This is a genomic window from Pseudarthrobacter ribosi (assembly GCF_055412865.1).
In genome coordinates this window covers 56,729-103,672 of record NZ_JBVAYZ010000014.1, presented here as the reverse complement: position 1 = coordinate 103,672, position 46,944 = coordinate 56,729, and the positions used below count along the sequence as shown (strand labels likewise).

The 46,944-nt window shown below is 68.0% G+C and carries 39 protein-coding genes and 1 tRNA gene (1 of these 40 running past the window's edge); 21 read left to right on the top strand and 19 right to left on the bottom strand.

Translation table 11 applies throughout. The features are described 5' to 3' along the window. Positions 1–545 precede the first annotated feature (545 nt). The 4 genes from ACZYZ5_RS14415 to ACZYZ5_RS14400 all read left to right on the top strand — a co-directional run bounded on the left by ACZYZ5_RS14415 (position 546) and on the right by ACZYZ5_RS14400 (position 6,175). On the top strand, positions 546–833 hold the full coding sequence (locus ACZYZ5_RS14415) for an HU family DNA-binding protein (RefSeq protein ID WP_024367639.1): 288 nt from the start codon (positions 546–548) through the stop codon (positions 831–833). Positions 834–964: 131 nt separating this feature from the next. After that, a complete protein-coding gene (locus ACZYZ5_RS14410; RefSeq protein ID WP_463902521.1) occupies positions 965–3,127 on the top strand; it encodes a bifunctional copper resistance protein CopD/cytochrome c oxidase assembly protein in 2,163 nt (720 codons plus the stop codon). Continuing rightward, complete coding sequence (locus ACZYZ5_RS14405; protein ID WP_463902519.1) at positions 3,124–5,085, top strand: NHL domain-containing thioredoxin family protein; 1,962 nt, start codon at positions 3,124–3,126, stop codon at positions 5,083–5,085. The genes ACZYZ5_RS14410 and ACZYZ5_RS14405 overlap by 4 nt, the downstream gene beginning before the upstream one ends. Before the next feature lie 211 nt (positions 5,086–5,296). Further along, on the top strand, positions 5,297–6,175 hold the full coding sequence (locus ACZYZ5_RS14400; RefSeq protein ID WP_463902516.1) for a DUF559 domain-containing protein: 879 nt from the start codon (positions 5,297–5,299) through the stop codon (positions 6,173–6,175). Positions 6,176–6,262: 87 nt separating this feature from the next. Here ACZYZ5_RS14400 and ACZYZ5_RS14395 read toward each other — a convergent pair whose 3' ends face one another. The 3 genes from ACZYZ5_RS14395 to ACZYZ5_RS14385 form a co-directional block, all read right to left on the bottom strand. Then, positions 6,263–7,255 (bottom strand): zinc ribbon domain-containing protein, encoded by a 993-nt coding sequence (locus tag ACZYZ5_RS14395; RefSeq protein ID WP_463902514.1) that lies wholly within the window; start codon positions 7,253–7,255, stop codon positions 6,263–6,265. A 73-nt stretch (positions 7,256–7,328) separates the two neighbouring features. Next, positions 7,329–9,038 carry a helicase HerA-like domain-containing protein gene (locus ACZYZ5_RS14390; protein ID WP_463902512.1) on the bottom strand — a complete coding sequence of 570 codons (1,710 nt, stop codon included), beginning with the start codon at positions 9,036–9,038 and terminating at the stop codon, positions 7,329–7,331. 115 nt (positions 9,039–9,153) lie between these two features. Next, positions 9,154–10,023, bottom strand: coding sequence for an aldo/keto reductase (locus ACZYZ5_RS14385; RefSeq protein ID WP_463902510.1), 870 nt, complete (start codon positions 10,021–10,023; stop codon positions 9,154–9,156). Positions 10,024–10,119: 96 nt separating this feature from the next. Here ACZYZ5_RS14385 and ACZYZ5_RS14380 point away from each other — a divergent pair, with 96 nt between their 5' ends. From ACZYZ5_RS14380 to ACZYZ5_RS14370, 3 genes are all read left to right on the top strand, one after another. Further along, positions 10,120–10,929, top strand: a complete 810-nt coding sequence (locus ACZYZ5_RS14380) for a glycoside hydrolase family 25 domain-containing protein (protein ID WP_463902508.1) — start codon at positions 10,120–10,122, stop codon at positions 10,927–10,929. Positions 10,930–11,069: 140 nt separating this feature from the next. After that, positions 11,070–12,059: an LLM class flavin-dependent oxidoreductase gene (locus tag ACZYZ5_RS14375; RefSeq protein ID WP_463902506.1), complete on the top strand. Its 990-nt coding sequence runs from the start codon at positions 11,070–11,072 to the stop codon at positions 12,057–12,059. 325 nt (positions 12,060–12,384) lie between these two features. Beyond that, the gene (locus ACZYZ5_RS14370; RefSeq protein WP_463902505.1) at positions 12,385–15,012 is read left to right on the top strand and encodes a trehalase-like domain-containing protein; all 2,628 of its coding nucleotides are present in this window, start codon (positions 12,385–12,387) and stop codon (positions 15,010–15,012) included. A gap of 48 nt (positions 15,013–15,060) precedes the next feature. Here the strand turns inward: ACZYZ5_RS14370 and ACZYZ5_RS14365 are convergent, their stop codons facing one another. The 5 genes from ACZYZ5_RS14365 to ACZYZ5_RS14345 form a co-directional block, all read right to left on the bottom strand. Continuing rightward, complete coding sequence (locus ACZYZ5_RS14365; protein ID WP_463902503.1) at positions 15,061–16,080, bottom strand: GmrSD restriction endonuclease domain-containing protein; 1,020 nt, start codon at positions 16,078–16,080, stop codon at positions 15,061–15,063. Between the two features lie 125 nt (positions 16,081–16,205). Continuing rightward, positions 16,206–17,336 carry an FAD-dependent oxidoreductase gene (locus ACZYZ5_RS14360; RefSeq protein ID WP_463902501.1) on the bottom strand — a complete coding sequence of 377 codons (1,131 nt, stop codon included), beginning with the start codon at positions 17,334–17,336 and terminating at the stop codon, positions 16,206–16,208. A 49-nt stretch (positions 17,337–17,385) separates the two neighbouring features. Further along, a complete protein-coding gene (locus ACZYZ5_RS14355; RefSeq protein ID WP_463902499.1) occupies positions 17,386–18,312 on the bottom strand; it encodes an AEC family transporter in 927 nt (308 codons plus the stop codon). Positions 18,313–18,428: 116 nt separating this feature from the next. Continuing rightward, complete coding sequence (gene panD, locus ACZYZ5_RS14350) at positions 18,429–18,857, bottom strand: aspartate 1-decarboxylase (protein WP_463902497.1); 429 nt, start codon at positions 18,855–18,857, stop codon at positions 18,429–18,431. A gap of 64 nt (positions 18,858–18,921) precedes the next feature. Then, on the bottom strand, positions 18,922–19,833 hold the full coding sequence (locus ACZYZ5_RS14345) for a LysR substrate-binding domain-containing protein (protein ID WP_463902495.1): 912 nt from the start codon (positions 19,831–19,833) through the stop codon (positions 18,922–18,924). Between the two features lie 144 nt (positions 19,834–19,977). Between ACZYZ5_RS14345 and ACZYZ5_RS14340 the strand changes: the two genes are divergently transcribed. Further along, positions 19,978–21,441 carry an amino acid permease gene (locus tag ACZYZ5_RS14340; protein WP_463902494.1) on the top strand — a complete coding sequence of 488 codons (1,464 nt, stop codon included), beginning with the start codon at positions 19,978–19,980 and terminating at the stop codon, positions 21,439–21,441. 222 nt (positions 21,442–21,663) lie between these two features. Continuing rightward, complete coding sequence (locus tag ACZYZ5_RS14335; protein WP_463902492.1) at positions 21,664–25,185, top strand: bifunctional proline dehydrogenase/L-glutamate gamma-semialdehyde dehydrogenase; 3,522 nt, start codon at positions 21,664–21,666, stop codon at positions 25,183–25,185. A 116-nt stretch (positions 25,186–25,301) separates the two neighbouring features. On the opposite strand, the gene ACZYZ5_RS14330 is transcribed toward ACZYZ5_RS14335, so the two are convergent. Both ACZYZ5_RS14330 and ACZYZ5_RS14325 read right to left on the bottom strand, forming a co-directional pair. Next, positions 25,302–25,655 (bottom strand): hypothetical protein, encoded by a 354-nt coding sequence (locus ACZYZ5_RS14330; protein WP_463902490.1) that lies wholly within the window; start codon positions 25,653–25,655, stop codon positions 25,302–25,304. A gap of 205 nt (positions 25,656–25,860) precedes the next feature. Continuing rightward, positions 25,861–26,715 (bottom strand): LysR substrate-binding domain-containing protein, encoded by an 855-nt coding sequence (locus ACZYZ5_RS14325; protein WP_463902488.1) that lies wholly within the window; start codon positions 26,713–26,715, stop codon positions 25,861–25,863. 139 nt (positions 26,716–26,854) lie between these two features. On the opposite strand from ACZYZ5_RS14325, the gene ACZYZ5_RS14320 reads away from it, so the two are divergent. Continuing rightward, the gene (locus tag ACZYZ5_RS14320; RefSeq protein WP_463902486.1) at positions 26,855–28,210 is read left to right on the top strand and encodes an MFS transporter; all 1,356 of its coding nucleotides are present in this window, start codon (positions 26,855–26,857) and stop codon (positions 28,208–28,210) included. A gap of 83 nt (positions 28,211–28,293) precedes the next feature. On the opposite strand, the gene ACZYZ5_RS14315 is transcribed toward ACZYZ5_RS14320, so the two are convergent. The 4 genes from ACZYZ5_RS14315 to ACZYZ5_RS14300 form a co-directional block, all read right to left on the bottom strand. Continuing rightward, on the bottom strand, positions 28,294–29,442 hold the full coding sequence (locus tag ACZYZ5_RS14315) for a N(5)-(carboxyethyl)ornithine synthase (protein ID WP_463902484.1): 1,149 nt from the start codon (positions 29,440–29,442) through the stop codon (positions 28,294–28,296). A gap of 8 nt (positions 29,443–29,450) precedes the next feature. Beyond that, the gene (locus ACZYZ5_RS14310; RefSeq protein WP_192815748.1) at positions 29,451–29,600 is read right to left on the bottom strand and encodes a hypothetical protein; all 150 of its coding nucleotides are present in this window, start codon (positions 29,598–29,600) and stop codon (positions 29,451–29,453) included. Positions 29,601–29,713: 113 nt separating this feature from the next. Beyond that, positions 29,714–29,787: transfer RNA gene (locus ACZYZ5_RS14305), tRNA-Gly, on the bottom strand. Between the two features lie 184 nt (positions 29,788–29,971). Further along, on the bottom strand, positions 29,972–31,618 hold the full coding sequence (locus ACZYZ5_RS14300; RefSeq protein ID WP_463902483.1) for an FAD-dependent oxidoreductase: 1,647 nt from the start codon (positions 31,616–31,618) through the stop codon (positions 29,972–29,974). Positions 31,619–31,731: 113 nt separating this feature from the next. Here ACZYZ5_RS14300 and ACZYZ5_RS14295 point away from each other — a divergent pair, with 113 nt between their 5' ends. The 3 genes from ACZYZ5_RS14295 (at position 31,732) to dcd (ending at position 33,611) form a co-directional block, all read left to right on the top strand. Beyond that, positions 31,732–32,313 carry a TetR family transcriptional regulator gene (locus tag ACZYZ5_RS14295; RefSeq protein WP_463902482.1) on the top strand — a complete coding sequence of 194 codons (582 nt, stop codon included), beginning with the start codon at positions 31,732–31,734 and terminating at the stop codon, positions 32,311–32,313. Positions 32,314–32,541: 228 nt separating this feature from the next. Continuing rightward, positions 32,542–32,985, top strand: coding sequence for an SRPBCC family protein (locus tag ACZYZ5_RS14290; protein ID WP_463902480.1), 444 nt, complete (start codon positions 32,542–32,544; stop codon positions 32,983–32,985). A 50-nt stretch (positions 32,986–33,035) separates the two neighbouring features. Continuing rightward, entirely contained in the window at positions 33,036–33,611 is a 576-nt protein-coding gene (gene dcd, locus ACZYZ5_RS14285) for a dCTP deaminase (RefSeq protein ID WP_463902478.1), read from the top strand. Here dcd and ACZYZ5_RS14280 read toward each other — a convergent pair. The 3 genes from ACZYZ5_RS14280 to ACZYZ5_RS14270 are packed head-to-tail and all read right to left on the bottom strand — an operon-like array spanning position 33,608 to position 36,734. After that, on the bottom strand, positions 33,608–34,804 hold the full coding sequence (locus ACZYZ5_RS14280) for a cation:proton antiporter (protein ID WP_463902476.1): 1,197 nt from the start codon (positions 34,802–34,804) through the stop codon (positions 33,608–33,610). The two genes, dcd and ACZYZ5_RS14280, sit on opposite strands and share 4 nt — an antisense overlap. Positions 34,805–34,808: 4 nt before the next feature. After that, a complete protein-coding gene (locus ACZYZ5_RS14275; RefSeq protein WP_441406228.1) occupies positions 34,809–35,291 on the bottom strand; it encodes a cation:proton antiporter regulatory subunit in 483 nt (160 codons plus the stop codon). 39 nt (positions 35,292–35,330) lie between these two features. Further along, positions 35,331–36,734, bottom strand: coding sequence for an MFS transporter (locus ACZYZ5_RS14270; RefSeq protein WP_463902474.1), 1,404 nt, complete (start codon positions 36,732–36,734; stop codon positions 35,331–35,333). A 150-nt stretch (positions 36,735–36,884) separates the two neighbouring features. Between ACZYZ5_RS14270 and ACZYZ5_RS14265 the strand changes: the two genes are divergently transcribed. Genes ACZYZ5_RS14265 through mnhG form a run of 6 tightly spaced genes read left to right on the top strand, consistent with a single transcriptional unit; the run spans position 36,885 to position 43,301 of the window. Continuing rightward, positions 36,885–39,896, top strand: coding sequence for a Na+/H+ antiporter subunit A (locus ACZYZ5_RS14265; RefSeq protein WP_463902472.1), 3,012 nt, complete (start codon positions 36,885–36,887; stop codon positions 39,894–39,896). Then, complete coding sequence (locus ACZYZ5_RS14260) at positions 39,893–40,468, top strand: Na(+)/H(+) antiporter subunit C (protein WP_463902471.1); 576 nt, start codon at positions 39,893–39,895, stop codon at positions 40,466–40,468. Before ACZYZ5_RS14265 ends, ACZYZ5_RS14260 begins: the two co-directional genes overlap by 4 nt. Beyond that, positions 40,465–42,078: a Na+/H+ antiporter subunit D gene (locus tag ACZYZ5_RS14255; protein ID WP_463902470.1), complete on the top strand. Its 1,614-nt coding sequence runs from the start codon at positions 40,465–40,467 to the stop codon at positions 42,076–42,078. Before ACZYZ5_RS14260 ends, ACZYZ5_RS14255 begins: the two co-directional genes overlap by 4 nt. After that, positions 42,075–42,620: a Na+/H+ antiporter subunit E gene (locus tag ACZYZ5_RS14250; RefSeq protein WP_463902468.1), complete on the top strand. Its 546-nt coding sequence runs from the start codon at positions 42,075–42,077 to the stop codon at positions 42,618–42,620. Before ACZYZ5_RS14255 ends, ACZYZ5_RS14250 begins: the two co-directional genes overlap by 4 nt. Beyond that, a complete protein-coding gene (locus tag ACZYZ5_RS14245) occupies positions 42,617–42,895 on the top strand; it encodes an MrpF/PhaF family protein (protein WP_463902467.1) in 279 nt (92 codons plus the stop codon). Before ACZYZ5_RS14250 ends, ACZYZ5_RS14245 begins: the two co-directional genes overlap by 4 nt. Further along, positions 42,885–43,301: a monovalent cation/H(+) antiporter subunit G gene (gene mnhG / locus ACZYZ5_RS14240; RefSeq protein ID WP_463902465.1), complete on the top strand. Its 417-nt coding sequence runs from the start codon at positions 42,885–42,887 to the stop codon at positions 43,299–43,301. The genes ACZYZ5_RS14245 and mnhG overlap by 11 nt, the downstream gene beginning before the upstream one ends. Before the next feature lie 31 nt (positions 43,302–43,332). On the opposite strand, the gene ACZYZ5_RS14235 is transcribed toward mnhG, so the two are convergent. Further along, positions 43,333–43,596: a DUF4235 domain-containing protein gene (locus ACZYZ5_RS14235; protein WP_463902464.1), complete on the bottom strand. Its 264-nt coding sequence runs from the start codon at positions 43,594–43,596 to the stop codon at positions 43,333–43,335. A gap of 41 nt (positions 43,597–43,637) precedes the next feature. Further along, entirely contained in the window at positions 43,638–44,750 is a 1,113-nt protein-coding gene (locus ACZYZ5_RS14230; RefSeq protein WP_463902463.1) for a LacI family DNA-binding transcriptional regulator, read from the bottom strand. A 178-nt stretch (positions 44,751–44,928) separates the two neighbouring features. Here ACZYZ5_RS14230 and ACZYZ5_RS14225 point away from each other — a divergent pair, with 178 nt between their 5' ends. Further along, entirely contained in the window at positions 44,929–46,098 is a 1,170-nt protein-coding gene (locus tag ACZYZ5_RS14225; protein ID WP_463902460.1) for a Gfo/Idh/MocA family protein, read from the top strand. Further along, positions 46,098–46,944: the 5' portion of a dihydrodipicolinate synthase family protein gene (locus tag ACZYZ5_RS14220; RefSeq protein ID WP_463902459.1), read on the top strand. Its footprint extends 368 nt past the window's final position; 847 of the gene's 1,215 nt are visible here — the first part of the coding sequence; its start codon is at positions 46,098–46,100; the stop codon falls past the right edge of the window. Before ACZYZ5_RS14225 ends, ACZYZ5_RS14220 begins: the two co-directional genes overlap by 1 nt.

The following is a 46,944-nucleotide window of genomic DNA, read 5'->3' as shown; positions in this document are numbered from 1 at the left end:
TGGTACTGCACCCGGGAGGGTGTGGGAGAGTAGGTCACCGCCGGAACATCATTAAACGGTCGAGAGCCCCAACCACACGGTCGGGGCTCTCCCGCATTTAACGGGGAATCAAGGTGGAGCATGTTCTCCACCCACCGCCGCAGCCACCGGCACGCAACCCCCGCCGGGCCGGCCCTTGGTGCATGATCCAGGTTCCCAAGTACCCGTGCCTGCGCGGCTGGAGCCCAGCGGCGTCAGAGAGGCCGGTGGGGCCCCGCAGCGCGGGAGGCCGCCGTCGTCCGGCTGCAAGGGGTCCGGGAGCGTCGCCCGCGATCATGCAGGATCTGCGGGAGCATCAGGGCGGACCCTGCCCCAGCTGAGGGCGCGTCCGCTGTTGGCGAAATATGGCCCCGAAAGGCGTCGATTCCCGGGTTTTTCCTCGAAAAAGGCCGAAAACACGCGGAATTTGCCACCTCGGCGGCGGCAAGCTGGTAAGTTTTCGGACAGTGGCTTGTACGCATGCCGTGTGCAGGCTCCAGAAATCATGACAGTCCAGGAGGACATAAATGGCTAAGAACCGTAGTGAACTTGTTGCAGAGGTAGCAGGCAAGGCCGGCACCAGCCAGGCAGCCGTCAACTCCGTGCTGGATGCACTGTTCGAGGTCTTCGAGACCTCTGTCGCCGCGGGCGAAAAGATCACCATCCCGGGCTGGCTCGCAGTTGAGCGCACCGACCGTGCAGCTCGCACCGGCCGCAACCCGCAGACGGGCGAGACCATCCAGATCGCCGCAGGCCACAGCGTCAAGCTGACTGCCGGCTCGAAGCTGAAGGCCGCGGTCTCCAAGAAGAAGTAGTCTTCTGTGAACGCTTGAAAGGAGCGGCGGCCCTCTGGGCCGCCGCTCCTTTTTCGTTAAGCGCCGTGCCCGGGCAGATGGCGGGCAGCGCTCGATTCGGCGGGCAGGCGGGCGTAGCGGACAATGGAACTGTGCCTTCCGCAGCAAATCCCCGTGCCACCACCGCCGCTCCCATCCCGACCGGGGGAGGGCGGGGCGCCGTTGCGGGTTCCGGCAAAGTCTCCCGGGCCTGGCTGTTCGCCGGCCTTGCGGCGCTGTTCTTGGGACTCGTTGCCGCGCTGGTGTTCTCCGGCGCCGCAGCCGCCCGCGAGGTCTCCGACCCGGGCGCCCTGGTCCGCTGGGGCCTGCCGGTCAGCAAAGCCGTGCATAACATTGCGCTGGCCACCGTGATCGGCGGCTTGCTCTTCGCCGTCGGAATCCTGCCCCGCTCCCACGCCGGCTCCCGGTCCAAAGACAACGACGCCCCGGAACATCCGGCCTTCACCCGGACGCTGGCGGTCGCCGCCGCCGCCGGGGCCGTCTGGACGCTGTCGGCGATTGCGGTGCTGGTGCTGAGCTACTCGGACATCGCCGGACAGGCGATCTCCGGGGATCCGGAATTCACCCGCTCCCTGGTCTATTTCATGACCGACCTCGAGACCGGGCGCGCTTGGCTGGCCGTTGTTGTCATCGCCGCCGTGGTCACGACGGCCCTCTTTGGGGTCCGCTCCCGGGGGGCCCTGGCGGCAACCCTGATGCTGTCCCTCATCGGGCTCGTCCCGTCGGCGCTGATCGGGCACTCCGCCAGCTCCGCTGACCACGAAGGCGCCATCAACTCGCTCGGCCTGCACCTGGTCGGGGTATCGGCCTGGGTCGGCGGCATCATCACGCTGGCCCTGCTCTCCGGCACCCTAGGAGGCGCCGCGTCCGGCGCGAAGTCCGGCAGCCGCCCTGATATCACCGAGCCGACGTTCCGGCGCTTCTCCGACCTGGCCGGCTTCGCCTTCGTCCTCGTCTTCGCCTCCGGCGTGATCAACTCCAGCATCCGCCTCACTTCCTGGAACGACCTCTTCGGCTCGGCCTACGGGCAGCTGATCCTTGCCAAGGCAGCGGCGACCCTCGTCCTTGGCGGCATCGGCCTGATGCACCGGAGCTGGGTCATCCCCCAGCTGGGCAGCCAGGTCGGGGGGCTGTCCGCCCGCCGCGTGCTCTGGCAGCTCGTCGTGGCGGAGCTGCTGATCATGGGGGCGACGTCGGGCATCGCCGTCGCGCTCGGCCGCTCGGCGCCGCCGCAGGGCGAGGCCCTGGCGCCGAATGCCTCACCGGCCTTTATCGTCTCGGGCTACGAACTTCCTCCGGAGCTCACCCCGGAACGCTGGCTGACCGAATGGCGCCTCGACTGGCTCTGGGTCGCCGTCGCGGTCTTTGGCCTGGTGGCCTATATCCTCGGCCTGCGGAAGGTGCTCCGGCGCGGTGACTCCTGGTCGTGGTTCCGGACCGTCAACTGGGTGATCGGGCTCGGGGTGCTTACGTATGTGACTTCCGGTCCGCCGGCGGTCTACGGCCGGGTGCTGTTCTCGGCGCACATGGTGGACCACATGGCTCTGACCATGGTGGCCCCCATTTTCCTGGTTCTTGGCGCCCCCGTGACGCTGGCCCTGCGTGCGCTCACGGCGCGCCGCGACAGTTCCCGCGGCCCGCGCGAATGGCTGCTGATCGTCATCCACTCGAAGTTCTCCCAGCTGGTGACGCACCCGCTGTTCGCCGCCGCCAACTTCGCCGGCTCGATCGTGCTGTTCTACTATTCGGACGCGTTCGGCTACGCCATGCGTGACCACATCGGCCACGAGCTGATGAACCTGCACTTCGCCCTCACCGGCTACATCTTCGTGCTCACCATGATCGGCACCGACCCGCTGCCCCGGCGCGCGCCCTACCCCATGCGGCTGATGCTCCTGCTGGCCACCATGGGCTTCCATGCCTTCTTCGGCGTCGCGATCATGGGTGGCACCGGGCTGCTGGCCGCAGACTACTTCGGCAACCTCGGCCGCACCTGGGGCCCGTCAGCGCTGCTGGACCAGCAGCTGGGAGGCGCCGTGGCCTGGGGCATCGGCGAAGTGCCCACGCTGCTGGTGGCGATCGGCGTCGCCGTCCAGTGGTCCCGTTCCGACGCGCGCGAGTCCAAGCGCACCGACCGGGCGGCGGACAGGAATAACGACGCCGATCTCACTGCTTACAACGATATGTTTGCCAAGCTGGCCGAGCGCGATGCCCGGCTGGCCGAACGCAACTCAAAGCTGGAAGGACGCTCATGACCGAAACCGTACGCACCCACCTCCGGGTCCGGGCCTCCGAGCTGGTGGGCCGCAACTGGCTCAACACCGGCGGGAAATCCCTGGACCTGGAATCCCTGCGCGGCAAGATCGTGCTGCTCGACTTCTGGACGTTCTGCTGCATCAACTGCCTGCACGTGCTGGACGAACTCCGCCCGCTCGAGCAGCAGTACTCAGACGTCCTGGTGACGGTCGGTGTGCACTCCCCGAAGTTCGAGCACGAGGCTGATCCGGTGGCCCTGGCCGCCGCCGTCGAACGCTACGAGATCCGCCACCCGGTCCTGGACGATCCTGAGCTGGACACGTGGAAGGCCTACACGGCGCGGGCCTGGCCCACGCTGGTCGTCATCGACCCCGAGGGCTACATCGTGGCGCACCTCTCCGGCGAAGGCCATGCCGATGGCCTCGCCGTGCTCATCCCGGAATTGATCGCCGAGCACGAGGCCAAGGGCACGCTGCACCGCGGCGACGGGCCGTATGTGGCGCCGGAGCCGACGTCGGGCACCCTGCGGTTCCCCGGCAAGGCCCTGTTCCTCCCCGACGGCCGCGGCGTTGGAAGCTCATCAGCGGCGGGTTCCTGGCTGGTCACCGACACCGGGCACCACCGCCTCGTGGAGCTCTCCACCGACTTCCAGACCGTGCTGGCCACGTACGGCTCCGGCGAGAAGGGCCATGCCGACGGCAACGCCGCCACGGCCCGCTTCAACGAACCCCAGGGCCTGGTCCTGCTCCCGGAGGACGTCGCCGCCGAGACCGGCTACGACGTCGTGATTGCCGACTCCGTGAACCACCGCCTGCGCGGACTGTCCCTCGCGGACGGGACCGCCAGGACCTTGGCCGGCAACGGCGTGCAGCGGCTCCTCGAGACGGGACCGGCCCGGGTGGACGAGGAAGGCGCCGCCTACGGTGCCCGGCTGGAACCGGATCCGCTGCAGGTCTCCCTCAGCTCGCCCTGGGACGTGGTCTGGTCCACCAAACTGCATGCCGTCGTCGTCGCCATGGCCGGCGTGCACCAGGTCTTCAGCTTCGACCCGCGCTCGGGCGCCGTGTCCATCATCGCCGGCAACGGCCTCGAAGGCCTGCTCGACGGCCCGGCCGAGGAAGCCTGGTTCGCCCAGTCCTCCGGCCTCGCCGAGGACGCCGACGGCAACATCTGGGTGGCGGACTCCGAAACCTCGGCGCTACGCAAGCTCGTGATCGGCGACGGCGGTGCCATCGCCGTTGAGTCCGCCGTCGGCAAGGGCCTGTTCGACTTCGGCTTCCGCGACGGGAAGGCCTCCGAAGCCCGGCTGCAGCACCCGCTGGGCGTCACCGTGCTGCCGGATGGCTCGGTCGCGATCGCGGACACCTACAACGGTGCCGTCCGCCGCTACGATCCCGTCTCGGGCACGGTCTCCACCCTGGCGCGCGGGCTGTCCGAACCCTCCGACGTGATTGTGGACCACACCCAGGTCGCCGGCGCCGAGCCGCTGCTGGTGGTGGTGGAGGCGAACAAGCACCAGCTCGTCTACGTGCCGATCCCCAAGGAAGCGCAGCAGGTGGATGAAGGCGCGGCCCAGACCCACCGGCCCAAGACCCCCGTGGCCCCCGGGCTGCTTGAGCTGTCGGTCCGCTTCACCGCACCCACCGGCCAGAAACTGGACGACCGCTGGGGCGACCCGACCCAGCTGAAGATCTCCTCCACCCCGCCGGAACTGCTGCTGGCCGGCGGCGGAACTTCGGTGGGACTGGTCCGCACCCTGAAACTTTCCGCCGACGTGCCGGAGGGCGTGCTGCACATCACCGCCCGCGCCGCTGCCTGCGACGGCCCGGAGGACGCGGACGGCGAGATCCCCGACCACGCGGCGTGCCACCTGTACCAGCAGGACTGGGGCATCCCCGTGCTGCTGCAGGCCGACGGCGACACCGAGCTGGTGCTGGACCTGCGCGGCATGGACTGACCGCCGCCGAAATGGGCCCGGCTTAGGCTGCTGTTCGTGACTCGGCGTCACGGACAGCAGCTTTTTGGCTTAAACCGGGCACCGGATCCGCGGAATCCCGGAGTTTCACGGTGCTGGCGGCCGCAAAACGCTGCGCCGGGTGACGTGAAGATCTCCACATAGCGGGTCAACGGGCTCCCGGCACGGTGGGGGCCGGCGTAACGATTGCCCCATGGATGTCTTCAGGGCCTTGGCCGTCTGCGGGGGAGCGGCCCGGCGGCCTGCCCTGGCCCGCTTGGGGATCGACGACGCCGCCCTGCGGCGGGCGGTGAGGGCCGGCGTTCTGCAGCCGGTCCGGGGTCTCTATGCGCTCCCGACGGCGGCCCCGGACCATGTGGCGCTGTTGCAGCACCGGCAGCTCCTCACGTGCAGCAGCGCGGTGCCCTTCTACGGGCTCTGGTGTGTGAACTCCGCCGGTCCGCTCCATGTGCATCACAGGCGCGGTGAAGCCTTCGAGGGGCAGACCGGGCACTACGGACTGCTCCTCGAGCCGCACCCCTGTCGGCCGGTTGCTGCCCTCGGTGACGTGCTCATCCACGCGCTGAGGTGCCTGCCGTTCGCTGAAGCCCTGGTCATGGTGGAGTGCGCGGTGGGCCGGGGCGATATGACAGTCGGGTTCCTGCGGGACCGACTCCCCGGGAAGCGCAACGGCCGCGCCCGCCAGGTCCTCACCTGGGTGGACCGCGGAGCCGAATCCCTGCTGGAGACCCTCGCCAGGACGTATTTCCGCCAGGCCGGCATCAGGGTGGAAACGCAGGTCTACATTGACGGTGTCGGATATGTGGATCTCCTGCTGGAGGGCACACTGATTGTGGAGCTGGATGGGCGCCATCACGGTGGGTGGGTCCAGATCAAGAAAGACCATCGGCGCGATAACGTGTCCACGGTTCGGGGCTACTCCGTGCTCCGCTACTACTACGAGGACGTTGTGTACAACCCCGCGCGGATGCTGGCCGAGGTCCTGGCAGTCCTCGGCCGGGCGCCCGGGCCGGTGAAGGCGTCACGGCAGGGAGGTTCTTGGCCGCTTGGAACAACGGATTTCCCGGAATGACGGGGTGCGGTGCGGCCGTCGGGGTCAAAAGACCGCCCGGCGTGACGACAGTGCTGCCGCCACTGCCGCCGCTGGGGCCTGCGCGGACTAGTAGGTCAGGAGCGGGGTGACCTTGACGGTGTCAGCGTCAATGTCCAGGCGCACGGTGAAGCTGAAATCGTGGACGGTGTTCAGGTATGTCACAGCGCCGGTGAACAGATCCACCTGCTGGGCCTCGATCCGCGCTTTGCCGTTCAGGGGCGCCACCACCCAGCGTCCGCCGAAGGGTTCGATGCTGACCTTGGGGTAATCGGTGATGCTCCAGTCGATGGTGCCGTCCATGACCCGGTTGTTGGTGGTGTGGTAAAAAGGGCAGTCCGGCTGGAGCTGCTGCTGCTTGTCGGCGGTGTCGGCGCAGGTGTCCAGGAACTCGTTCACTTTGCCGCCCACCGCTTCTTTCAGCCCGTCGGTGGCTTCCGTCATCAGGTTCAGCGGTGCCACGGGGACGCCCCGCCCGGACACGGTGGCTTTGGTGGGTGGGGCGGAGAAGTATTGACCGGCCAGGGAGGCCTCGTACTCGCCGGGGTAGAAGACGGCGAAGGTGTTGCGGCCGTTGGGCATGTTCACCGGGACCCCGTTGAGGGTGGCCTCGCTGGCGTTGACCACCGTGACGTCCAGGACCGGGAGGGCGGCGGGGACAAGGGCCCATTTGTGGAAGAACAGCCATTCGGTGCCGGACCTCTCCAACAGGAACTCGGTCCGCAGCTCGCTGCCGTCAATCGTGTACTCGATCGGCACCATCACTTGGTTGTTGCCGCGGTCCTCGGCGTCGCCGTACCTGATGCCGCTGATCCGTGCGGTGGCGGTCTGCAGCGCCGTGCCGTCCAGCATGGCGGCGTTGCTCTGGGGAACGGAAGCGCTCAGCAGGCCAAGGGCTTTCTCGCCTTCGCCCTTCTGCAGGGCATCGAGATATTCACGGACAGGCTGCTGCGGGCTCGCAATGGAGTTGTTCACGACGTTGATCGCAACGATGCCTCCGGCCACGGCAAGCATCAGGACCAGCAGCCATGCGGCTGCGATCCTGACCAACGCCTGACTCATTTGCACTCACCTTACGATACCTGCACCCCAGAGGAATCCTCTTGTCACGCGGGCTCCATGTGACAAGGCCCGCCTAGCGGCGGCGCTTGGAGGCGGTGCCGAAGACGCCGCGCAGCAGTTCGCGGCCGAGCTGCGTCCCGAGCGAGCGGGCCATGCTCTTGAGCCCGCCGCCGAGGGCGCCGCCCAGCACCCCGGCAAGGTCTCCGGCCATGCCGCCGTCGTCCGCCGGCTGCCGTTGCGGCGGCTGCCTGGGTGACCGCCGGGGCTCCTGCCGGGCCTCCCGGCTCGGCTCCTGACGGTCAGGTGCCGCAGCGGGCCGGCTGCTGGGGCGGCCCAGGATTTCCTCCTCGATCCGGCGTGCCTCGGCGTCGACGTCGGAGCTGCCGCCGCCGTTGCCGGGGGCCGGGACCGTCGCAGCGGTGTCCGCCGTGGCCTTCCCGGAGATCTTCTCGTAGGCGGAGACGTTGTCGACGGCGGTGCCGTACTTGGGAAGCAGCGCCGAGCCGGCCACGGTGCTGGAGATCAGGGCGTCGGCGCTGGGGCCCATGACGGATTCCGGCGCGCGCAGGCGGGTGAGTGCCACCGGCGTCGGGGCGCCCTTCTCGTTCATGACGGTGATGACGGCCTCGCCGATCCCGGCGGAGGTGAGGGTTTCCTCAAGGTCGTAGTCGCTTATCGGGAACGTGGAGACGGTGGCTTTGAGCGCCTTGGCGTCCTCCGGCGTGTAGGCGCGGAGGGCGTGCTGCACGCGGTTGGCGAGCTGCCCCAGGATTTCTGCGGGGACATCCTTGGGGGTCTGGGTGACGAAGAAGATGCCGACGCCCTTGGACCGGATCAGCCGCACGGTGGTGGTGATGGCATCCAGGAACGCCTTCGAGGCGCCGTTGAACAGCAGGTGGGCCTCGTCCAGGAAAAACACCAGTTTGGGCTTGTCCAGGTCGCCGGCCTCGGGCAGGTCCTCGAACAGGTCGGCCAGCAGCCACATCAGGAAGGTGGAGAACAGCATCGGCTTGGTCTGCAGGGTGGGCAGCTCCAGGCAGGTGATGACGCCGCGTCCGTCCGGGGCGGTGCGCATCAGTTCGGCGGTGTCGAACTCGGGTTCGCCGAAGAACTTCTCCATGCCCTGCGCCTCGAGGGTGATGAGTTCCCGGAGGATCACACCGGCGGTCGACTTGGACAGTCCGCCGAGTTCCGCGAGCTCGTCCTTGCCTTCGGCGGAGGTGAGGAACTGGATGACGGCGCGCAGGTCCTTCAGGTCGATCAGTTCGAGGTTGTTCTTGTCCGCGAAATGGAAGACCAGCTGCAGGCTCGATTCCTGCGTGTCGTTGAGCTCCATGATGCGGGAGAGCAGGATGGGGCCGAAGGACGTGATGGTGGCGCGGACCGGGATGCCGTTGCCGTCGCCGCCCAGGGCCAGGAATTCCACCGGGAACGTCTTGCCGGACCAGGGCTGGCCGATCCCGGCCGTGCGGGCCATCAGTTTTTCGCTGCCCGTGGCGGCCGTGGCGAGCCCGGACAGATCGCCTTTGATATCCGCCAGAAACACCGGGACGCCGGCGGTGGAGAGCTGTTCGGCCATCATGTGCAGCGTGACGGTCTTGCCCGTGCCGGTTGCCCCGGCCACCAGCCCGTGGCGGTTCATCATGGACAGCGGCAGCCGGACGGGGGCTTCCTTGTGGACTTCGCCGTCGATGATCGCGGCGCCCAGCTCGATCGTGGGGCCCTCGAGGGTGTAACCCTTCTGGAGGGTGGCAACTTTGTCTGCAGTGGATTTGATGGCCATGCGGACAGCTTAGCCGGGTCCGGCAATCCGGACCCGGCTCCGGCAGATGTTGCGGCGGCGCTACCCGGCGGGGGCCTTGAGGACTTCCGGCGCCACGTCCTCGCTGGACTGCGGGTTAGCGTGCGGCTTCGAGCTCGGCGTACGTGGCGTCATCCAGCACGACGCCGGCAGCGGCCAGGTTCTCTTCGAGGTGCTGGATCGAGCCGGTGCCGGGAATAGGCATCATGACGGGGGAGCGGCGCAGCAGCCAGGCCAGGGCCACCTGGGACGTGGTGGCGCCGAGCCGTTGGGCGGCGGCATCCAGCGGGCCGCCGGGCTGGGCCAGCTCCCCGGCGGAGATCGGCGCCCAGGGGATGAAGCCGATCCCGTTCTCCTCGGCGTAGTTGAGCACGTCCTCGGAGCTGCGGTCGGTCAGGTTGTAGCGGTTCTGCACGGTCGAGACGGTGAAGTACTTCCCGGCCTCCTCGAGTTCGGCGACGCTGACCTGGGACAAACCCAGGGCCTTCACCTTGCCCTCCTTCTGCAGGTCACGAAGCACGGTGAACTGCTCCTCCGGATCCACTTTGGGGTCGATCCGGTGCAGCTGCAGCAGGTCGAGCGAATCGACCCTGAGCTTGCGCAGGCTCAGCTCGGTCTGCTGGCGGAGGTATTCGGCGCGGCCCAGCGGCACCCATTCGTGCGGGCCGGTGCGCGTGAAGCCGACCTTGGTGGCGATCCGCAGACCGTCCCTGTAGGGGTGCAGGGCCTCGGCCAGGATCTCCTCGCTGATGTTCGGCCCGTAGGAATCGGCGGTGTCAATGAAGTCAACGCCGAGTTCGACGGCGCGGCGGACGACGGCGATGGCGGCCCTGCGGTCCGCCGGCTCGCCCCAGACGCCGTCCCCGACTATGCGCATGGCGCCGAAGCCCAAACGGTGGACGGTGCCCAGGTCCTTGAGGCCGATCGTGGCGGACAGGTCCGGATGCTGTGAATTGTCATGGCTCATAGCGGCGGCAACCCCCTCAGCCTGCTGAGTATTCCAACCGGGCGACCCGCGGGGCGGGGTTCCCGGCCGGGGCAGGGACCGGAAGTAAACTGGGGCATGGCTAGCCGGGAATTGAGAAAAGTTGTTTCCGCCGCCATCACGCTTGGCCTGCTCCTGCTGGGCGGAGTGCCGGCCTCGGCGGCCCCGCCCCGGAACGCCGAGCCGGTCGGCATCGACGTTTCCTGGCCGCAGTGCGGCAAGACCCTCCCCAAAGAGCCGGCGTTCGCTATCGTCGGGGTGAACAACGGCCTGGCCAACACCACCAACCCGTGCCTGGCGACCCAGCTCGCCTGGGCAAACACCGCCCCCTCCCCGGCACGCACCGCCCAGCCTCGGGTGGCACTGTACGTCAACACGGCCAACCCCGGCCTGCAGGGTTCGTGGTGGCCCAGTTCCAACCACTACGGCGGCGTTCGCGTGGCCAACCCCTACGGTGAGTGCGGCAGCGGGGCGGAGGACTTCCGGGCCTGCTCCTACATGTACGGCTATGCGAAGGCCTACGACGACGCCACGATCCGCGGGATCGACAACCCGGCGAAGTACCTGTGGTGGCTGGACGTGGAGACCGAAAACAGCTGGCAACCGGACAAAACCGCCAACGTCGCGGTCCTGGAAGGCATGACCGCCTACTTCACCAGCATCAACGCCAAAGTCGGCCTGTACTCCACCGGCTACCAGTGGAACCAGATTGCCGGCACGGTCGCGGCCAGCAGCCCGCTTGCCGGATTGCCCAGCTGGCTGGCGGGCGCACGGTCGCTCACGGGCGCCAAATCCAACTGCTCTTCGCCGCCGCTCACCCCCGGCAGCCGCGTCGCCCTGACGCAGTACGTCTCCGGCGGGCTGGACTACAACTACTCCTGCCCCTGAGCCGTCACCGGCTGCCAAATGGGCAGCGCCACAGCTGAGGCAGAAATAACCCGGGGCCCGGCGTCGTTGTCAACAGTGTGCCCGAGCCGGGATCCGGCGCGGCACCTGAGACTTCCCCGCTACGAAAGGCCGGCTTTTCCGTGACTGTTCCGCTTTCCATCCTTGACCTGGCAACCATCGGCAAGGGCCAGACGGCGGCAGAGAGCCTCGCGGGGAGCGTCGCCATGGCGCAGCTGGCTGAGCAGCTGGGGTACCGGCGGGTCTGGTACGCCGAGCACCACAACATGTCGGCCATCGCCTCCTCGGCCACGAGTGTGCTGATCGCCCATGTCGCCGCGCAGACCGAGAGCATCCGCCTCGGCGCCGGCGGCGTGATGCTGCCCAACCACTCACCGCTGACCATCGCCGAGCAGTTCGGCACCCTCGAAACCCTGCACCCGGGACGGATCGACCTGGGGCTGGGCCGTGCGCCCGGAAGCGACCAGAACACGCTGCGGGCCCTGCGCCGCGACCCGATGTCCTCGGACAGCTTCCCGCAGGACGTGCTGGAACTCCAGGGCTACCTGACCGGCCCCACCCGCATCCAGGGCGTGGAGGCCACCCCCGGCAAGGGCACCGACGTGCCGCTGTACATCCTGGGATCCTCGCTGTTCGGCGCCCGGCTCGCCGCGCAGCTGGGCCTGCCGTACGCCTTCGCCTCGCACTTCGCGCCGAACGCGCTGCAGGACGCCGTCGAGATCTACCGCCGCGACTTTCAGCCGTCCGCACAGCTGGACGCCCCGCACGTGATCGCCGGCGTCAACGTGATTGCGGCGGATTCCGCGGCCGAGGCGCAGCAGATGTTCCAGGCCACCAAGCGCGCCCGCGTCTCGCTGTTCTTCGGCAACGGCCGCGAGTTCAGCGACGACGAGGCGGACATGATCCTGGACTCGCCGCAGGGCCAGCACGTGGCCCAGATGATGAAGTATTCCGCTGTGGACACCCCTGACGCCGTACTGGAATACCTGGACGAATTCGCCGCCCACGCCGACGCCGACGAGCTCATCGTCGCGCACCAGAGCACCGGCACCGAGGCCCGGCTGCGCTCCGTGCAGCTGCTGGCCGACGTCGCCGGTCTGGTCAGGGTCTAGGCGCCCGGTCCGGGTTCCGCCCCGCCGTCACGCACGGCAGGCTTACGGGAGGTACGACGCCGTCCTGCCGCGGATTGGCGCTGAAAGCAGGCTTCCCCGACGCCAATAAGCTGCGCTGCGTGACGCCGCGGGCTGAGGACCACCTCGACGCCATGCGTACTGCGGGCGGAAAACGGCACCTCGCCGGGGCTCCCGGCGGTTGCGGATGTTACACAGCTGCAACCGCCGGGACACCCAAGGGAAATCAGGCCGGGAGGATACTGGGAGTACGTCCTTCACGGACGGTCTCACGCAGGCATTGGGGACTACTCGAAGGACTCCGCGCATGCCCACTCCACTCAACCAGTCCCTGGCCGACTCTGCCCTCCTGACGAAATCCCTGCCGCTGGGCCTGCTCCGCGCCTTTGTGCAGACCAACGCCGCCGACGACGGGCTGACGCCGCAACTGCTGGCCGAACTCAAGATCCTGGCCCGCACGCCCGGGCTGCTCGTGGCCTGCAACTACGGCGGAACCCTGTGCGCCGCGGAAGGCATCTCCACCGAGACCCTGCCGCTGGGCAGCGCCGCGATTGCGCTCCGCGCGCTGGCCGCCCTCCCGAACACCCACGCGGCCGTCATCTCCGGGCGTTCCCTGCGCGACCTGGCCGCCGTCTCACGGCTCCCCGCCGAGGTGCACCTGGTCGGCTCGCACGGCGCCGAGTTCGACATGGGCTACGCCCACGGACTGTCCCTGGCCACCGAATCCCTGCTGCAGCAGGCCAGCCAGGCACTCGCCGAAACGGTGGGTGCCTACCGCGGCATCACCATCGAGCGGAAACCCGTGGCCGTGTCCGTGCACACCCGCCCGGCCGCCCCCGACGTCGTCGCGCTGGCCACCGAGCAGGCGGAGGCGATCGCCCGGGCGCACGGGTTGTCCTTTATCGTGGACGGCTCGGTCCTGGACCTGTCCGTGGTGGAGCCGGCCAAGGCCGCCGCCCTGGAACACCTGCGCTCCATGCTTGGCGTCAGCGCCGCCCTGTACGCGGGGGACGCCGCCAGCGATGAGCTGGCGATGGCGACCCTGCGGGGGCCGGACATGGCCCTGCGGGTGGGCGAGGGCCCCACGCTCGCCGCACACCGGCTGCGGGACCCGGAGTCCTTCGCCCGGGTCCTGGCCATCCTCTTTGAACTGCGGCGGGCCTGGCTGTTCGGGGAGGACGCCGTCGGCCTGGAGCGGCATTCGATGATCGGCAACGGCTCCTCCACGGCGCTCATCACCCCGGATGCCAGGATCTGCTGGATGAGCCACCCGCTGCCGGACTCGGGGTCCCTCTTTGCCCATCTCCTCGGCGGCGACGCGGCCGGCCACTTTTCGGTGGAACCGGTGAAGGCCTCGCAGGTCCTGGGCCAGCGGTATGTGGACAGCACCATGATCGTGGAAACCCGCTGGGCCGACGTCACCGTCACGGACTACCTGGAACCGGCGCCGGAGGGCGTGACCAGCCTGGTCCGGGTGCTCTCGGGCACGGGGACGGCGCGGATTGTCTTTGCGCCCCGCCCGGACTACGCGAACGCGCCCTTCATTATGGAGGCCCGCGGTGAGGAGCTGCACGTGGTGGGGACCGCGGACCCGATCATCCTGCGCGCGCCCGGCGTCAGCTTCACCGTTACCTCGGACGGCCGCCACGGCACCGCGACGGCCGACGTCGAGCTGCGGCACGGCCCGGTGGTGTTGAACCTGCGCTGCGGCGACACGGAACCCCAGCGCGCGGAACCGCCGGAGGAGAACTCGCGCCGGGCCGCCGTCGCGCACCATTCCCGGCGCTGGGTGCAGGCGCTGCAGCTGCCCGCTGTGAAACCCTCGCTGGTCCGCCGGTCCGCCCTAGTGCTGCGCGCCCTGGTCCACGAGCCCACCGGCGCCGTGCTGGCCGCGCCGACCACGTCGCTGCCGGAGGGGATCGGCGGCACCCGGAACTGGGACTACCGGTACTGCTGGCTGCGGGACGGCTCCATGACGGTCAACGCGCTGGTGGACCTCGGCTCGACGTCGGAGGCGGAAGGGTTCCTGGCCTGGCTGGGGCGGATCCTGGCCCACGCACCCGGACCGGAGTGGCTGCACCCGCTGTATTCCGTCACCGGGGCGCCGCTGTCCACCGAAGCCATCATCGAGAGCCTCCCCGGATACGCGGGCTCCCGGCCGGTCCGGATCGGCAACGCGGCGGACCACCAGGTGCAGCTGGACGTGTTCGGCCCGATCGCCGAGCTGATCGACGCCGTGAGCGCGCGGCAGGGGGCGCTGAACGATGCGCACTGGGAGCTGATGGTCCAGATGGCCTCGGCCGTCCTGGCCCGCTGGCACGAGGCGGACCACGGGATCTGGGAAGCCCGGCGGGCACCCCGGCACCATATCTACACCAAGGTGATGTGCTGGGTGGCGCTGGACCGGGCGCTGCGCACCGCAGCTCGGCACGGCCGGACGCCGCTTCCGGCGTGGGAGCCGACGGCGGCTCTCATCCGGGAGGAGGTCCTGCGCGAGGGCTGGGATGAGAGTACAGCGTCCTACACCGTGGCCTACGACAGCCCGGACCTGGACGCCGCGGTGCTGCACATCGGGCTCTCCGGGCTCCTGGATGTCTCCGACCAGCGATTCCTGGACACCGTCACGGCGGTGGAACGGGAACTGCGCGTGGGGCCCACCGTGTTCCGCTACCGGTACGACGACGGCCTGCCGGGCCTGGAGGGCGGCTTCCACATCTGCACCACGTGGCTGATCGAGGCCTACGTTGCGGTGGGGCGGATCGAGGAGGCGTGGGACCTGTTCGACCAGCTGGTCAACCTTTTCGGGCCCACCGGCCTGCTGCCGGAGGAGTACGACCCGGGCACTGAAACGCACCTGGGGAACCACCCGCAGGCGTACTCGCATCTGGGGTTCATCCGCTGCGCGCGGCTGCTGGACGCACTGCCGAAGAACTAAGCGCGTCCCGGGACTGAATCAGCGGGCCCGCTTTTCGCAGGCGTCCCGCTATTCGCAGGCGACGCCGTCGCGGTCGCCGTCCATCTGCTCGCGGTAGCCCGGCTGGCCGGCCCGCAGCGGCGCGGCGCCGGCGGCACGGGCGGCAGCGCAGTTCGCGTAGTACACGGCCGTCGGGGCGGCCGGGGCGGGTGCGGCACCTGCCGGGGGCGCCGGCTGGGGTTCGGCCGGTGCCGGTGCTGCCTGCCCGGCCGGGATGGCCGCGTCCCGGCAATCGCCCAGGACCCGCTCCATCGCGTCGTGTTCCGCCCGGGTGACCCACAGACCGTAGTTGGACTTGACCGAGATCTGGCGGGCGACATACTCGCAGCGGTAGGACTTGTTCGGCGGCAGCCAGGTGGCGGCGTCGCCGTCGCTCTTCTGCTGGTTGGCGGGGCCGTCCACCGCGAGCAGGTTCAGCGGATCGTTGGCAAAGGAGAGCCGCTGGGCCTCGGTGAGCTGCTGGGCGCCCTTCTGCCAGGCATCGCTGAGGGCCACCACATGGTCGATCTGCACGTCGGGGCTGGTGCTGGTGCCGCGGAGGAAGTTGATCAGGGTTGCCGTGTAGGGGTCGTTCAGGATACCGGAGAGGACAACGCAGTCCCGGGTGTCGGGCTTGAGGGCGAGGTCGGTCAGGTCCCGACGGAGCATGTCATTGCGGGTGTCACAGCCGTTGCGGTCGACGTCGGCCCAGGCCTGGCCGAACTGGTCGCGCGAATATCCCGTTTTCGGGGCCCGGCCCTTGACCGGGATCGTGGCCAGCACGTCCTGGGCCTTGCCGGCGGCGGCTGGCTGCTGGGCCGGAGTGCCGTCGCTCGTGCCGGGGGCCGGCGTGCCGCTCTCGGCAGCGGGCACAGGGTTCCCGGCCGGGGCGGTGGAGCTCGCGGCGGGGGCCGGTGCTGCGGCCGGAGCCGTCCCGGGGCCGGCGCAGGCTGTGGCGGAGACCAGCAGCAGTCCTGCCAGCCCGGCGGCGAGCCAGTCGACGGCGCCGGACCTGGCGGTGCTGGATCCCGCCGTGCCGCGTGGTCTCATCCTCTGCAATTCTTCCCCACTTCGTGCCGTTGCCCCAGGTTTCGGCGGAACAGCCCAAGACCGGTCCCAGCCTACCGGCGCCCACGGCAACGCGGGGTCACATCGCGCGCATACCGGGGCCGGGGTCAGCGGCCCCTCGGGCGGGACGCCGAGAAGAGTGCCGGCGCCGGCGCCGCGCCGGTGGCGAGGTCGGCGAGGATCCGCCCGATCACGGGGGTGAATTTGAATCCGTGGCCGGAGAAGCCCGCGCCGATCACGAGCGGTCCGATGCGGTCGAGGATGAAGTTCTCGTCCACGGTGGTGGTGTAGGTGCAGCTGATGTCGGTGAGGGAGTCCGCATCCACTCCGGGCAGCCAGCGCCGCGCGTAGCGTTGCAGCGCAGCCATTTGCGCGGGTTCCGGAGTGAACGACCTCCGGTCCGGGTCCACGACGGGCCCCACGCCGTGCCAGCCGGCCTTGACCCCCTCGCCGGGTGTGGGCATGCCGTAGACCGGCGAGTACCAGTCGGCGAACTCCGCGCCCTGGCCCGGGACATGGTTGAACCCGGGCCACAGCGCAGCCTCGTCCGCGATAGCGAAGTGCGCCGGCTGTTCCTGGGTCACGGTGAGGCGGGGCAGGGACGCCTGCGTGCCGAGCAGTTTCGCGGTCCAGGCGCCGGCGGTGACCACGGCCTGCCGGGCGGTCAGTATTTCCGTGCGGCCGCCGGCGTCGACCGTGAGCCGGGCGCAGTCGGCCTCCACGGCGAGCTTCAGCACCTTGACGCGGTGCCGGATGTCGGCTCCGCGGCCCGCGGCGAGGCGCTGCAGGACCGGCAGTGCCGCATCGGGATTCAGTTGCCCGCCGTCGGGCATGTGCAGCACCTGCTGGTCGAACCGGATGCCGCGCCAGCGTTCGGCGGCTTCGGCGGCACTCAGGAATTCGGCCCGCAGCCCGGCCCCGCGGAGGGCGGTCCGCACCTCGCCCAGCCGCGGATCGGTGCCGTGGTTCACGACGCCGGTGCGCGCCAGCAGGCGCTCGCCGCCGTCGGCCTCGAGCTCGTCCCACAGCCGGACGGCCTCGGCGAGCATCGCCACGTAGTCCGGGTCCGCATAGCCGGGGTTGAGGTTCCGGGTGGCGCCGTGCGACGCGCCGTTGCGGTGTCCGGGGCCGAACTGCTCCAGCAGGGTGACGGCCCGGCCGCGGCTGGCCAGGGCCCAGGCGGCGGCCGAGCCCATGGCCCCGCCTCCGATGACGACAGTGTCCAGGCTGGTTGTCATGGGTCCTCCGGAGGTAGCTGGTGCGGACAGAAGGGGGCGGCGCCGGGCGTCAGGCGAGCAGCAGCGCGACGCCGATCATGGCCGGCACGGCGACGATGGTCGTGATGAGCACGGTGTCCTTGGCGACCGTGAGCCCGGTCTGGTACCGGCTGGCGGCGACGAAGACGTTCTGCGCCGTGGGCAGGGCCGAGGTGACGACGACCGCGAAGAGTGCCTGGTCCTGCATGCCGAGGGCGAAGCGGGCGAAAACATAGGCCAGCGCCGGGTGGACGATCAGCTTGAAGCCGCTGGCCAGCAGGGTGTCCACGCGCCGGCCCTCCGAGCCCTGCAGCGGCCGGGAGCCGTTGAGGCTCATGCCGAAGGCCAGCAGCATGGCGGGAATCGCGGCACCGCCGATCAAGTGGATAGGCTCCATCACCAACTCCGGGACCTGCCAGCCCGTCCCCGCGACCAGGAGGCCGAGGCCGGAGCCCACGATCATCGGATTCCGCAGGATCATGAGTCCGAACCCCAGCGGCGAGGTCCGGTGGCTGCTGGTGGTGGCGTCGAGGGCGATGAGGAACAGCGGCGTGAAGAAGGCCAGCTGGAAGATCAGCAGCGGGGCCACGTAGCTGGCGTCCCCGAGGACATAAACGGCGATGGGGATGCCCAGGTTGGCGGAGTTGGCCAGCGAGGCGCCCATGGAGGACACCAGGGATTCCGGCACCGAGCGTTTGAGCAGGAAGCGGACAATGATGAAGAACAGCCCCGCGGTCGCGACGGCCCCGAACGCTGTGACCAGGAGCGGCGCGGCGAAAATGTCGTGCAGTTTGGCCTTGCTGAGCGTTTCGAACAGCAGGGCGGGGCTGGCGACGAAAAATGTCAGGGCGCTCAGCACGGAGCGGGCGTTCTCGCCCAGGATCCCGCGCCGGCCGACGAACATGCCCACCAGGATGATGCACCAGACGACAAAGAAACCGGCCAGGACCCCTAGCACGCGGCGGTCCGCGACGTGGAAGGCGGGGAATCGGTGGCAGTCACCCTCCCAGACTAATCAGCTTTATTGGTGCCGGGCGCCTGTTACGGCGCGAGTACGTCCGCGGCTGAGGGGCGTCAGTTGAGTGCTGCGTTATTCAGCGCGTACGGCGGGCGCATGATCCCGGGGGTGTGGCCCTCCGCGGGGTCGTTGCCGATCTGGACAATCTTGTTGTCCTTGTCCACATGGACAACCTTGGGGCTGAAGGCCTTGGCCTCATCCGTGGTCATCTGGGCGTAGGTGATCAGGATGACGATGTCGTTCTCGTGCATGAGGTGCGCGGCAGCGCCGTTAATCCCGATGACGCCGGAACCGCGCTCGCCGGCAATCGTGTAGGTCTCCAGCCGGGCGCCGTTGGTGACGTCAACTATGGACACCAGTTCACCGGGAAGGATGTCGGCCGCTTCCAGCAGATCCAGGTCCACGGTGACCGAACCGACATAGTGGAGGTCCGCGTGCGTGACCGTGGCGCGGTGGATTTTGGACTTGAATATTGTGCGATTCATAACGGCACCAGTCTAGCGCCGGCCCGCCGGAAGCGCTGTGAGCCAACCGACACCGCCGGCCACGTTACGGGCCCGCGGGCGGGATGGATGCGGCGGTCTCGGCCAGGATCTCCCGGGCGGCGAGGATGGCCGGGCGCCGGGCGCTGGAGCGCCGCACCGACGTGAAGATGGTCCGGTGCGGATCGCCCGGCAGGGTGATCAGCTGCGACGTCGTTCCCCGCCCGGTCCAGACCAGATCCGGCATGAGGGCCACGGCGTTGCCGGATTCGATCAGCCGGATCTGGGCCTGCAGGTCAGCCGTCTCGTAGCGGACGTCGGGTTCGAACCCGGCGCTGCGGCAGGCCTGCTCGGCCCAGTGCCGTGACGCCGCCCCGCGCGGCTCCATCACCCAGGCCAGCCCGGCGGTTTCCGGAAGGGTCGTTACCGCCGGACGGTCGGGGGAACGCGGCGGAACGGCGAGGCGGATCGCATCGCTGGTGAGCCGGAGCCGGTCGAGTTCGGCATACCGGGGTGCCGCGTGTCCGGGGTACTGCTCGGCAATGACCAGGTCGAAGTCCCGGGCCCAGGTCTCGTGAAGCGCCGTTTCGGGTTCCCGCTGGGTCATTTCAATCCGCACTTCCGGATAGCGTGACGCCATCCGGGTGAGGGCGTCCGGCATCAGCGCGAGCGCCGCGGACTGGAAGACGGCGATCCGGACCGTGCCCGTCACGGTGGTCAGCGAAGCGGCCAGATCGGCCTCGGCCTGTTCCAGCGTTTCCAGCAGCTGCGCCGTGTGGGCCACCAGAACCTCGGCCTGCGGGGTGAGCTGGACCCGGCGTCCGGTCTTGCGTAGCAGCTCGACGCCGGCTTCCTTTTCCAGGAGGGCCAGCTGCTGGGAGACCGAGGAGGGGCTGTATTGGAGCGCCTCCGCGACTTCGGCCAGGGTGCCCCGGATTTTCAGTTCGCGCAGCAGGCGCAACCGCCGGACATCCAGCATCGCTATTCCTCTGTGAATTCTAATGGTTATTGATTAGGAGAATTCACTTTATCTAATGCAATCCTGCTTGCATACTGTTGTCGTTGAGTAACTCCCATCACAGGGTGGATTGATGGGCGCCACATCTAAACGCGGGAGACCCTGATGGCTACAAAAGACATAGACAGGTCGATCATGCGGCGCAAGCCGATCGACGACATCGAGGAAGAGAACCTTCACAGCGGCTTGATGAAGACCTTGGGGTTCTGGCAGCTGACGGCCATCGGCGTCGGCGGCATCATCGGCGTCGGCATTTTTTCCCTGGCGGGCCTCGTCGCCCACGGAAGCGCGTCCGAACCCGGAGTCGGCCCGGCGGTGCTGTTTTCCTTCCTGATCGCGGGCCTCGCCTCCGCGGCGGCCGCATTGTCCTACGCGGAATTCGCCGGCATGATCCCGCGGGCGGGTTCGGCCTATACCTACGGCTACGTGGCGCTCGGCGAAATCATCGGCTGGTTCATCGGCTGGGACCTGCTGCTGGAGTACATTGCGATTGTGGCCGTCGTGGCCATCGGCATTTCCGGCTACTTCGACGCGTTCCTCACCGGCATCGGCATCCACATGCCCGTCTGGATGACCGCCACGCCGGATGAAGGCACCGGTGGCATCGTCAACATACCGGCGATCGCGGTCTGCCTGCTCGTGACCTGGATCCTGTCCCGCGGTACCAAGACCTTCGGACGGTTCGAGCTCATCGCCGTCGCGATCAAGGTCATTCTGATCCTGTTCATCATTGGTCTCGGCATCTTCTACATCGATACCGGGAACTACAACCCGTTTGTGCCCAGCGGATTCGGTCCGGTAGTGGCGGGAGCTGCAACGGTGTTCTTCGCCGTGTTCGGGTACGACGCGATGAGCACGGCCGCGGAAGAGGCGAAGGACGGCAAGAAGCACATGCCGAAGGCCATCATCATGTCCCTCATCATCGCGATGCTCTTGTACGTCGCTGCAACCCTGGTGCTCACCGGCATGCAGAACTACCAGGAAATCGACCCCAAAGCCGGCTTCGCCTCCGCATTCAACAGCGTGGGTCTGCCGGTCATTGCCACGATCATCTCGGTCTTTGCCGTGCTGTCCATCCTGACCGTGATGCTCACCTTCCTGCTCGGCGTCACGCGAGTCTGGTTCTCGATGAGCCGCGACGGGCTACTCCCCGGCTGGTTCTCCAAGACGGACCGCCACGGCACGCCGCAGCGCGTCACCTGGATCGCCGGAGTCTCCTCCGCACTGCTCGCGGGCGTGTTCCCGATCAAGGCCGTCGCGGACCTGACCAACATTGGCATCCTGGCCGCGTTCGTCGTCGTCTGCACCGCGGTCATCGTGTTCCGCTACAAGAAGCCCGAGGCCCCGCGCACGTTCCGGCTTCCCCTAATGCCGCTGGTCCCGGCCTTCGGTGTGCTTGCGTCGGCGTTCCTGATGCTCCAACTGCACTGGGAAACCTGGGCCCGCTTCGGCATCTGGCTCATCATCGGCCTGATCATCTACTTCGGCTACGGCCGCAGGCACTCGCTGATGAACCCGGACAGCCCGCGGCACGAAGAGCTCGTGGAGATGCACCGCCCCCTCGCCTAACCGATCAACCCGAGTTGCGCTATCACTTTTGGCTCTCATTCACGCCTTTTGGGAGCCAAAAGTGATAGCGCATTCGTGTGTTTCGGGACTGTTGAGCCCGCCCCGACAACCTTCGACTTTTCTAACCAGTATTGCTCGGAAAACATCGCTTTATCTTATGAAAATCCCGTCGCATACTGAATCTAGAACGGTCCCTTCAGTGAGAAAGAACGAGTACCAGCCATGACCAACATTTCAACGGAGTCCGGTGTGAACGCCGGCAGCGCTGCCGGGCACACACCCGTCTCGGAAGGTTCCCCGGTCCTTGAGGCCGCAGCCCTCGCCGAGGAGAGCATCGGGCTGGTACGCCGCTGGCTCACCGAGGCAGCGAAGGTGCCCGTGGATGCCTCCGCCGAGCAGTTGGCCGGTGTCCTGAAGGATCCCAACGGCCTGGACTTCACCGTCGGGTTCGTCGACGGCGTCGTCCGCCCCGAGGACCTGGGAGTCGCGGCCCGCAACCTCGCCGTGCTGGCCCCCAAGGTCCCCGCCTTCCTGCCTTGGTACATGCGCGGCGCCGTGCGCCTCGGCGGCACCGTGGCTCCGGCGCTGCCGCAGGTGGTCATCCCGATCGCCCGCCGCGTGCTCCGTGAAATGGTCGGCCACCTCATCGTCGATGCCACCGACGCCAAGCTGGGCCCGGCCATCGCCAAGATCCGCAAGGACGGCATCCAGCTCAACGTCAACCTCCTGGGTGAGGCCGTGCTCGGCGAGCACGAGGCCTCACGCCGCCTCGAGGGAACGCACAAGCTGCTCTCCCGCCCCGACGTCGACTACGTGTCCATCAAGGTCTCCTCCACGGTGGCCCCGCACTCGGCCTGGGCCTTCGACGAGGCCGTCGAACACGTCGTCGAGAAGCTCACCCCGCTCTTCACCCGCGCCGCCTCCTTTGCCCTCGGCGGGGGGAACGCCAAGTTCATCAACCTGGACATGGAGGAGTACAAGGACCTGGACATGACCATCGCGGTCTTCACCCGGATCCTGGACAAGCCGGAGTTCAAGGACCTCGAGGCAGGCATTGTGCTCCAGGCCTACCTCCCGGACGCGCTCGCCGCCATGATCCGCCTGCAGGACTGGGCCTCCGCCCGCCGCGCCGCCGGGGGCGCCGCGATCAAGGTCCGCGTGGTGAAGGGCGCCAACCTGCCGATGGAGCAGGTCGAAGCGTCGCTGCACGACTGGCCACTCGCCACCTGGGGCACCAAGCAGGACTCGGACACCAACTACAAGCGCGTCATCAACTACGCGCTGCACCCGGACCGGATCCGGAACATCCGGATCGGCGTCGCCGGCCACAACCTCTTCGACATCGCGTTCGCCTGGCTGCTGGCCAAGCAGCGCGGCGTGGAGTCCGGCATCGAGTTCGAGATGCTCCTCGGCATGGCCCAGGGCCAGGCCGAAGCCGTCAAACAGGACGTCGGCTCGCTCCTGCTCTACACCCCGGTGGTCCACCCGGCCGAGTTCGACGTCGCGATCGCCTACCTGATCCGCCGGCTCGAGGAAGGCGCCAGCCAGGACAACTTCATGTCCGCGGTTTTTGAACTCAGCGAGAACGAATCCCTCTTCGAGCGCGAGAAGCAGCGCTTCCTCGCCTCCCTCGCCGGGCTCGACGACGAGATCCCGCCGCCCAACCGCCGGCAGAACCGCAGCCTTCCGGCCGGGCCGATGCCGCACGACTCCTTCGAGAACACCGCGGACACCGACCCCTCGCTGCCGGCCAACCGCGACTGGGGCCACGCCATCCTGAAGCGGGTCCCGTCCTCGACCCTCGGCACCGCCGCCGTGGCCGCGGCCACCATCAACGATGAGCACACCCTCAACACCGTGATCGACACCGCGGTGGAAAAGGGCAAGGCCTGGGGCGCGCTCTCCGGCGACGAGCGTGCGGCGATCCTGCACCGCGCCGGCGATGTCCTGGAAGCCCGCCGCGCCGAACTGCTGGAGGTCATGGCCAGCGAAACCGGCAAGACCCTCGACCAGGGCGATCCGGAGGTCAGCGAGGCCGTCGACTTCGCGCATTACTACGCCGAATCGGCCCGCAAGCTCGAGGACGTCGACGGCGCCACCTTCGTCCCGGCGAAGCTCACCGTCGTGACCCCGCCGTGGAACTTCCCGGTCGCCATCCCGGCCGGTTCCACCCTGGCCGCCCTCGCCGCCGGCTCCGCCGTCGTGATCAAGCCCGCCAAGCAGGCCCGCCGCAGCGGTGCCGTGATGATCGAGGCCCTCTGGGAGGCCGGTGTCCCGCGGGACGTCCTGACCATGGTCCAGCTGGGCGAGCGCGAGCTGGGCCGGCAGCTGATCTCCCACCCCGCGGTGGACCGGGTGATCCTCACCGGCGGCTACGAGACCGCCGAACTGTTCCGGTCCTTCCGCCAGGATCTGCCGCTGCTGGCCGAGACCAGCGGCAAGAACGCCATCATCGTCACCCCGAGCGCCGACCTGGACCTGGCCGCCAAGGACGTCGCGTACTCCGCCTTCGGCCACGCCGGCCAGAAGTGCTCCGCCGCCTCGCTGGTGATCCTCGTGGGATTCGTGGCCAAGTCCAGGCGGTTCCACAACCAGCTGATCGACGCCGTCACCTCCCTGAAAGTCGGCTACCCGGAGGATCCGTCCAGCCAGATGGGCCCGATCATCGAACCCGCCGGCGACAAGCTCCTCAACGCCCTCACCACCCTCGGCGAAGGCGAAAGCTGGGCCGTCGAGCCGAAGCAGCTGGACGGCACGGGCAAGCTGTGGAGCCCGGGAGTACGCTACGGCGTGCGCCGCGGCTCCTACTTCCACCTCACCGAGTTCTTCGGCCCCGTGCTGGGTGTGATGACCGCGGCAACCCTGGAGGACGCCATCGCCATTCAGAACCAGATCGAGTACGGCCTCACCTCCGGCCTCCACTCGCTGGACCCGGCGGAACTGGACCTCTGGCTCGAGACGGTCCAGGCTGGCAACCTCTACGTCAACCGCGGCATCACCGGCGCCATCGTGCAGCGCCAGCCCTTCGGCGGCTGGAAGAAGTCCGCCGTCGGCGCCGGCACCAAGGCCGGCGGGCCCAACTACCTCGTCGGGCTCGGCGACTGGGTCAGCAGGCCCAGCGCCGCGGCCGGCAAGGCGGCCGCGCATGCCGGCGTCCGCCGGCTCGAGCAGGCAGCCCGGGGCTTCCTGGCCGACGGCGCGCTGGAACCGCTGCAGCGTGCCCTGGCCTCCGACGCCCTCGCCTGGGCCGAGGAATTCGGCACCGCCAAGGACGTCTCCGGGCTCAGCGCCGAGCGGAACATCTTCCGCTACCGGGCCCTGCCGGTCACCGTGCGGCTCTCCGAAGGCGAACCGCTCGCCGACCTGGTCCGGACCGTGGCGGCCGGCGTCCTGGCGGGCTCCGCGCTGACGGTGTCCACCGCCGTCGAACTCCCCGCCCAGCTGCACACCGTGCTCTCCGGCCTCGGCATCGACGTGACCGTTGAGGACGACGCCGACTGGCTGGCCTCCGCGGGCAGGCTCGCCGGCGCTGCCCGGCTCTCAACCTCGCGGATCCGGCTCATCGGCGGGGACGCCAGGGCCCTGGCCGAGGCGACCGGCGGACGTCCCGACCTGGCGATCTACTTCCACGCGGTCACCGAGGCCGGACGCGTTGAACTGCTGCCGTTCCTGCACGAGCAGGCCGTCAGCATCACGGCGCACCGCTTCGGCACCCCGAACCACATCTCGGACCGACTGATCTAGGGGCGCCTTCCCGGAGGCGCACACCTGGGCAACAAAAACGAGCCGGGCGGCCACCCTCCAATAGTGGCCGCCCGGCTCGTGGTTTAAGCGGCTCGGCTAGGAGCCCGCCGGCTGACTCAGCCGAAGTACCAGCCCGGGGGAACCCACGAGGCAGGCACGGCGTGGGCGGAGAAGTCGTCGCACCCGGAGCAGAAGTAAGTGACTTCGCCAAGCTTGTTGATGGAGCCGTCCCGATGGTGAGTGGCCGGGACAAAGGTCTCAAGGTAGATAAACTCGTCGGTGCCGCAGCGTTCGCAGTAAGGGCTGCCGACGTATTCGGCCTCCACCAGCGTCGTAGGGTGCGGGTCCAGCCGTCCGCGGCTGGGGTGGTGCGCAGCGGAACCGCGCTGCACTACCTGGGAAAGAGGGCCAACCTGTTTGAGGCTGCGGGCTGATGGGTGGCTGTGGGGGCGGTTAATGGCTGGCGTCATTGTCGGCCTATCCCGAACGCTTCCGGAGGGTCGCCGTAAGGCAGACACCCAGGACAGCGGTCGTATTTCGAATCGTTGTCATCGGCCTCTGCTTGACCTTCAACACACTCAGGATAAGCCACGAACTCAAGTGGATCAATGGTATGCGTAAGTACGCAATCCGAGTAGGTACATCAGCGAGTACGCAGGTGCTCCTTCCGGGCGCTCAGGCGGGGCGCTTCAGCGTCCGGCCGGCGATGGTCTGGGTCAGGGCCTCGATCACCTCGGTGTTGGCCAGCGGGTTGCGGATCAGGGTGAAATCGACGTCGCCCACCGGCGGCAGGTCGAAGCGCCGGGTGATGATCTTCAGGTCGTCCGGCACCAGTGACGACGGCATGACCGCCACCCCGATCCCGGCACGGACCGCGGCCAGCACCCCGCTGATCTGCCGCGTGGTGCACGTGATCCGCCAGGTCCGGCCGGCGGATTCGAGCGCGTCGATGGCCAGCTTCCGGCTCAGGCTGGGAGCGGGGTAGGCAATCAGCGGCACCGACTCGGCCGGGTCCAGCGAGGTCTGTTCCAGGCCCACCCAGGCGAAGGAGTCCTGCTGCACCACCGTGCCGTCCTTGGCCCCGGCCACCCATTTGACGAAGACAAGGTCCAGCTGGCCGGCGTTGAGCCGCTTGTAGAGCTGGTCGCTTTGGCCCACCGTCAGTTCCAGGTTGATCTGCGGGTAGACCTGCCGGAACTCCCGCAGGATCCTCGGCAGGCCGGTGATGGCGAGGTCGTCCGCCGTGCCGAAACGCAGCCGGCCGCGCATGGCCGAGCCGGAGAAGTAGCGGGAGGCGGCGTCGTGCGCGGACAGGATGCTGCGGGCAAACCCGGCCATGGCGTCCCCGTTGTCGGTCAGGCGCACGTCCCGGGTGTCCCGTGCCACCAGGACCCGTTTCGCGGCGGCCTCGAGCCTGCGCACGTGCTGGCTGACCGTCGGCTGCGCCAGGCCCAGCCGTTCCGCGGCCTTGGTAAAGCTCAGTGTTTCCGCCACGGCCAGGAAGGACCGCAGCTGGGCGGGTTCGAACATGCGGTCTCCTGAACTGCGGCGTTCTCGCGCGGCATTGCGTTTCGTAATGCGAGTTATGCGGTGAATAAGCTTCCACAATCTGTTGCGGCCAGCTTAGCGTTAAGGCATCCCCGCTCACCCGCTCCTTTGAGGACTTTCTGTGGCTCCCCCTCCGCCGTTAGAGGCCAACGTAACTGCACTGCCGGACACCAACACCGCACCCATCGCCGTCGTCAGCCAGCGGCTTCCCTGGCGCCACACCTTCATCTCGCTGAAAGTCCGCAATTTCCGCATCTTCGCGATCGGCCACTTCATTGCCGTGATCGCCATCTGGATGCAGCGGATTGCCCAGGACTGGCTGGTGCTCCAGCTCTCCGGTTCCGTCACCGCCGTCGGGATCACGGTGGCGCTGCAGTTCCTGCCCTCGCTGTTCCTCGGTCCGTGGGCGGGCATGATGGCGGACCGCTTCGCGAAGCGGAAAATCCTGATGCTGTGCCAGTCGGCGGCAGCGGTGCTGGCGGCCACCCTGGCGGTGCTGGCGCTGAGCCAGCGGATCGAGGTCTGGCACGTGTACGTGATCGCCCTGGCCCTGGGCCTGGTCACCGTGCTGGACCAGCCCGCGCGGCAGGTCTTCGTCAACGAACTCGTCGGCCCGGCCTACCTCCGGAACGCCATCAGCGTCAATTCCACGACGTTCCAGCTCGGCGGCCTGATCGGGCCGGCACTCGCCGGGCTGCTGCTGACCGCCGTCGGGGCCGGCTGGGCGTTCGCCGCGAACGCCGTCGCCTGCTGCTTCACCGTCGCGATGCTGCTCACGCTGCGGAAGGACCAGCTGCACATCAGCGCGCCGGTGCCCAAGCGCAAGGGCATGCTGCGGGAAGGGCTGGACTACGCGCTGAGCAAACCCACCATCTACTGGCCGTGGCTGATGGCCGGCTTCATCGCCGTGTTCGCGATGAGCCTGCCGGTGCTGCTGGCGGCCTTCGCGGACAACGTCTACGACGTCGGCGCCGGCGGCTACGGCCTGCTGAACGCACTGGTGGCCCTCGGAGCGCTGGCCGGGGCCATCACTTCCGCCCGCCGGCGGGAACTGAGGCTGCGCTCGGTGATCCTGGGGGCAGGAATGTACGGGCTGATGCTCTGCCTCGCCTCACTGGCACCCTCGATGGTGTGGTTCGGGGCGGCGATGGTGCTGGCGGGGTTCTGGTGCCTGATGTTCCTGACCGCCGCCAACCAGCTGGTTCAGATCAGCTCCAACATGGCCATCCGCGGGCGCGTCATGAGCCTGTACATCATGGTGCTGATCGGCGGGCAGGCCATTGGCGGGCCGATGCTCGGCTGGCTGGCCGAGCATGTGGATCCGCACACGGCCATCCTGGTCTCCGGCGGGGTGCCCGCACTGGCCGCGGCGACGGTCGCCGTCGTGCTGGCACGCCGTGACCAGCTGATGCTCAAGGTGGACCTGAAGGACCGGCGGCGGCTCGTGAAGATTGTCCGCGCAGCCGCCACACCATAGCTTTCCGCACAGTTTCCGGACAGCCGCTGCGTGGATCCACGCAGCGGCTGTCCGTTTCCGCAGCGGAAACCGGGGGAGCGGTGCTAGTCCGCCAGCAGCAGGTGCGGGTACTCCGGATTCCGCTGCTGGAACTGCAGGACGTCCGGGTTGAGGACCACGCCGGCGCGGATTTCGATCGCGCGGCGGATGGTCTCGTTCCCGGCCCAGGCCCCGGGGCCGGCGATCACGGTCTCCAGGAACGGCAGCAGCGCCTCGCTGATTTCCCAGCTGGAGGAATTCCAGAGGTAGGACGGGCTGTGATCCACCGCGTAGTAGTCGATATGGTCCCCGACCTTGAACGTCGGCTCGGCGAACGTGGTGGTTTTCGCCCAGCTGAAGCCCATGCCCTCGTCGCAGGACACGTCCACGATCAGGCTCCCTGGCCGGAAGGCGTCCAGGTCCTCGGTGCGCAGGTACGTCAGCGGCGCGTTCGGGTCCTGCAGGGTGCAGTTGACCACGATGTCGCTCTCGGCAAGGAACGGCGCAAGCGGCACGCGTCCCCGCTCGGTGATGACCTGGCTGAGGAACGGCGCCTGGTCGTCGTGGTCGAACTGGGCGATCCGCACCGAATGGATGGGGGAGCCCACCGCGGCCACCCCGCGGTTGGTCAGTACCTGGACGTCGTGGATGCCGTGGGCGTTGAGGGCTGTGACCGCGCCGCGGGCCGTGGCCCCGAAGCCGATGACGACGGCGCTTAGGCGCCGGCCGTAGTCCCCGGTGGTACCGGTCAGGGCCAGGGCGTGCAGCACGGAGCAGTAGCCGGCCAGTTCGTTGTTCTTGTGGAACACGTGCAGGCCGAAGCCGCCGTCGCTGGCCCAGTGGTTCATCGCCTCGAAGGCGATCAGGGTGAGCTTCTTGTCGATCGCCAGCTGGGTGATGGCCCGGTCCTGGACGCAGTGCGGCCAGCCCCAGAGGACCTGCCCGTCCCGCAGTTCGGCGAGGTCCTCGGGCTGCGGCTTGGGCAGGAGGACGACGTCGGCCTCGGCCAGCAGTTGCGCGCGCGGGACGATGCGCCCCACGAGCGGTGCCAGGTGGTCGTCCGAAACGCCGAAGCGCTCGCCGTAGCCCTCTTCCAGGATCAGCTGCTCCCGCAGCTCCGGGGCGATGCGGTCCAGGTGGTGGGGGTGGATCGGGAGGCGCCGCTCGTCCGGTTTCCGCGTGCTGGCAAGGACTCCGAGGGTGAGGTGGCTCATGGCGCCGCTCACTTCTTTTTGGGACTCGCCGGCTTGGAGCTGGTGGCCTTGTCCAGGGAGCTGGGCGGCGCTGCAGCGGTCCTCTTGTCGGCCCGCTTTTCCTTGATGGATTTGCCGGACTTCTTGGATGCTGCTTGACGGGGGGATTTGTCAGCCATGATCGCTCCTGTAGCGGAACCGGAGAGGTTCCTGACTTCGAACGATACAGGTAGCGACCTAACGGTCCGTGAGGTCCGCCGGGCACGATTCCGGCCGCGGTCGTGCGGCGAATTGGAGCGGCTGACGGGAATCGAACCCGCGTATCAAGCTTGGGAAGCTAGCGCTCTACCATTGAGCTACAGCCGCAGTGGAACCGTCCGAAAGGCCGGACCTGGTCCCGCGGAACAACGAGATTCACCTTACCCCAGCCGGACGCCTTCTCAGAACACCCGCGCCGGTTTCTGATCGCGTCCAGGCCACAGCAGATGACGTCGGGGAGAAGATCGGGGGACGGGTCGCGTAGCGCGGCCCGTCCCCCGTCCCCGCTCCGTCAGCCGCCCTGGCGTGCCATGTGGCGCGCGCCGCGTAGACCGAACACGACGGCGGGTCCGATGGTCGAGCCCGGACCGGGGTAGGTCCGGCCCATGACGGACGCGGAGTTGTTGCCCGCCGAGTAGAGGCCCTCGATGACGGTGCCGTCCTCCCGCAGCGCCCGGGCCTCGGCGTCGGTGACGACGCCGCCCTTGGTGCCGAGGTCTCCGATTACGACCCGGAACGCGGTGAAAGGTCCCTTCTCGAGCGGACCGAGGCAGGCGTTCGGGTGGACCGTCGGGTCGCCGTAGTAGCGGTCGTAGGCCGAGTTGCCGCGGCCGAAGTCGCCGTCGATGCCGGCCCGGGCGAAGCCGTTGAACCGGTGGATGGTCTCCTCGAGACGGGCGGGATCCATGTTGAGCTTCGTGGCGAGGTCGGCAAGTGTGTCCGCCTTGACCATGATCCCCGCCTCCTTCATGGCCTTGTTGTTCTTCGGATCGATCGCGAACGTGCGCAGGTAGCGGCGGGCGTGCCGCACGTCGCCGACCATCCAGTACGGGCCGTCCTTGTCGTGCTCGAGCATGTGGTGACCGAGGTCGACGTATGACTCGGACTCGTTCGCGAACCGGTCACCCTTGGCATCGAGGATGACCGAGTAGGGCAGGGAACGCTCTCCGACGATGAACGCCGGGCCGTGACCGGACGCTGCGGCGATCGATCCGCCCCACCACGCGTCGTCCATAAGCTCGAGCGCGGCGCCGTTGTCCTGTGCGACCTCGATGGGGCGGCCGAGGTTGCCCGGAGCGCCCGACGGGTCGCCGTCGATCCCGTGGTGCTTCTGGCGGAGGTCCTTGTTGTGGTCGAAGCCGCCGCCGGCGAGCATCACGCCACGCGTCGCGCCGATGGTCACCGGCCTGCCGTCGCGCGTAATCCGCACCCCGACGACCCGGCCGCCCTCGACGACGAGGTCCTGCAGCGGCGCATTCAGCCACAACTCAGCACCCTGCTTCTGCACGACCACATCGAGGAACGCAGCGGCGAACCCGGCACCGATACCGCCGAGTTTCTTGCCGGTGGCCACACCGCCGAGGGCTCGGAAGACGAGCTGCGCCCCGCGGACAAAGCCGGCCGGCGTCGACCAGGCGCGACCCAGAAGCCACACGTCGTCGGTCTTGATCGGCAGCGCGGCAGGCGCTTGGCAGGTCTTCCACCAGTCTCCGATTTTCTTGATGTCGAAAGGCTTCACCTCGAGGCCGCGGCCGATCTTGCCGCCCGGGAGCTCGGGGTAGTAATCGGGGTAGTCCGCCGCACGCACGAACGTCACACCGTACTTTTCAGCTGTGGTGACGAAGTCTGCGATGCCGTCGACGAAGGCCTCCTTGCGGGCCCGCCTGGAGGCGAGGCCCTCGTCGCCGACCGTCGCCTCCAGGTAGCTCAGCGCCTCGTCGCGGGAATCGCCGGCGCCGTCGCGCTGCATGAGCGGGTTGTTGGGCATCCACATGCCGCCCCCGGACATGGACGTGTTGCCGCCCCACTTGCCGGTGCTTTCCAGGAGGAGGACCCGCAGGCCTTCGTCTGCGGCGCCCATGGCTGTCGCCAGTCCGGCGGCACCGGTACCGACGACGACGACGTCATAGCTGTGATCAGTGGACTTCGACTCTGACATGCCTTACTCCTTCGCTTCCCGGACGCCTGTGTCCGGGTGGGACGCTGCCGGACAGATGCCGGGTGCTTTTCGTCACTCTATGACATAAAGGGGATTGCGACTAGGGTGCTGACATGATCGACACCAAAGCACCGACGGCAGCCCGCGGGCGCCCGGTCGTGGTCACGGCTGAACAGATCGAGGCCGTCGCCCTGCGTCTCTGGTCGGAGCGCGGATTCCACGAGGTCTCCGTCGCCGACGTCGCCGCCGAGGCGGGCGTTACGGCGCGCACGATCTTCCGCCGGTACCCGACGAAGGCGGACATCGTGTGGGGCCCGCTCACGGCCTCGTTCCAGATCCTCACGGATGCGCTCGAACAGACATCACCGCGGGCCCCGCTACTTGGGCGCGCGCGCACGGCCCTCGTCGGCATGATCCGCGACGGTGACGCCGACCCGACCGCCCGCCACCGGATCCGCATCGTCGGACGGACGCCCGAGCTGCAGAGCAGCACCTCGGCCCCGTTCCAGTTGTGGCGGCAGAGCCTCTACGACTTCGCCGTCGCCCAACCGGGCGTCGACACCCTCCACGCCCAGGTGTTCGCCTGGTCCGTGCAGAGCGCCGCGCTGGCCGGGCTCATCTGGTGGGTGGCACAGGATCCGGGAACGGCTCCCTGGCAGGCCGTGGACGAGGCGTTCGCACACCTCTTGGACTGAGCCGGCTGGCCGGCGGCGCCGGGGCGGCGCGACGGCGAGGGCCCGGGACCGTGGGGCTCGCGGCAGTAGTCACAGAGCAGTACACAATCCGGGGAGTCCCATAACTCTTCGATAAAGGCCCGTCCCCGCAGCCGCGGGGACGGGCCTTGCTGTCTATCCTGAAGGAGTTAGCTGCAGTTCCGGGGAAGCGGGCTACGCCCATCAGCCGTCCGCCGAGCAAGGATTTCCGTGGCAATCGCAGCATACGACGTCGTCATCAACCGGGATGCCATGAGCGTGTACGACTTCCTGCTGGACGCCCGCAATCTGCCGAGATGGCGTGCCGGAGTCCGCAGCATTGAACTTGCATCAGGGGCTGCGGGGACCAAGGGCGCCGTGTACCGGCAGACCGGCGCCGATCCGGGCGGATGCGCCGTCTGCGGAGACATCGAGATCACCGAGGCGCGGCCCGGGGCGGAAATCCAGTACCGGGTCCTGGGCGGGCCGGAGCTCACGCGCGGCGGCTTCTACCTGAGCACGGAAGGCGGGAGCACCCGCGTCCGCTTTGCCGTGGAATGCGAGCCCCGGGGCCTCCTGGCCCGGCTGAAGTCCCCCTTCCGCCGCCGGATGAAGGCGGAGGTCTGCCAATTGGAGCAGCTCAAGTCGGTCCTGGAGGAGCAGACGGGGCTGTAATACTCGCCCCACGCACTCTTGCCCCCGGCGAGTACGGTAATTTTGAGACTGTGCTGATCTCCGACCGCGACATTCGTGCCGAAATTGACTCCCAACGGATCGTTCTGGAGCCGTTCGACCCTGCCATGGTTCAGCCATCGTCGGTTGACGTCCGGATCGACAGGTTCTTCCGGCTCTTCGACAACCACAAGTACGCCCACATCGATCCGGCGGAGGACCAGCCCGAGCTGACCCGCCTGGTGGAGGTTGAGGCCGGCGAACCCTTCATCCTGCATCCCGGCGAATTCGTCCTGGGCTCCACCTACGAAACGGTGACGCTTCCCGACGACGTCGCCGCCCGGCTTGAGGGTAAGTCCTCGCTGGGCCGGCTGGGCCTGCTCACGCACTCGACCGCAGGATTTATCGATCCCGGGTTCTCCGGGCACGTGACGCTCGAACTGTCCAATATGGCGACGCTGCCGATCAAGCTGTGGCCGGGCATGAAAATTGGCCAGTTGTGCTTCTTCCGGCTCACCTCCGCCGCCGAGTACCCCTACGGGTCCGGCGAGTACGGCAACCGCTACCAGGGCCAGCGCGGGCCGACGGCGAGCCGCAGCCACTTGAACTTCCACCGCACCAACGTCTAGACGCCGTCCGCGGTCCGAACCGCGGGCGGTTTCGCCGGGCGGCGCAGCATCGCCACGACCGGTTCCACGAACCGGGCGGCGAGCGGGCCTGTCACGGCCATGATCAGCACGTAAGCTGTGGCCAGGGCTGCGAGCTCCGGGGGCACCACGCCGGAGGCGACGGCCAGGCCGGCGATGACGATCGAGAACTCCCCGCGGGCGATCAGTGCGGCGCCGGCGCGGAAGCGTCCCGGCAGACCGACCCCGGCGCGCTTCGCCGCCCAGATGCCAGTGATCATCTTGGTGGCAGCGGTGACGACGGCCAGCAGCAGCGCCCAGCCAAGCACCGGCGGGATGGTGGAGGGGTCGGTGTTGAGGCCGAAGACCACGAAGAAGATGGCCGCGAAGAGATCCCGCAACGGCTCCAGGATCCTGGTGGCGTTGTGCGCGGTGGCCCCCGAAATCGCGATCCCGAGCATAAAGGCGCCTACAGCGGCGGACACCTGCATGGCCGAGGCCAGGCCGGCAACCAGCAGCGCGGCCCCCAGCAGGTTGAGCAGGAACACCTCGGAGTTCTCGCTGTGCACCGCCTTGGACACTTGGTGCCCATGCCGCAGGGCCACCAGCAGCACCACGGTGACGACGGCGAGTGAGATCCCGACGGTCTGCAGCCCCACGACGAAGCTGACCCCGGCCAGGGTCGCCGTCAGGATCGGCAGGTAGATTGCCATGGCGAGGTCCTCGAACACGAGAATCGAAAGCACCACCGGGGTTTCGCGGTTACCGATCCGCCCCAGGTCCGTGATCACCTTGGCCGCGATCCCGGAGGACGAAATGTAGGTGACCCCGCCCATCACCATCGCTCCGACGACTCCCCAGCCCAGCAGGACCGCCAGCAGGGCGCCCGGCAGGAAATTCAGGACGAGGTCCAGGACACCGGCCTGCCAGGAGCGCCGCAGCCCTGTGACCAGTTCGGCGGCCGTATATTCCAACCCGAGCATGAGTAGGAGGAGGATAACGCCAATTTCGCTCGAGAGATGTGCAAATTCGTGCATACCTTCGAGTTTCACGACACCACCGGCCCCGAAGAACAGGCCGCCGATCAGGTACAGCGGGATAGGGGACATGCCGATCCGCCCGGCCAGCCTCGCCAGGATGCCGAGGCAAAAGACGACGGCCCCGAGTTCAATCAGGGTCAGAGCGAGCGGATCCATGCTTTCAGCCGTTGCGCAGGATGCCGGCAGCCGTGTCCAGGCCTTCTTGCGTTCCTACTGCAACGAGGAGATCACCGGGGTGCAGGACGACGTCGGGTCCCGGTGAGGGGACCACCTCGCCCTCGCGCATTATTGCGACGATCGAGACGCCACTACGGGTCCGGATGGCGGCCTTGCCCATCGGCTGGTTGTGGAACGGGGAACCGGCGGCGATGGAGAACTGCCGGGTGACGATCCCGGGGACCTCGCGGTGGGCTTCGGAAAGCTGCATGGCCAGCCGCTGGCCGCCGAGCAGGTTCCCCAGCGCGGCGGCTTCATCGGCGGTCAGCGGGATGGACGCCTGGCAGGTGTCCGGATCGTCCCACGTGGAGACGATCAGTTCGGTTTGGCCTTCGCGGTATTCCACGACGCCGATCCGCCGCCCGGAGGCGGTCATGAAATCCTTGCGCCGGCCCAGTCCCGGCAGGTCCGTTTCATCCACGTTCATGCCTCCAGCCTAGTGCGCCGGAGGGCTTTCCGGGCAGCTTCAGGCCGCGGGGACCACCGCGATGTCGGTCTCGTCCGGTGCCTTCACCGGCAGCAGGAGCAGCAGCCCGGCCAGGAGCACCACCATGATGCCGAGGATTCCCCAGCGCTGTGCCTCGCCGGGTTCCACCAGCGGGGCAGCGACGGCGATGCAGAGCGTGAAGAGTGCGGGGGCGAGGAAGCTGACGGCCCGGCCGGTGGTGGCGTACAGGCCAAACAGCTCGCCGGACTCGCCGTGCGGGGCAAGCCGGGCCAGGTAGGCCCGCGAGGAGGACTGCGCGGGCCCCACGAAGAGGCACAGGAACAGGCCGAAGGTCCAGAACGTGGTGGTGCCGGCCCAGTCCATGCCCAGGAAGGAATGGTCCCCGTTGCCGAGGACCAGGATCATCGAGCCGGCGATCAGCAGTCCCACCAGCGACGCGATGATGACCGCCTTCGGCCCGATCCGGTCGTCGAGGAAGCCGCCCAGGATGGCGCCAGCGGCGGCCACGACATTCCCGAAGATCGCGAAGACGATGACGTCCTTGAGTTCGAAGCCAAAGGTACCGGCGGCGATGATGCCCCCGAAGGTGAACACCGCCGCCAGCCCGTCCCGGAACACGGCACTGGCGAGCAGGAAGTAGATGGTGTGCGGGCTGGTCCGGTAGATCGCCTTGATCCGCCGCACCAGCAGGCCGTAGGAGGCCAGGAACCCCAGGCCGGCGCCACCCCTGGTCCTGGGCAGCTCCGGCACCGCCAACAGCACGGGCAGCGCGAAGATGAAGAACCACAAGGCCGAGAAGACCGCGACCAGGCGGATGTTCAGGCCGTCCTCCGTCGCGGCGCCGAACCACTCGAAGCTGGGCTGGACGAAGAGCTGGAGCACTATCAGCAGCGCAGCGATCCCGCCGAGGTACCCCATGCCCCAGCCGAACCCGCTGACCTTGCCGATGTTCTTCGGTGTGGAGATCTGGGCGAGCATGGCGTTGTAGTTCACGCCGGCAAACTCGAAGAACACATTCGCCAGCGCAATCAGCGTCACGCCGAGCAGCAGGAACTCCGGACGGGGGAACACGAAGAAGCACAGCGCTGTCAGGAGCGCGACGGCGGCCGTGTTAACTCCCAGCCACAGCTTCCGGCGCCCGCCGCTGTCCGAGCGCTGCCCGGTGACAGGTGCCAGCAGCGCGACGGCGGCACCGGCGATGGCTAGTGCGCCGCCCAGGACCGCGGTGGCCTGGTCCTCCCCGCCGAAGGCATTGGAGGTCAGGTACACCGTGAAGACGAACGTGGTCATCACCGCGTTGAAGGCGGCCGAGCCCCAGTCCCAGGCTGCCCATGCGAGAATTCGGCCCTTATGCGAGACCTGGCTTCCGGATTCCAGTTCCGAGGCGGGTCGCATGGCCTCGGGGGCAGCAGCGGAGTTCATAGCGTGAATGTTATCCGCAGTGCGCCGGGGCCGGGACACCGTGTGAAAAGAATTTGTCCACGCTTGGTAAACTGTCCGGACTGAACCTAACGAATGCCCCGCCTGCTCCAACTTATTGACAATCGAATTCCTGACGTTGCGGAGATACCAGTGATCACAGTCCTTGCCGTGCACTTTGCGGTGGCCGCTGTGGCGCCATTTCTCTTCCGGAAGTTCGGCCGGAATTCGTTCTACGCCCTCGCGGCGGTGCCTGCGGGCTCGTTCGTCTGGCTGCTCCTGCAGCACGGCGCCGTCTATTCCGGCGCCGGCGTGTCCGAGGTCCTGCCCTGGATCCCCGAACTGGAAATTGAGCTTGCCTTCCGGATGGACGCCCTGGCCTGGGTCATGTCCCTTCTCGTCCTCGGTGTGGGGGCGCTGGTACTGGTCTACTGCGCCCGGTACTTCAAGGACAAGGACGACTACCTCGGCGGATTCGGCGCCCAGCTGCTGGCCTTCGCCGGGGTGATGTTCGGCCTGGTGACGGCAGATGACCTGCTCCTGATGTTCATCTTCTGGGAACTCACCACGGTCCTGTCCTACCTGCTGATCGGCTACGCCCGGACCAGGCTCTCAGCGCGGCGTTCCGCCCTGCAGGCCCTCATCGTGACCACCGCAGGCGGCCTGGCCATGCTGGTGGGCCTGATCATCCTTGGCTTCAACGCCGGAACCTACCGGATCTCGACCCTCCTCGAACTGGCCCCCGCGCTCGTCACCGGGCCCGCCGCGGGCGCCGTGGCCGCCGCCGTCGTCCTCATTCTGGTCGGTGCCATCACCAAATCGGCGCTCGTTCCGTTCCACTTCTGGCTCCCCGGCGCCATGGCAGCCCCCACCCCGGTAAGCGCCTACCTGCACGCCGCGGCCATGGTGAAGGCCGGCATATACCTCGTGGCACGGTTGGCGCCGGGATTCTCGGACACCGCGTACTGGCCGCCGGTGGTCCTCGGCCTCGGCCTCGCCACGATGCTCGTCGGCGGCTACCGGGCGCTGCGGCAGACGGATATCAAGCTCATCCTGGCCTACGGCACGGTCAGCCAACTCGGCTTCATGACCATGGTGGTGGGGCTTGGCCAAGCCGATGCGGCGCTGGCCGGTATTGCCCTGCTCCTCGCCCACGGACTGTTCAAGGCCACGCTCTTCCTCGTGGTGGGCATCATCGACCACCAGGCCGGAACGCGTGACATCCGCAAGCTCTCGGGCGTCTACCGTTCCTCCCGCGCCCTCGCCGTCGTGGCCGCCATCGGCGCCGCATCGATGGCGGGCATCCCGCCGCTGGCCGGCTTCGTCGCGAAGGAATCGGTCTTCGAAGCCTTCATCCACTACAGCGCTGATCCCGCCACCGGCCCGTGGGGGACTGTGATCCTGATCGGCGTGGTCCTGGGCTCCATCCTGACCTTTGCCTACAGCGCCCGGTTCATGTGGGGCGCCTTCGCCGTCAAGCCCGGCGTCGGGACCACCCCGTTCAAACCGATCAAACCTGCCTTCCTGGCCGCCCCCGCCATCCTGAGCTTCCTGACCATCGTCTACGGGTTGTGGCCGGCCCCGGTGGACGGCTGGATCCAGCCGTACGCGGCGCTGTTCGTGCCCGCCGGCGAGGACCCGGCGGCCGTCACCGGACACCTTGCGCTGTGGCACGGCGTGACCCCTGCCCTGGGACTGACCGCCGTCACCTTCGTCCTCGGCCTGGCCATGTTCTACGGTCGCAATGCGGTCTCCCGGCTTCAGGGCCTGGTTCCCGGCTGGATCGACGGCGACCGGACCTACCAGCTGACCATTGGTGCGCTCGACGACGCCGCGGTCTGGATCACCGGCCGGACCCAGCGCGGTTCGCTGTACTTCTACCTGTCCGTCATCCTTACCGTGGCATTCGTGCTGCCGCTGACCGCGCTGGTGCTGGCCAACAAACCAATGCCGCAGGATCTCTACTTCATCGACCCCAACGCCCCGCTGCAGATCGTGGTGGGTGCCGGAATTGTGATCGGGGCGCTGGCCGCGGTGCGCGCCAATAAGCGCTTCCTGGCCGTGCTGATGGTGTCCGTCACCGGCTACGGCATTGCCCTCATGTTCGCGCTGCAGGGCGCCCCGGACCTCGCGCTGACCCAGATGCTGGTGGAATCCATCATCCTGGTGGCCTTCGTCCTGGCCATGCGCAGCCTTCCGGCCGAACTGCGCGATCGGACCGGTGGGAAGTACCGGGTGGTGCGGGTGATCATCGGCGCCGCCTTCGGCATCACCATGGTCTTCGTCGCCATCTTCGCCCTGGGCGCCCGGGTGGCCGCGCCCGTGTCGCTCGAATTCCCGAGGCTGGCGTACGAGGGCGGCGGCGGGCTGAACATCGTGAACGTGACCCTGGTGGACATCCGGGCCTGGGATACCTTCGGGGAGATCTCGGTACTGGCCCTGGCGGCCACCGGCGTGGCCAGCCTCATCTTCGTCCGGGGCCGCGGCGAGGGGATCCGGGCCTCCTCCACCGTGGCCGAGGGCACCGTCGGGCGCCGGCGCCCCGGCGCCGGCGCCGGCAGCACCCGCGACGACGCCACACTGGCCATCAGCCGCCGGTTCGCGGCCTCCAGCCGCGACGCCTGGCTCGTCGCCGGCCGGACCCTGGCGCCGGAACGACGGTCCATCATCTTCGAGGTCGTCACGCGGCTGGTCTTCCATTCCATGATCGTCTTTTCCATCTATCTGCTGCTGGCGGGCCACAATTCGCCGGGCGGCGGCTTCGCCGGCGGCCTCATGGCCGGGTTGGCGCTCACCGTCCGCTACCTCGCCGGCGGCCGCTTCGAGCTGCGCGAGGCCACCCCGATCAGCGCCGGCACCCTGCTGGGCATCGGTCTCGCCACCGCTGCGGCCTCGGGTCTGATGCCGCTGCTGCTCGGCGGCGAGGTGTTCCAAAGCGCCATCATCGAGTTCTGGCTGCCGGTCTTCGGTGACGTCAAGTTCGTCACCTCCACGATCTTCGACATCGGCGTGTACATCGTCGTGGTCGGTCTGGCCCTGGACGTGCTGCGCAGCCTCGGAGCGGAAATCGACGAACACTTCGAGGAACACCCGCCCGCACCGTCCGATGACGGCCAGGAGACCGGCGGGATCCCGGCCGAAACCACTGCCAGGGGGAAAGCATGAGCGTCAACCTGACCCTGCTGACGGTCATGGGAGCCCTCTACGCGTGCGGCATCTACCTGATTCTGGAACGCAGCCTGACCCGGGTCCTGCTGGGCCTGATGCTGCTCGCGAACGCCACCAACCTGCTGCTCCTCGCCACCGGCGGCTACGCCGGCCTGGCCCCGATGTACAGCAAGGACACCGCCGCCGCGGAGTACAACGATCCGCTGCCGCAGGCCCTGATCCTGACCTCGATCGTGATTTCCTTCGCCGTCACGGCGTTTATGCTCGGCATCATTTACCGGACCTGGGTGCTGGCCCGCGAGGATGAGATCCAGGACGACGCCGAGGACCGCAGGGTCGCGAAGACCCCCAGCTTCGACGTGGAGGACGACTCCGTGATCCCGGTGGAAACCTCCGAGTTCCCCCTGACCATGATCGGCTCGGACGGCCAGTCGGTGTCCGACGTTCCCGACGGGGCCGTGGCCACGGTCAAGGTCGCCGGCCGCAAGCTCGACGCCGGGGAAGCCGCCTCGGAGGAACAGCCCGGATCCCTGAAAATCACCCCACCCAAGGAAGGAGGCGGACAGTGAACGTTGCCAGTTTCGCCCCGCTCGCCGTCCTCCTTCCCATCCTCGGCGCGGCCCTGACCTTCCTGCTGATCCGGCACTCGCGCGCCCAACGGACCGTGAGCATTGCGCTGCTGTCCCTGACGCTGCTGCTGGAGTGCTGGCTGATGGCCTCTGTCTGGAACGGTGGAACGGCGGCGGTCAATATCGGCGGCTGGCTCCCGCCGTGGGGCATCGTGATGGTGGTGGACCAGTTCTCCTCGCTGATGCTGGTGGTCTCCTCCTCCGTGAGCCTCGCCGTGCTGATCTACGCCACCGGGCAGGGCATGGCCGACGGCGACCGGGACGCGCCGGTGTCGATCTTCCACCCCACGTACCTGATCCTGGTCGCCGGGGTGTCCAACGCCTTCCTCTCCGGGGACCTGTTCAACCTCTACGTGGGATTCGAGATCCTGCTGACCGCCAGCTACGTGCTGATGACCCTCGGCGGGACGGGGCCGCGGATCCGGGCCGGCGTGACCTACGTGGTGGTCTCCGTGGTGTCCTCGGTGCTCTTCCTGATCGCGATCGCGATGATCTACGGCGCCACCGGCACCATCAACATGGCCGACCTCGCCGTCAAGCTCGCGGACCTGGACCAGGGCACGCAGAATCTGCTGCACGTGATGCTGCTCGTGGCGTTCGGCATCAAGGCGGCCATCTTCCCGCTGTCCTTCTGGCTCCCGGACTCCTACCCGACGGCGCCGGCCCCGGTCACGGCGGTGTTCGCCGGCCTGCTCACGAAGGTGGGTGTCTACGCGATCGTCCGCACCGAAACGCTGTTGTTCCCGGGTGACACCTTTAATACCCCGCTGATGGTCGCCGCCCTATTGACTATGATCGTGGGGATCCTGGGCGCCCTGGCCCAGAGCGACATCAAACGACTCCTGTCCTTCACCCTGGTCAGCCACATCGGCTACATGGTGTTCGGACTCGCGATGTCCTCGGTGGCCGGGCTCGGCGCCGCCGTCTACTACGTGGCGCACCACATCACCATCCAGACCAGCCTGTTCCTGGTCACCGGCCTGATTGAACGCCGCGGCGGCAGTTCCTCGATGGACCGCGTCGCCGGGCTCGCGAAGTTGTCGCCGATGTTGGCGGTGCTCTTCTTCGTTCCGGCCATGAACCTGGCTGGCATCCCGCCGTTCTCCGGGTTCCTGGGCAAACTGGGGCTGCTGCAGGCCGGGGTGCAGCTGGGAACCCCGCTGGCCTACGCCCTGGTGATCGGCGGGGTGCTGACCAGCCTGCTGACCCTGCTGGCCATCGCCCGCGTCTGGAACCGCGCCTTCTGGCGCAAGCCCGAGGACGCCGAACACCCCGATCCGGTGCTGCTGGCCGCCCCCGCGGATTCGGCCACGGGGGACCGGGCCGGCAAAACCAACGTCACCCTGCTGCCGCGGACCATGGTGGGGTCCACCCTGGGCCTGGTCATCTTCGGCGTCGGCCTGACCATCTTCGCCGGTCCGCTGTTTAGGGTGGCGGACCAGTCCGCCGTCGAGATGCTGGACCGGACCTCGTACATCCAGGCGGTCCTCGGCGAGGACGCGCCCGTCCCCGCGATCGCCCAGCCCGAGCCGCTGGAAGTGTCCAAATGAGCCGGAAACGGATCTCGCTGCGGCAGGAACTCCCGCTGCTGGTGTGGCTCGTAATCGTCTGGGGCGCCCTCTGGCGGGACTTCAGCCCCGGGAACCTGCTTTTCGGTGCCCTTATCGCCGTCCTGGTGGCCCGGCTGTTCTACCTGCCGCCGGTGGAACTCGGCGGGCGCTTCAACGTGCTCCGGGCGGTTCCGTTCGCCGTGATGTTCCTGGCCAAAGTGGTGGCAGCGAGCTTCCAGGTCCTCTACCTGGCCGTGGCGAAGGGCCCCAAGGTGATCAGCGCCGTCGTTGCCGTCCCGCTCCGGAGCCACTCCGACCTGCTGGTCACCGCGACCGGCCACATCACGGCGCTGATCCCCGGTTCGCTTGTCGTGGAGGTGGACCGCTCCACGTCCACGCTCTACATCCACGGCATCAACGTCCGCAACGCCGTGGACGCCGCGCAGCTGCGCAAGGACGTCCGCGACACGGAAGCGGGACTGATCAGGATCATGGGCACCAAAGCCGAACTGTCCGCCCTCAACCAGGAGGTGGCGGCATGATGCAGCTGGTCCTGACCGTCACCGCCGTGGTGCTCTCCCTGGCCGCCGGAGGCGCGATCATCCGGATCGCGCGGGGCCCCTCGCTGCTGGACCGGGTGCTGGCCGCGGACGTGCTGCTGGCCATCGTGGGCGCCGCGCTGTGTATCGACATGGCCGCTAACCGGAACCTCAACAACCTCATGCTGCTGGTGGCGGTGTCCCTCATCGGGTTCGTCGGCTCCGTCACGGTCGCCCGCTTCGTTGCCGACCGTCGGGAGAAGACCCGTGAATCCTGAGACATTTTCCGGCGACACCGTGATCGACGCCGTCTCGGCGGTCTTTATGGTGGTCGGCGCCCTGATGTCCCTCGCCGCGGCGGTGGGCCTGCTCCGCTTCCCGGACCTCATGACGCGGATGCACGCAGCCACCAAGCCGCAGGTGCTGGGACTGTTCCTGCTGCTCTTCGCGCTGGGCCTGCAAATGCGCACCTGGTGGGTCTGGCCGGTGCTGGTCGTGGCGTGGATCTTCCAGCTGCTCACCGTCCCGGTGTCCGCGCATATGGTCGGCCGCGCCGGTTACCGGACGAAGCACCTGCACCCGGAGCTGCTCAGCACGGACGAACTCGAGGCAGTGGTGCAGCAGGCGGCCGGCAAACGCGGTTTAGCCGATGACGACGGCGACGAGGCCACCGCCGGGCGGTGAGGGCTAAACGATGCGCCCTAAACGATGCGCCCTAAACGATGTCCTGGGACTTGGCGAAGCGCGTAATCGCGCGCTGGGTGCCGCGGTTGGCGAGGACCTGGATGATGGCGCTGACGGCCGCTGAGATCAGCGCGAAAGTCAGGGCCGAGCGCAGCGTGGTGGGCACATCGTCGTCGTTGCCCTTGGGCGGCTGGCTGCCGGTTGCTTTCTCCCAGAAGCTGTCTACGAGCTTGGTGCCAACAAAGCCGGCGAGCAGGCTGACGCCGGTGCCGAGCAGTTTGATCAAGATGTTCATTCTTCGGACTCCTTGTGGGAGGAAACAGGGTTTCCCCTAGCCTAGCGGTCCTTGCCCGCGGGGTGAGCCGCGGCACCGGTCCCGGTACTGCGTCGGAGGATGACGTTACCGGTGACCCTCGGGCGGGCGGGGGCATCTTCGCCTGAAACTTCGACGCCTCCCAGCGCGGCGAGCCTGCCCAGCTCCTCCAAGGGCAGGTGGACCGTGGTCAGGGGCGGGCGGAAGTCCTGCAACGTTTCTATGTCGTCGAAACCTGCGACCATGACGTCCCGGGGGACCTTCAATCCTTTGGCGCGCAGCGCTGCCACGGCGCCAATGGCCATGACGTCATTGACGGCAAAGACGCACGGCCGGGACGCTGCACCACGTGGCGGTGCCTCAGCGTTTCGTGTGCCGCGGAGCCTTCTTGCCAGCGTCAGCCCTGCCTCGTAGCCTCCGGCGCGGTCGAATCCGGTGCGCAGGACCTCCGCCTGCGGGACGCCGGCCGCGGCCAGTCCGCGCTGGAAACCGCGGACGCGGTCGTCGGAGGTGAGCAGCCCGTCGGGGCCGCCGATGATGGTGAAGCCGTCCGGGTGGTGGCCCGCGGCGAGCTCGCGGGCGAGCTCAGCGGCCAGTTCTTCATTCGGGACGGCCACGACGTGGTATCCCTCCGGGGATGTTGTTCCGAGGATGGGGTGTCCCACCGTGCCCACCCGGCCGCCATTGCGGCAGTACCGGTCAAGTTCGGCGGCCAGGGCGGCGTTGGCCGCACCGTCCTGCGCTCGGGTGGAGCGCGACCCGGCAATCACGATGGAGTCTGCCCGGCGGGCAGCGAAGGCAGCGACGGCGGCGCGCTCATCGTCCGGTGTTCCGTCGGTGGTGGCCAGCAGGACCATCTTGTGCTGGTCCCGCGCCGTCTTCTGGACACCGCGGGCGATGGACGCGAAGTAGGGGTCGGCGATGTCATGCACAATCAGCCCGATCAGGCCGGAGCTCGACCTGGCCAGCCCCTGGGCCTGGGCGTTGGGAACGTAGCCAAGCGAGTCGGCGGCCTTCCGGACCCGCTCCGCGATGCCGGGGCCGGGCGTCCTGGCAGATCCATTTAGGACGCGGGAAGCGGTGGCCAGGGAGACCCCGGCCAGTCGGGCCACCTCGGCTAGTGTGCTCGCGGCCACGGTATTCCCCTCGACTTGGCTCTTTACCTTCGGGCAATCGAACCCTTGGCGTTGATCACAGTGTAGCAATTTCTTGGAAAGCGCTTGCCAATGTGGCTGCGGGAATGCATGATGAAGAAAGTGGGAATGCGCTTTCCCAGCAGCTTGACCGACAACCATCCACTCTGGAGGACACGCCATGGGCTTCGAAACAAAGACGATCCGCATCGCCATGAACGGCATTACCGGGCGGATGGGGTACCGCCAGCACCTGCTGCGTTCCATTCTTCCCATCCGCGACGCCGGCGGATTCACGCTGGAAGACGGCACCCGCGTCCAGGTCGAGCCGATCCTGGTGGGCCGAAACGAAGCCAAGATCCGTGAGCTCGCGGAGCTGCACAAGGTCGCGGAATGGACCACCGATCTCGACTCCGTCATCAACGATCCCAGCGTCGACGTTATTTTCGACGCGTCCATGACTAGCCTGCGTGCTGCCACCCTCAAGAAGGCCATGCTGGCCGGCAAACACATCTTCACCGAGAAGCCGACTGCTGAAACTCTGGAAGAAGCGATCGAGCTGGCGCGCATCGGCGCTGAGGCCGGCGTCACTGCAGGCGTTGTGCACGACAAGCTGTACCTGCCGGGCCTGGTCAAACTGCGCCGGCTCGTGGACGAAGGGTTCTTTGGCCGCGTCCTGTCCATCCGCGGCGAATTCGGCTACTGGGTCTTCGAGGGCGACGTGCAGGCTGCCCAGCGCCCGTCCTGGAACTACCGCAAGGAAGACGGCGGCGGAATGACCACCGACATGTTCTGCCACTGGAACTATGTCCTCGAAGGCATCATCGGCAAGGTCAAGAGCGTCACCGCCAAGACCGCCACCCACATCCCGGCACGCTGGGACGAGGCCGGCAAGGAATACGCGGCCACCGCCGATGACGCCTCCTACGGCATCTTCGAACTCGAAACCCCAGGTGGCGACCAGGTTGTCGGGCAGATCAACTCGTCCTGGGCAGTCCGGGTCTACCGTGACGAACTTGTGGAATTCCAGATCGACGGCACGCATGGCTCCGCCGTCGCCGGCCTGAACAAGTGTGTCGCGCAGCAGCGCGCCCACACGCCCAAGCCCGTCTGGAATCCGGATCTGCCGGTCACGGAATCCTTCCGCAGCCAGTGGCAGGAAGTACCTGCGAACGCCGAACTCGACAACGGCTTCAAGCTCCAATGGGAGGAATTCCTGCGCGACGTTGTGGCAGGCCGCGAGCACCGCTTCGGCCTGCTCTCCGCAGCCCGCGGCGTGCAGCTCGCGGAGCTGGGCCTGCAGTCCAATGACGAGCGCCGCACCATCGATATCCCGGAGATCACGCTCTGATGACATCCCTGATCCTTCCGTCCCACGACGGCGGCACACGGGAATACCGCCTGCAGGACAGCACGCCCTGGGCCCGCCCGACTGCGCCCCTGACGTCGCGCCGCGCCTACGCCGCCGCGCACGTCATCCCCGACGCCACCGCCGACAACACCCCCGGCGCACCAGCGCGCCTCGACTGGGAAGCCACCATGGCCTACCGGCACGAGCTCTGGTCCTACGGCCTGGGCGTCGCCGACGCCATGGACACCGCCCAGCGCGGCATGGGCCTGGACTGGGCTGCCACGCAGCAGCTCATTAAGCGCACCGGTGTCGAAGCGGCCTCCGTCGTCGCAGCCAATGGCGCCGCCACGGCCGGAAAGTCAGTCCGGGACCTGGTGTCCTGCGGGGCAGGTACCGACCAGCTCGAGCTGGAACTCCTGCAGCCCGGCGCCGCCGGGGTTCAGGCGGTGCTGGAGGCCTACCGCGAGCAGATCGCGGTCGTGAGTGAGGCAGGACCGAAAGTCATCCTGATGTCCTCGCGCGCCTTGGCGAAGGTCGCCCAGGGGCCAGACGACTACCTGAGCGTCTACTCCACCTTGCTCCGGGAAGTTGACCGGCCCGTCATCCTGCACTGGCTGGGCACCATGTTCGACCCCGCCTTGGCCGGGTACTGGGGCTCGCACGACGTCTCCCAGGCCACCGAAACGTTCCTCAGCCTGATCCGGGAGAACTCATCCAAGGTTGACGGTGTCAAGGTTTCGTTGCTGGACGCGGCCCATGAGGTCTCCCTCCGGGCGGCGCTGCCCAGCGGGGTCCGGCTTTACACCGGTGACGATTTCAACTATCCGGAACTGATCCACGGTGACG

What these genes read in the sequence shown, in the direction of transcription:
- ACZYZ5_RS14250 (WP_463902468.1), top strand. Translation starts at nt 42,075, where the DNA reads ATGAGCCGGAAACGGATCTCGCTGCGGCAGGAACTCCCGCTGCTGGTG.
- ACZYZ5_RS14325 (WP_463902488.1), bottom strand. Translation starts at nt 26,715, where the DNA reads ATGTTCGAACCCGCCCAGCTGCGGTCCTTCCTGGCCGTGGCGGAAACA.
- ACZYZ5_RS14395 (WP_463902514.1), bottom strand. Translation starts at nt 7,255, where the DNA reads ATGAGTCAGGCGTTGGTCAGGATCGCAGCCGCATGGCTGCTGGTCCTG.
- ACZYZ5_RS14360 (WP_463902501.1), bottom strand. Translation starts at nt 17,336, where the DNA reads ATGACAACCAGCCTGGACACTGTCGTCATCGGAGGCGGGGCCATGGGC.
- ACZYZ5_RS14235 (WP_463902464.1), bottom strand. Translation starts at nt 43,596, where the DNA reads ATGAACATCTTGATCAAACTGCTCGGCACCGGCGTCAGCCTGCTCGCC.
- ACZYZ5_RS14225 (WP_463902460.1), top strand. Translation starts at nt 44,929, where the DNA reads ATGGGCTTCGAAACAAAGACGATCCGCATCGCCATGAACGGCATTACC.
- ACZYZ5_RS14245 (WP_463902467.1), top strand. Translation starts at nt 42,617, where the DNA reads ATGATGCAGCTGGTCCTGACCGTCACCGCCGTGGTGCTCTCCCTGGCC.
- ACZYZ5_RS14385 (WP_463902510.1), bottom strand. Translation starts at nt 10,023, where the DNA reads ATGAGCCATGACAATTCACAGCATCCGGACCTGTCCGCCACGATCGGC.
- ACZYZ5_RS14260 (WP_463902471.1), top strand. Translation starts at nt 39,893, where the DNA reads ATGAGCGTCAACCTGACCCTGCTGACGGTCATGGGAGCCCTCTACGCG.
- ACZYZ5_RS14405 (WP_463902519.1), top strand. Translation starts at nt 3,124, where the DNA reads ATGACCGAAACCGTACGCACCCACCTCCGGGTCCGGGCCTCCGAGCTG.
- ACZYZ5_RS14315 (WP_463902484.1), bottom strand. Translation starts at nt 29,442, where the DNA reads ATGAGCCACCTCACCCTCGGAGTCCTTGCCAGCACGCGGAAACCGGAC.
- ACZYZ5_RS14330 (WP_463902490.1), bottom strand. Translation starts at nt 25,655, where the DNA reads ATGACGCCAGCCATTAACCGCCCCCACAGCCACCCATCAGCCCGCAGC.
- ACZYZ5_RS14280 (WP_463902476.1), bottom strand. Translation starts at nt 34,804, where the DNA reads ATGGATCCGCTCGCTCTGACCCTGATTGAACTCGGGGCCGTCGTCTTT.
- ACZYZ5_RS14340 (WP_463902494.1), top strand. Translation starts at nt 19,978, where the DNA reads ATGGCTACAAAAGACATAGACAGGTCGATCATGCGGCGCAAGCCGATC.
- ACZYZ5_RS14300 (WP_463902483.1), bottom strand. Translation starts at nt 31,618, where the DNA reads ATGTCAGAGTCGAAGTCCACTGATCACAGCTATGACGTCGTCGTCGTC.
- ACZYZ5_RS14415 (WP_024367639.1), top strand. Translation starts at nt 546, where the DNA reads ATGGCTAAGAACCGTAGTGAACTTGTTGCAGAGGTAGCAGGCAAGGCC.
- ACZYZ5_RS14275 (WP_441406228.1), bottom strand. Translation starts at nt 35,291, where the DNA reads ATGAACGTGGATGAAACGGACCTGCCGGGACTGGGCCGGCGCAAGGAT.
- ACZYZ5_RS14380 (WP_463902508.1), top strand. Translation starts at nt 10,120, where the DNA reads ATGGCTAGCCGGGAATTGAGAAAAGTTGTTTCCGCCGCCATCACGCTT.
- ACZYZ5_RS14390 (WP_463902512.1), bottom strand. Translation starts at nt 9,038, where the DNA reads ATGGCCATCAAATCCACTGCAGACAAAGTTGCCACCCTCCAGAAGGGT.
- ACZYZ5_RS14345 (WP_463902495.1), bottom strand. Translation starts at nt 19,833, where the DNA reads ATGCTGGATGTCCGGCGGTTGCGCCTGCTGCGCGAACTGAAAATCCGG.
- ACZYZ5_RS14335 (WP_463902492.1), top strand. Translation starts at nt 21,664, where the DNA reads ATGACCAACATTTCAACGGAGTCCGGTGTGAACGCCGGCAGCGCTGCC.
- panD (WP_463902497.1), bottom strand. Translation starts at nt 18,857, where the DNA reads ATGAATCGCACAATATTCAAGTCCAAAATCCACCGCGCCACGGTCACG.
- ACZYZ5_RS14270 (WP_463902474.1), bottom strand. Translation starts at nt 36,734, where the DNA reads ATGAACTCCGCTGCTGCCCCCGAGGCCATGCGACCCGCCTCGGAACTG.
- ACZYZ5_RS14370 (WP_463902505.1), top strand. Translation starts at nt 12,385, where the DNA reads ATGCCCACTCCACTCAACCAGTCCCTGGCCGACTCTGCCCTCCTGACG.
- ACZYZ5_RS14310 (WP_192815748.1), bottom strand. Translation starts at nt 29,600, where the DNA reads ATGGCTGACAAATCCCCCCGTCAAGCAGCATCCAAGAAGTCCGGCAAA.
- ACZYZ5_RS14295 (WP_463902482.1), top strand. Translation starts at nt 31,732, where the DNA reads ATGATCGACACCAAAGCACCGACGGCAGCCCGCGGGCGCCCGGTCGTG.
- ACZYZ5_RS14365 (WP_463902503.1), bottom strand. Translation starts at nt 16,080, where the DNA reads ATGAGACCACGCGGCACGGCGGGATCCAGCACCGCCAGGTCCGGCGCC.
- ACZYZ5_RS14400 (WP_463902516.1), top strand. Translation starts at nt 5,297, where the DNA reads ATGGATGTCTTCAGGGCCTTGGCCGTCTGCGGGGGAGCGGCCCGGCGG.